Annotated in this window: 46 protein-coding genes and 1 riboswitch (1 of these 47 cut by a window edge); of the genes, 22 read left to right on the forward strand and 24 right to left on the reverse strand. The window is 36.0% G+C overall.

Going from position 1 to position 41646, the window contains the following annotated elements; genetic code table 11:
* Together J3U09_RS10055 and J3U09_RS10060 are read left to right on the forward strand one after the other, a co-directional pair.
* Window positions 1-476: the 3' portion of an AzlC family ABC transporter permease gene (locus J3U09_RS10055; protein ID WP_267330708.1), read on the forward strand. The gene continues 220 nt to the left of window position 1, outside the view; the window shows 476 of its 696 coding nt (coding positions 221-696); its start codon lies off the left edge, out of view; the stop codon is at window positions 474-476.
* Window positions 473-796, forward strand: a complete 324-nt coding sequence (locus J3U09_RS10060; protein ID WP_065562663.1) for an AzlD domain-containing protein — start codon at window positions 473-475, stop codon at window positions 794-796. The genes J3U09_RS10055 and J3U09_RS10060 overlap by 4 nt, the downstream gene beginning before the upstream one ends.
* A 42-nt stretch (window positions 797-838) precedes the next feature.
* On the opposite strand, the gene J3U09_RS10065 is transcribed toward J3U09_RS10060, so the two are convergent.
* From J3U09_RS10065 to J3U09_RS10100, 8 genes are all read right to left on the reverse strand, one after another.
* The gene (locus J3U09_RS10065) at window positions 839-1732 is read right to left on the reverse strand and encodes a heme biosynthesis HemY N-terminal domain-containing protein (protein WP_065562662.1); all 894 of its coding nucleotides are present in this window, start codon (window positions 1730-1732) and stop codon (window positions 839-841) included.
* A gap of 10 nt (window positions 1733-1742) precedes the next feature.
* Complete coding sequence (locus J3U09_RS10070; protein WP_267358117.1) at window positions 1743-3098, reverse strand: uroporphyrinogen-III C-methyltransferase; 1356 nt, start codon at window positions 3096-3098, stop codon at window positions 1743-1745.
* Window positions 3099-3106: 8 nt separating this feature from the next.
* Window positions 3107-3847 carry a uroporphyrinogen-III synthase gene (locus J3U09_RS10075; protein WP_267358119.1) on the reverse strand — a complete coding sequence of 247 codons (741 nt, stop codon included), beginning with the start codon at window positions 3845-3847 and terminating at the stop codon, window positions 3107-3109.
* A complete protein-coding gene (gene hemC, locus J3U09_RS10080; protein WP_065562659.1) occupies window positions 3847-4776 on the reverse strand; it encodes a hydroxymethylbilane synthase in 930 nt (309 codons plus the stop codon). The genes J3U09_RS10075 and hemC overlap by 1 nt, the downstream gene beginning before the upstream one ends.
* A gap of 112 nt (window positions 4777-4888) precedes the next feature.
* Complete coding sequence (gene purB, locus J3U09_RS10085; RefSeq protein WP_267358121.1) at window positions 4889-6256, reverse strand: adenylosuccinate lyase; 1368 nt, start codon at window positions 6254-6256, stop codon at window positions 4889-4891.
* 28 nt (window positions 6257-6284) lie between these two features.
* Window positions 6285-6935, reverse strand: a complete 651-nt coding sequence (gene hflD, locus J3U09_RS10090) for a high frequency lysogenization protein HflD (RefSeq protein ID WP_267358123.1) — start codon at window positions 6933-6935, stop codon at window positions 6285-6287.
* 1 nt (window position 6936) lies between these two features.
* Window positions 6937-8055 (reverse strand): tRNA 2-thiouridine(34) synthase MnmA, encoded by a 1119-nt coding sequence (gene mnmA / locus J3U09_RS10095; RefSeq protein ID WP_267358125.1) that lies wholly within the window; start codon window positions 8053-8055, stop codon window positions 6937-6939.
* Between the two features lie 219 nt (window positions 8056-8274).
* The gene (locus J3U09_RS10100; RefSeq protein ID WP_220225934.1) at window positions 8275-8961 is read right to left on the reverse strand and encodes a LexA family transcriptional regulator; all 687 of its coding nucleotides are present in this window, start codon (window positions 8959-8961) and stop codon (window positions 8275-8277) included.
* Window positions 8962-9116: 155 nt separating this feature from the next.
* Between J3U09_RS10100 and J3U09_RS10105 the strand changes: the two genes are divergently transcribed.
* Window positions 9117-9344, forward strand: a complete 228-nt coding sequence (locus tag J3U09_RS10105) for a helix-turn-helix domain-containing protein (RefSeq protein WP_065562654.1) — start codon at window positions 9117-9119, stop codon at window positions 9342-9344.
* A 54-nt stretch (window positions 9345-9398) separates the two neighbouring features.
* Here J3U09_RS10105 and tpiA read toward each other — a convergent pair whose 3' ends face one another.
* Window positions 9399-10163: a triose-phosphate isomerase gene (gene tpiA, locus J3U09_RS10110; RefSeq protein ID WP_065733946.1), complete on the reverse strand. Its 765-nt coding sequence runs from the start codon at window positions 10161-10163 to the stop codon at window positions 9399-9401.
* A 100-nt stretch (window positions 10164-10263) separates the two neighbouring features.
* Between tpiA and zapB the strand changes: the two genes are divergently transcribed.
* The 4 genes from zapB (at window position 10264) to J3U09_RS10130 (ending at window position 13717) form a co-directional block, all read left to right on the forward strand.
* The gene (gene zapB / locus J3U09_RS10115; protein WP_065562652.1) at window positions 10264-10509 is read left to right on the forward strand and encodes a cell division protein ZapB; all 246 of its coding nucleotides are present in this window, start codon (window positions 10264-10266) and stop codon (window positions 10507-10509) included.
* A 74-nt stretch (window positions 10510-10583) separates the two neighbouring features.
* Window positions 10584-11885 (forward strand): DUF2868 domain-containing protein, encoded by a 1302-nt coding sequence (locus tag J3U09_RS10120; RefSeq protein ID WP_267358127.1) that lies wholly within the window; start codon window positions 10584-10586, stop codon window positions 11883-11885.
* A 1-nt stretch (window position 11886) separates the two neighbouring features.
* The gene (locus J3U09_RS10125) at window positions 11887-13245 is read left to right on the forward strand and encodes a DUF3482 domain-containing protein (RefSeq protein WP_065733948.1); all 1359 of its coding nucleotides are present in this window, start codon (window positions 11887-11889) and stop codon (window positions 13243-13245) included.
* Window positions 13193-13717, forward strand: a complete 525-nt coding sequence (locus J3U09_RS10130) for a C40 family peptidase (RefSeq protein WP_267358129.1) — start codon at window positions 13193-13195, stop codon at window positions 13715-13717. Before J3U09_RS10125 ends, J3U09_RS10130 begins: the two co-directional genes overlap by 53 nt.
* A 123-nt stretch (window positions 13718-13840) precedes the next feature.
* On the opposite strand, the gene nifJ is transcribed toward J3U09_RS10130, so the two are convergent.
* From nifJ to rsmE, 7 genes are all read right to left on the reverse strand, one after another.
* Entirely contained in the window at window positions 13841-17377 is a 3537-nt protein-coding gene (nifJ, locus tag J3U09_RS10135; RefSeq protein WP_267358131.1) for a pyruvate:ferredoxin (flavodoxin) oxidoreductase, read from the reverse strand.
* A gap of 310 nt (window positions 17378-17687) precedes the next feature.
* Entirely contained in the window at window positions 17688-18725 is a 1038-nt protein-coding gene (gene purM / locus J3U09_RS10140) for a phosphoribosylformylglycinamidine cyclo-ligase (protein WP_267330717.1), read from the reverse strand.
* 90 nt (window positions 18726-18815) lie between these two features.
* Window positions 18816-19235, reverse strand: a complete 420-nt coding sequence (gene ruvX, locus J3U09_RS10145) for a Holliday junction resolvase RuvX (RefSeq protein WP_065562647.1) — start codon at window positions 19233-19235, stop codon at window positions 18816-18818.
* Between the two features lie 3 nt (window positions 19236-19238).
* The gene (locus tag J3U09_RS10150) at window positions 19239-19796 is read right to left on the reverse strand and encodes a YqgE/AlgH family protein (protein WP_065562646.1); all 558 of its coding nucleotides are present in this window, start codon (window positions 19794-19796) and stop codon (window positions 19239-19241) included.
* A 20-nt stretch (window positions 19797-19816) separates the two neighbouring features.
* Entirely contained in the window at window positions 19817-20269 is a 453-nt protein-coding gene (locus tag J3U09_RS10155) for a GNAT family N-acetyltransferase (protein ID WP_065562645.1), read from the reverse strand.
* Window positions 20270-20273: 4 nt separating this feature from the next.
* Complete coding sequence (gshB, locus tag J3U09_RS10160; RefSeq protein WP_267358133.1) at window positions 20274-21230, reverse strand: glutathione synthase; 957 nt, start codon at window positions 21228-21230, stop codon at window positions 20274-20276.
* Between the two features lie 198 nt (window positions 21231-21428).
* Window positions 21429-22154 (reverse strand): 16S rRNA (uracil(1498)-N(3))-methyltransferase, encoded by a 726-nt coding sequence (gene rsmE, locus J3U09_RS10165; protein ID WP_267358135.1) that lies wholly within the window; start codon window positions 22152-22154, stop codon window positions 21429-21431.
* Window positions 22155-22252: 98 nt separating this feature from the next.
* Between rsmE and folB the strand changes: the two genes are divergently transcribed.
* The 4 genes from folB to J3U09_RS10185 are packed head-to-tail and all read left to right on the forward strand — an operon-like array spanning window position 22253 to window position 24320.
* Complete coding sequence (gene folB, locus J3U09_RS10170; RefSeq protein ID WP_065562642.1) at window positions 22253-22621, forward strand: dihydroneopterin aldolase; 369 nt, start codon at window positions 22253-22255, stop codon at window positions 22619-22621.
* A 12-nt stretch (window positions 22622-22633) separates the two neighbouring features.
* Window positions 22634-23641, forward strand: coding sequence for an MBL fold metallo-hydrolase (locus tag J3U09_RS10175; RefSeq protein WP_065562641.1), 1008 nt, complete (start codon window positions 22634-22636; stop codon window positions 23639-23641).
* A gap of 39 nt (window positions 23642-23680) precedes the next feature.
* Window positions 23681-23890, forward strand: a complete 210-nt coding sequence (locus tag J3U09_RS10180; RefSeq protein WP_141673930.1) for a hypothetical protein — start codon at window positions 23681-23683, stop codon at window positions 23888-23890.
* A gap of 1 nt (window position 23891) precedes the next feature.
* Window positions 23892-24320: an EamA family transporter gene (locus J3U09_RS10185; protein ID WP_065562639.1), complete on the forward strand. Its 429-nt coding sequence runs from the start codon at window positions 23892-23894 to the stop codon at window positions 24318-24320.
* On the opposite strand, the gene moeA is transcribed toward J3U09_RS10185, so the two are convergent.
* From moeA to rsmI, 3 genes are all read right to left on the reverse strand, one after another.
* Window positions 24312-25538, reverse strand: coding sequence for a molybdopterin molybdotransferase MoeA (gene moeA / locus J3U09_RS10190; RefSeq protein WP_267358137.1), 1227 nt, complete (start codon window positions 25536-25538; stop codon window positions 24312-24314). The genes J3U09_RS10185 and moeA overlap by 9 nt on opposite strands.
* Before the next feature lie 118 nt (window positions 25539-25656).
* A complete protein-coding gene (gene ychF, locus J3U09_RS10195; protein ID WP_220225946.1) occupies window positions 25657-26748 on the reverse strand; it encodes a redox-regulated ATPase YchF in 1092 nt (363 codons plus the stop codon).
* Between the two features lie 158 nt (window positions 26749-26906).
* Window positions 26907-27734, reverse strand: a complete 828-nt coding sequence (gene rsmI, locus J3U09_RS10200) for a 16S rRNA (cytidine(1402)-2'-O)-methyltransferase (protein WP_065562636.1) — start codon at window positions 27732-27734, stop codon at window positions 26907-26909.
* 371 nt (window positions 27735-28105) lie between these two features.
* Between rsmI and nlpD the strand changes: the two genes are divergently transcribed.
* From nlpD to J3U09_RS10230, 6 genes are all read left to right on the forward strand, one after another.
* Window positions 28106-29119 (forward strand): murein hydrolase activator NlpD, encoded by a 1014-nt coding sequence (nlpD, locus tag J3U09_RS10205; RefSeq protein ID WP_256122072.1) that lies wholly within the window; start codon window positions 28106-28108, stop codon window positions 29117-29119.
* 112 nt (window positions 29120-29231) lie between these two features.
* Complete coding sequence (gpmA, locus tag J3U09_RS10210; RefSeq protein ID WP_065562634.1) at window positions 29232-29984, forward strand: 2,3-diphosphoglycerate-dependent phosphoglycerate mutase; 753 nt, start codon at window positions 29232-29234, stop codon at window positions 29982-29984.
* An 88-nt stretch (window positions 29985-30072) separates the two neighbouring features.
* Window positions 30073-30648: a thymidine kinase gene (locus tag J3U09_RS10215; RefSeq protein ID WP_065562633.1), complete on the forward strand. Its 576-nt coding sequence runs from the start codon at window positions 30073-30075 to the stop codon at window positions 30646-30648.
* A 59-nt stretch (window positions 30649-30707) separates the two neighbouring features.
* On the forward strand, window positions 30708-31916 hold the full coding sequence (locus J3U09_RS10220; RefSeq protein WP_267358138.1) for an aldose 1-epimerase family protein: 1209 nt from the start codon (window positions 30708-30710) through the stop codon (window positions 31914-31916).
* Between the two features lie 129 nt (window positions 31917-32045).
* Complete coding sequence (locus J3U09_RS10225) at window positions 32046-32633, forward strand: UbiX family flavin prenyltransferase (protein ID WP_220225950.1); 588 nt, start codon at window positions 32046-32048, stop codon at window positions 32631-32633.
* A gap of 4 nt (window positions 32634-32637) precedes the next feature.
* Window positions 32638-33078: a pyridoxamine 5'-phosphate oxidase family protein gene (locus J3U09_RS10230; protein ID WP_267358139.1), complete on the forward strand. Its 441-nt coding sequence runs from the start codon at window positions 32638-32640 to the stop codon at window positions 33076-33078.
* Window positions 33079-33134: 56 nt separating this feature from the next.
* Here the strand turns inward: J3U09_RS10230 and J3U09_RS10235 are convergent, their stop codons facing one another.
* From J3U09_RS10235 to pdxS, 3 genes are all read right to left on the reverse strand, one after another.
* Window positions 33135-33530: a GFA family protein gene (locus J3U09_RS10235; protein WP_267358140.1), complete on the reverse strand. Its 396-nt coding sequence runs from the start codon at window positions 33528-33530 to the stop codon at window positions 33135-33137.
* A 330-nt stretch (window positions 33531-33860) separates the two neighbouring features.
* Window positions 33861-34442 (reverse strand): pyridoxal 5'-phosphate synthase glutaminase subunit PdxT, encoded by a 582-nt coding sequence (gene pdxT / locus J3U09_RS10240; protein WP_267358141.1) that lies wholly within the window; start codon window positions 34440-34442, stop codon window positions 33861-33863.
* Window positions 34442-35326, reverse strand: coding sequence for a pyridoxal 5'-phosphate synthase lyase subunit PdxS (gene pdxS / locus J3U09_RS10245; RefSeq protein ID WP_176713947.1), 885 nt, complete (start codon window positions 35324-35326; stop codon window positions 34442-34444). The genes pdxT and pdxS overlap by 1 nt, the downstream gene beginning before the upstream one ends.
* A gap of 109 nt (window positions 35327-35435) precedes the next feature.
* Between pdxS and J3U09_RS10250 the strand changes: the two genes are divergently transcribed.
* The 5 genes from J3U09_RS10250 to tenA all read left to right on the forward strand — a co-directional run bounded on the left by J3U09_RS10250 (window position 35436) and on the right by tenA (window position 39511).
* The gene (locus tag J3U09_RS10250) at window positions 35436-36839 is read left to right on the forward strand and encodes a PLP-dependent aminotransferase family protein (RefSeq protein WP_267358143.1); all 1404 of its coding nucleotides are present in this window, start codon (window positions 35436-35438) and stop codon (window positions 36837-36839) included.
* A 398-nt stretch (window positions 36840-37237) separates the two neighbouring features.
* A complete protein-coding gene (locus tag J3U09_RS10255; RefSeq protein ID WP_081299490.1) occupies window positions 37238-37501 on the forward strand; it encodes a SemiSWEET family transporter in 264 nt (87 codons plus the stop codon).
* Between the two features lie 415 nt (window positions 37502-37916).
* Window positions 37917-38150, forward strand: coding sequence for a hypothetical protein (locus J3U09_RS10260; protein ID WP_065562626.1), 234 nt, complete (start codon window positions 37917-37919; stop codon window positions 38148-38150).
* Window positions 38151-38285: 135 nt separating this feature from the next.
* Complete coding sequence (locus tag J3U09_RS10265; protein ID WP_065562625.1) at window positions 38286-38690, forward strand: DUF1161 domain-containing protein; 405 nt, start codon at window positions 38286-38288, stop codon at window positions 38688-38690.
* 36 nt (window positions 38691-38726) lie between these two features.
* A riboswitch (TPP riboswitch) is annotated at window positions 38727-38815 on the forward strand.
* A 51-nt stretch (window positions 38816-38866) separates the two neighbouring features.
* Entirely contained in the window at window positions 38867-39511 is a 645-nt protein-coding gene (gene tenA, locus J3U09_RS10270) for a thiaminase II (RefSeq protein ID WP_267358145.1), read from the forward strand.
* A 46-nt stretch (window positions 39512-39557) separates the two neighbouring features.
* Here tenA and asnA read toward each other — a convergent pair whose 3' ends face one another.
* Both asnA and J3U09_RS10280 read right to left on the reverse strand, forming a co-directional pair.
* On the reverse strand, window positions 39558-40550 hold the full coding sequence (gene asnA / locus J3U09_RS10275; RefSeq protein WP_267358147.1) for an aspartate--ammonia ligase: 993 nt from the start codon (window positions 40548-40550) through the stop codon (window positions 39558-39560).
* A 242-nt stretch (window positions 40551-40792) separates the two neighbouring features.
* The gene (locus J3U09_RS10280) at window positions 40793-41206 is read right to left on the reverse strand and encodes a hypothetical protein (protein ID WP_267358148.1); all 414 of its coding nucleotides are present in this window, start codon (window positions 41204-41206) and stop codon (window positions 40793-40795) included.
* Window positions 41207-41646 lie beyond the last annotated feature (440 nt).

Genomic DNA, 41646 nt, shown 5'->3' on the forward strand with positions numbered 1-41646 from the left:
TTTTGGTTAATTCACGCCATTTTTTGATGAGTATGGCTACTGCACCTGCTTTTCGGCGTTTTTCGCTTTTAAATAATATTGGGATTGGTAGCTTATTAACCGATGAGAGTTTTGCGGTTGCGATGAATGCCATTGCTAATAAAACGCCGATCAATCCGCCTTGGATGCATGGGCTGAATGTTACTGCTTATTTGGCGTGGATATTATCCTGTTTAGTTGGTGCATTGATTGGCGAGTGGTTGCCGAATCCTGCTCAGTTTGGTTTAGATTATGCATTAGTTGCGATGTTTATTGGTTTATTATATTTGCAGTTAACTGGTGATAAAACAAAAACCATTAGAAATCTGATTATTGCAATGTTAACCGTAACTGTGGTGCTGGTCTTTTTATTGCGATTTGTATCGTCCGAAATGGCAATATTATTTAGTACTTTTGCTGGCTGCTTTATGGGTATTATTGTGGAGCGTAAGGCATGAGTTTGTATAGTTTGTTGATTATTTTGGGGAGTGGTGTGGTGACTTGGTTACCGCGAGTTATTCCATTTTTATTAGTTAGAAAATTGCAATTGCCTGAAATCGTGATTCGTTTTCTATCTTATGTGCCTATCTGTATTTTAACTGCGCTATTTGTGCAAAATTTGTTTATTGTTAAGCAAGGTGAGTTTCCTTCTTTTAATCTGGAATATTGTTTAGCCGCTGTGCCAACTATTATCGTGGCGATATTGACACGAAACCTGATGTGGGTGGTGATTACGGGTATGAGTTGTATGGCTTTGATTCGGTATTTTATTCTTTAGCGATAAATAAAAAAAACAGGGCGATTGCCCTGTTTTTTTATGTCAACATTGTTCTTTTTGCTCTAATCGCATGATGTTTCTTTTTAGTCTTTCAGCTTCGGCCGTTTGACCTAATTGAGTTAGGTAGTTGGCCATTGCTTTTTGATTGGCAAGATTGTTAATGATAGATTTTGGTTGTTTTTTCCACCATTTTATTAAAGCTAAAGGATCAATATCCGTAGATAACTGTTTTATACGACCAATATAAGCCGCTTGTTTGAACTGATCGAGTTGCGAATCAGGGTAAGCTTTGGTTTTGTATAAGATCGGTAACAGTTCTATCACCGCTTGATAATCTTGTGATTCATAATATAGCTGGTCTGCTAATTTTAGGAGCTCAATGTTACGCGGTTTTTCGTTTAGCAGTTTTTCGATTGTGATTTTGGCTGAGCTATATTCGTGATTTTTGATTTGTAACCGAATTTGTACAAGCTGAAAAGCAAATAATTCATTTGGTTGACAACTTTTAGCTGCTTGCTCTAAAGATTGATTAGCGGCGATAAGTTGGTCATCATCAATTTGTGCTTGAGCAGCAAGTAAGTAAGATAGTGTCGAACTTTTTGCTCCTTTGGCACTTTTCATAAATAGTTTTGCTGCTTGTCGGTAATCACCTTCTAATAAATAAAATTGCGCTTGTTCAATACGTTTAATTGATTTTTTTGGCGATCGTAATCTAAACCAATTACCCAATTTGGTATTGAAGATTTTAGAGAATAATTTATAGATTAAGTATAGGCAGAGCAAACCAATGATTTGCAAAATCATAAATGAGTTAAATGACATGCTGATACGATATTTGGCAACTTCGAATACCGCAGAACCTTGGTGGCCTTCAAACAATGGCCCAAGGAAAAATCCACCAACTAATACTAGGAATATAATGAGTATTTTGAACATTATTATTCTCCTATTTACCTAATATCGATTTAACGCGGGTTTGCATTAATTTTTCAAGTTCAGTAATGCTGTCGAGTTTATCAGGTATATTTTGGTTACTGATTGGTTGGTTTTGTAAGTTTTCAAGCTCATCTATGAATGCTTTTACACTTGGGGCATTACCATCAAAATACGCATTGACCCAAATTGCGGTATCATTTAGCGCTTGTTGATAAATGAGTTCTTGATGTCTTGGTACTGCTTGAGCAGCAATTAATAGGCGGAAACGGATATTTTCGCGCAGGTAAAGTGATTGTTCTGCACTAAGTGGTGTTTTTAGGATCTGGCATTTAACAATTTGCTTTTCGTCACTTCCAGCTTTGTCTAGACACTCAGAAAAATGGTTATCTTTTACATCTAATTTTTCAATTTTGATGAATTTATCCATAAATGTTGAAGCATTAGCAAGTAAATTATCTGACCAATCATCTGTTGAATGGGTGACATTATCTGCTGAAGTATTGGCGTTGTTAGCAAGAGTATCGTCATATTGATTCATGCCCAGATCGATATCTTTATAGTTTCCAACTAATGGTAATTCTGTTATTGATTCAGTTAAACCAAGTAATTTTAGGATTATGCCATCAGCGTCAACAAAAGTGACTTGAGATAGTGAGTTAATATCTTTGGTGATGGCTTGTCGAGCAGGGAGTAAGCTTGGATCATTTGTTTTCGCTAAGCTTTCATCTGCACTTTTGAGTAATAAACGGGCGCTGGTGTAGTCTTGATCGCTCCAGATTTTTCTTCCCGCTAAATGCACTAGGTAGTTTGCTTGCGAGATGAGCCAAACGTTGTTATCCAGAGTCGATACGGCTGCTAAACGTTCGTTGAGGCTATTTAGGTTTTGCTCGTTTAATTTATTGGTATCATTAACTTGTTCAGTAAGTTGCTGTTGAGCTTTTTGGTTGTCGCTTAATTGACGGTCAACGCGTTGTGTTAATAATGAAAACTGTTGGTTTTGTTTATTGATGGCATCATCAATATTACTTTGAAGATCTTTAATTATACTTGCTTTGGTATGTTGTTTTAAATTGGCAATTTCAGTTTGTAGCGTTGAGATTTCATGTGTTTGGTTTTGGAGCTGTCTATAACCTTGAAAATAGATCAATCCACCTAAGCAAACTGTTAATCCGATGGCGAGTATTGAGAGTTTTGATACTGGCGCTTTTAGCGTATTGACTGATGGCTCAGGTTTAGGACTAGAAGGTTTTGGCTCTTTTTTATTTATATTCATCATATTATTCGCTTCTGTCTTTTTTATTTGGCTAAATGAAGTGGTGCTGATGTTTGATAGTGTTGCATTGGCACCATAATATCTAGATGGCATAAATTACCTCATTTAGATTTTTGAGAAATATTTTCCGCATTATGACATAGAGTTATCATTGTTTTAAATAAAAATTCATTATTTGCGCTAACAATTTGTAAAACGTTATGCCAATTTAGTTGCTTGGCTTTTTCGAATATCCGTGGGCTAGTTACCACCAATTGTGCTTCATATTTATGTCTATTTTGGCAATATGTGTCGAGTTGGAGTAGGTGATCGACACTTGTTACGAGTAGGATTTGTTGAGCAATATCATCAGTTAGTATGTTGGCTGGATATTGAATTGATTGACGAAAATAACATTGTATTGAGGTCACGTTTGCTTTTTGTTGCAACTCTTGAGACAGCAATTGCCGTCCATTGTTTCCACACAAAATTAAAACGGAACGGCCTTGCAAGTCAGTCAATAGTGGTAATAATCCCTCACTATGTTCTTCATTTGGATAATCAACGTGAACGTCAGCTTGTTGACTAAACAATAGAGCTGACTTTTTGCCAATGGCAAAATAGCGTAGATGTTTAGGAAAGCTTAGATTAGGTTGATGTTCTTTTATCATATAGCTGACTTGTGGCGATACCACAATTACGATATCTGATGGCGCAAGTTGGTTGAGCTGTTGTTGAAGGCTATTTAGTCCGTGACCTGCTAAGATTTTGAATAATGGGAGATGGGTTGCCGGAATATTTGCTTGATTTAATTGCTGGGTTAGCTTATCCCCTTCGGGGGAAGGGCGAGTAATATAAATCATCAATCAATTATTTCCGCTAAAATTTTATCAGCTCCTTTGGCTAACAATTCTGATGCCAGTTGTTGACCTAAGGTTTCAGGCTCGGTTGCTGATTTGGTTAGCGTCGCTTTAATGATTTTGCTCCCATCAATACTACCAACTAACCCGGTTAAAGTTAATAAATCATTCGTTAATTGACTATAGCAGGCGATTGGCACTTGGCAACCACCTTGTAAGGCTTGATTCATTGCTCTTTCTGCTTGGATACAAATTCGGCTGTTTTTATCGTCTAGAGGTGCAAGTAATTTAAGAATCGTGTCATCATTTGATCGGGTTTCAATGCCAACCGCACCTTGCCCAACCGCCGGTAAGATTAGATCTGTTGTTATATATTGTTTGATTCGTTCTTGTAATCCTAATCGCTTTAAACCGACAGCGGCGAGGATGATGGCATCGTATTGTTGATCGTCTAATTTTGCTAGACGAGAGCCTACATTTCCACGTAAATCTTTTATGATGAGATGTGGATATTTTGCTCGTAATTGACATTGGCGTCTTAGACTTGAGGTGCCTACAATGGCGCCTTGCGGTAAATCGTCCAAGCTTTGATATTGGTTTGATATGAGTGCATCACGTACGTCATCGCGTTGGCAGATGGTTGATAGGGTTAGTCCCTCCGGGAATTGGGCGGGAATATCTTTTATTGAGTGAACAGCAATATCAGCTTCGTTGTTTAATATGGCTTGCTCTAGTTGTTTTACAAATAATCCTTTTCCACCAATTTTTGACAGTGGACTATCTAAAAGCACATCACCTTTGGTTACCATAGGAAGCAGTTCCACAGTCAGATCGCTATGGATAGCTGTCAGTTGTTCTTTTACATAGTTAGCCTGCCAAAGTGCTAAGGGGCTTTTACGTGTGGCGATGCGAATTTTCAATGGTGTTTCCATTCCTTTCAAATCTTTGTTTATCTTTTCTTTAACTCTTGAGTCGATTTGCCTAAAGTTTTGAGCGCTTTAGGCATGAAGACATTTTTATTTTTTTACGGTTTAAATGTGCCGCTTAAAGTTCATCGACAAAACGAATTGCATAACCAATATAATTTGCCGGAGTTAATTGTTTTAATCTTGCTTTTTCATGTTCAGGTAAAGCTAACGAGTCAATGAATTGTTGCATTCCTTGTGCATCAACACGTTTACCGCGAGTAAGTTCTTTTAATTTTTCGTATGGTTTTTCGATACCATAACGGCGCATTACGGTTTGAATTGGTTCGGCTAGCACTTCCCAATTACGGTTAAGCTCTTCAAGTAGATATTCTTGATTGACTTCAAGTTTATTTAAGCCTTTTAGGGTCGATTGATAAGCGATGATCGCATAACCAATACCTACACCGAGGTTACGTAATACTGTTGAGTCAGTTAAATCTCGTTGCCAACGAGAAATAGGTAGTTTGCTACCCAAGTGACTCATAATAGCGTTAGCTATACCTAAGTTACCTTCAGAGTTTTCAAAATCAATTGGGTTAACTTTGTGTGGCATGGTGGAAGAGCCGATCTCACCAGCGATGGTTTTTTGTTTGAAATGATTTAGTGCAATATAACCCCAAACATCACGATCAAAGTCGATCATGATGGTATTGAAACGCGCAACACAATCAAAATATTCGGCAATATAATCATGTGGTTCAATTTGCGTGGTGTATGGATTCCATTGTAATCCCAATGATGTGACAAATTCTTCACTAAATTTGTGCCAATTGATTTGTGGGTAAGCCACCATGTGTGCATTATAGTTACCTGTCGCACCATTGATTTTACCTAGAATTTCAATTGACTGTAGTTGTTTAAGTTGTCTTTTTAAACGGTAGGCTACATTAGCAAACTCTTTACCAATGGTAGATGGTGTAGCGGGTTGTCCGTGCGTTCTTGATAGCAATGGCAGATCACGATAAGCTTTAGCTTGAGCGGTGATAATATCAATCAATTTACTCCAATAAGGAACGATTACTGTATCTCGCGCTGTTTTTAGCATTAATGCGTAAGATAGATTGTTAATATCTTCTGAGGTACAGGCAAAGTGGATAAATTCGTTAATAGCTTGTAGCTCTTCGTTACTGTTTACTTTCTCTTTTAGGAAATATTCAACCGCTTTAACATCATGGTTTGTGGTTTTTTCGATGGTTTTAATGCGTAATGCATCTTGTTCATCAAAGTTTTCTACAATTTGGTTAAGGTGTTTAGTGGCAAGCTCACTTAAAGCTGGAACCTCCAGAATATCTGCTTGGCTAGCTAATTTTTGTAGCCAACGTACTTCAACTTGAACGCGATATTTTAATAAACCATATTCACTAAAAATTGTGCGTAATTCTGTTGTTTTGTCACCATAACGACCATCAATTGGTGATAGGGCGGTTAGAGCAGATAATTCCATCGGTTTTACTCCGTTGCTATTTTTTAATTTAATAACTTTGTTGATTAATTTCTTTTAATAACTCTTGCGCTGCATTAGCTATTCGTTTGCGACTTAATAGGAATTGGAAGCGACTTCCTCCAACTTGATACCATAAAATGGCCGAGCGAACACAACTCAATAGTGAAGATCTGACTTTGGCTTGAACTAATGAATTTTGTAGATATTCAGCTTTACCTACCACTTTGATTTTTGTTGCTAACGGGCTGATGATATCAGAATAGATTCCAGCTAATGAATAAGATAGGTCGTCAATATGATTGTCGATTGTTTCATTATTCATTTCAGGATATATGCCTGATATTCGTTGTAAACGTTGATCTATTTTATCTAACGCTTCATTATTTTTTAATAGTTTGCTGGTAATACTTAAGGTGCCAAAAAGGTAACGAATCAGTTCAACATGCTGTTTTTGGTTAGAGGAGAGTAGGGTAATCAGTGTTTCTAACCCTGTTTTGATATTGTTTATACCATCATAAACATCATCAGTGGTTTTTGGTGATGTGTTGAATATGCTTTTTATCGATACTTGATAAATTGTCGTATTACAAACCCCAGTATTAGCAAGCTGAGGGATAAGTGTTGCGCTTTGTGTCGCGCCGGCAAGAGCTATTGCAATATGATGGTATTTATTGTTCACTTTAATGCTCCTTACTGCTTATAATTCGTTCCTCGATAATTCCACCGCCAAGGCAAACTTCATTTTGATAAAACACTGCTGATTGTCCTGGTGTGACAGCTGCAACAGGTTTGTCAAACATGACTTCAATTTTATCTTCACCAAGTGGTGTAACACAACAAGAGATATCTTGTTGACGATAGCGCGTTTTAACTGTGCAATGAAATGGTTGGGTAACAATTTTACGATCAACCCAGTGCAGTTGTTGGGCAATTAAACCATTTGAAAATAGTGCTGGATGGTCATGACCTTGAGCAACAATTAATTCGTTATTTTTAATATCTTTATCAACTACGTACCATGGAGTGTCGTCGGCTTGTTTTAGACCACCAATGCCAAGCCCTTTGCGTTGACCTAATGTGTGGTACATTAATCCTTGGTGTTGACCAATAACTTCACCATTTACGGTTCGAATAACGCCTGATTGTGCAGGTAAATAACGAGCTAAGAAGTCACTGAATTTTCGTTCTCCGATAAAACAGATACCTGTTGAGTCTTTTTTGGCTGCGGTTGCTAAGCCAAGTTGCTCTGCTATCTTTCTTACTTGTGGTTTTTCAAGTTCGCCAACAGGAAATAAACTTTGACGAATTTGGTCTTCACTAAGCGTATATAAAAAATAACTCTGATCTTTGTTGTTGTCGATTCCACGGAGTAATTCAACCTTGTCACCATTTTCGCGTTTACGGACATAATGACCTGTTGCAATATAATCGGCATTTAAATCTTCTTCTGCATATTCGAGAAATGCTTTAAATTTGATCTCTTTGTTACATAAAATATCTGGATTCGGCGTTCGGCCTGCTTTGTATTCAGATAAAAAATGTTCAAAGACATTGTCCCAATATTCTGCAGCAAAGTTGATGGTATGGAGTTTGATATTTAATTTGTCACAGACTGCTTGTGCATCAGCGAGGTCGATAGCTGCAGAGCAATATTCTTCTGTGTCATCTTCTTCCCAATTTTTCATAAATAGACCAACAACATCATAGCCTTGTTGTTGTAATAAATAAGCAGAAACGGAAGAATCTACGCCGCCAGACATGCCGACAACGACTTTTTTTCGAGTGTTTACATTTGGCATAATAACTAAATTAATGGGCAAAAATTTTGTGGTGATTTTAGCATAATTAAGGCTAAATGTATAAGGTTATGCTGTATGGAATGTGATTAGATTGCTTAATTTTATTAATGACATTTTTATTACAATGTTGTTCGCAGAAAAAAATGTAATATCGAGTGATAAAAAACTCCATTGATTTGCATCAATGGAGTAAAAATAAAAAAAAGCGCTATGGCAATATTAATTGAGATTTTTCAATAAATAGATTACATGACCAATTATTTTAAAATCTTTTTGCTCATTTTTCGCTTTCGTAATAGTCGGGTATTTTGGGTTGTCTGAAATCAATAACAGATTTGAACCTTGATTTTGAATTCGTTTAATAGTAATTTGATCGTCATATTGTACAGTATAGAGGAAACCATCAACTGGTTTATTATTTGCTGTATTAATAATGACTATATCATGATTGGATATAGTTGGTTCCATACAATCACCTTTAGCCCAAACAGCAGCAAGATCATCTGCTTCACAACCTTGATGTTTAGTTAAAGTGAGATCAAATGGGATCGTATCTAAAATTGTGAATGCGTTAATGGTTTCGTTCTTATTAAGAAACGGAACATTCACTGTACCTCGGCTTAGCGTTTCAGGTAGTAATCGACATTCACCTTTACCTGTTGCTAACCATTCAATTGACACATCGCATTTATCTGCGATAGTAGCCAACCGACTGAGTGATGGATAGGTTTTTCCACTTAAGTAATCACGGATTACGGCTTCGGACATACCAACACTTCTGGCAAATGCATTGCCTGAGCGACCTTCTAATAGGAGAGTTAATCGGTTTTTAAAAGTTTCAATACAAGTATCGTTAAGTGTTCGTGTTTTTTCTTTGGTTTTTTGTTTTTTTTCTTTAGTTTCCATTATATTTCATTCCATTTTCGGTGTTTTTTTTGTTTTTATTATTTTAATTCGTTTTTTTATGTGCTATTCTTTGCCGGTAACTTTTTATCGTTCTAGAATCGTAATACCGATAATCTTTACAATAGCAAAAAATTTAACCAATAGAGGATCTCATAATGAGAGAACAAGATCAAGACTGGACACCATCAAGAGTTGTAGGTGAAATTAAAATTCGAGGCGGAAATTTAAGGGCTCTTTCACGTTCAAGTGGTTTACAGGCTGATACTTTACGTAATGCTTTATATCGTCATTGTCCAAAATATGAACGTATTATCTCTGAATATTTGCAAGTGCCTGTTGAAAAAATTTGGCCATCTAGGTATGAAAATAAGGTTAAAAAATAAGTTACAAAGTTTAAAAGAAGACGCCTTCTATAGGCGTCTTTTTTATTTTAATTCTTATTTTTTAGCTTGTTCTGCTGCTCTAACAATCGCTGCAAAAGCATCTGCTTTTAATGAAGCTCCACCAACTAATGCACCATCAATATCTGGTTGAGTGAATAGTTCTGCTGCATTTTTGTCATTTACAGAACCACCGTATTGAATTATAACTTGTTTAGCGACAGCGGCATCTTGTTTTGCAATGTGGTCACGAATAAATTTATGTACTGCTTGTGCTTGAGCTGGAGTTGCAGATTTTCCAGTTCCAATTGCCCAAACTGGTTCATAAGCAATTACTGCACCATTAAATGCTTGAACACCTAATGCATTAATTACTGCATCAATTTGACGAGCACATACTGCTTGAGTTTGACCTGCTTCGTTTTCAGCTTCTGTTTCACCAATACATAGTACAGGAACGAGTCCAGCTTCTTTTAATACGCCGAATTTTTGAGCGATAAATTCATCTGATTCTTTATGATAAGTACGACGTTCAGAGTGACCAATGATCACGTGAGTCACACCGATTTCTTTTAACATAGTGGCTGAGACTTCACCAGTATAAGCACCTGAAAGATGAACACCAACATCTTGTGCGCCTAAAAGAATAGTTGAGCCACCTAATTGATGTTTAACGAAATCTAAGTACACAGTCGGTGGTGCAATTGCAATATCGCAGTTTGCTTCAGTTGATAGCTCAGCTCTTAGTCCTGCAACTAAGTCTTTAGCCATTTCGATACTTCCATTGAGTTTCCAGTTACCCATTACGAGTGGTTTTCGCATAATTTTCTCCAACTTAAGATTTAAAAAGGTGTTGATTTCAGAATGAATTCGTTATAATACTCCTTATTATACACCAAATAAATTGAGCTTGAGGAAAAATATGTCATTAGAAATATTGAATCAATTAGAAACTAAAATTCAAAACACTGTAAACACTATTAATACCTTGAAAGAAGAGATTTCGAGATTAAAGCAAGGCAATCATGAACTTGAACAATTAATTAATGATAGTTCAGATGAGATGAAAGCATTACGTGACGAAAATGAGAAGTTAAAACAAGATCAACAAGTTTGGCAACAACGTATTCAAACCCTTTTAAGCAAAATTGGTGAAATAACCCAGTAAATGATTCAATTTTTTAACGCGACTTAGGTCGCGTTTCTTTTATGACGACTAATTAATGTGAAGATGATATTTAAATGCGCGAACAGCTAAAATCTTTATGGCTTACTCAAACCATTCATTTAATAGAATCCGAATCAGGTCGATTTGCTGATCAAGATATTAATCGACAAGTTAAAGCTATGCCAACCTCTTTGGTTAACCGTATCATTACACGTGCAACGATACTGTCTAAACAAAATGGTTTATATTCTGCGCAAAAGGTTATTTTACGTTCTATTAAAATTTCTTTCTGTTTATTACTGTTAATTTCGATTTTTTTAGGTGGTTCATTAACATTTAGCGCTTTGAGTCAAAATCCAATCAATTTGTATTGGGCGCTATTGTGTTTATTAGGTGTTCATTTTATTACGCTCATTATTTGGATTGGTTCATTTTTTTTCTTTTCTCGCTTTGGTGGTAGTTTATTAATCCATTGTTGGTTGTGGATAGCCCAAAAGCTTTATCAAAAAAAGACAGTGCAACAGCTTGTACCGGCTTTTATCACTTTATTTGGTTCTTCAATCCGTTGGTTGCTTGGTTTTGTTCTGAATCTTTTTTGGGTCGTTATTTTATGTAGTGCTTTATTCGTTTTATTGATGCTATTTTCAACTCAGCACTACAGTTTTGAGTGGAAAACTACTTTATTAAGTTCTGATACTATTATTAAGTTAACTCATTATTTAGGTTATGTTCCATCTTTGTTTGGTTTTCCGATTCCAAATGATGATGTGATTAAGCTTAGTGAACACGCTTTAAGTGAGGGTGACATTCGTTCTTCTTGGGCGATTTGGCTATTAGGTGTTTTTATCTGTTATGGATTAGCCGTTCGATTTCTATTAATGACTTTTTGTGGCATCGCTTGGATTGTGAGTAGCCGAAAAATTAAATTAAATTTGGATGATCCTGACTTTCAAATCCTATCCCAACAATTACAGCCACTTTTAACCCAAATGGTGGATGAAGATAAGTTAGGCGAACCTAAATGGCAACTACCAATCTCACAGATTGAAGAAGGAAGTGGTGTCTATTTAGTGGCTGTGGATGTAGATGAGAGTTGGAATCCACCGCATGACGGGCATTTTTACGGATTTTTAAATACTCGTGAGCAGCGAAATGCAATATTAGATCTTTTGCAATTAAAACCAGCGTATAAAGTGTTAATTGCAATCGATACTGATCGAGCACCAGATCGCGGGGTATTAAATTTTGTTCAACAATTAATGAATAAATCACAGCAAAGTCGAATATGGTTTATTAATCAAGGTAAACAATTACATAATTGGCAATCGTTATCTTTACCGTTAGCTAATCCTAGTTGGTTAGATCAGGATAATTAATATGATAACTTCATTGAAATTAGCGATAGTTGGACATGCAAATTTTGGTAAAACTTCACTTTTGCGTGCATTAATAAGAGATAGTCATTTTGGTGATGTTTCTGATAAGCCAGGTACTACTAGACATGTAGAGTCAATCAAACTTCCACTAGCGGATAACACCGACATCACTTTTTATGATACACCTGGATTTGAAGACAGTTTGGCGCTTTATGACTATATCAATCAACTTGTATCGCCAAATAGTAAGCTTGATGGAGTCGATAAATTAACGATTTTTTTACAAAGTCCAGAAGCTGAAAACCTCTTCAATCAAGAAGCAAAAGTAATCCGACAGGTGTTAAATTGTGATGCTGCTATCTATGTGATCGACGTGCGAGAGCCCGTTCTACCTAAATATCACGATGAATTAGCTATCTTAGCCAATAGCGATAAACCGATTCTTGCAGTACTTAACTTCATTTCAGCTGAGGAACAGAATGAAAAGGAATGGAAAAGATTGCTTTCAAGAATGGGGATTCATGCTATCATTGGGTTCAACGCTGTTTTTCCACCCTTAGACGGTGAAGAAAAATTGTACAATAGCTTGGCGTTATTGGTTGAACCAGCAAAAAAAATATTGGATAATTGGCTAGTTAATATTGCTGAAACTCGTGAATCACGTAATCGTACAGCTAACCAAATCATTGCAGAAGCATTAGTTGATGTGACTGCTTTTTATGAAATGGCAAAATCTGATGATAAGCAAGCTGTCGCTGACATGCAAAATAAAGTCAGAAAACGTGAACAGAAAGCAATTAATGATTTATTGAAGCTCTATCAATTCGATTCAACTCAAGAGAGTGAAGAGAATTTGCCTTTAATCAAAGGCCGTTATAATGCAGACTTGTTTAATCTTGATGCATTAAAAACGATGGGGGTTCACTTGACCAAAGGTTTTGTGTCGGGCGCTACAATCGGTGCTAGCATTGATTTAGCAACTGGTGGATTATCATTTGGTTCAGCTGCGTTAATAGGTGCAGCCGTTGGTAGTTTAATGCAAACTGCTAAGCATTATGGATCGAGAATGCGCTATCAGCTTTCTGGATTTAGTAAACTAAGTGTTGATGATGTGATCATTTGTTTTCTTTCTTTACGATTAGTTCAGCTTAAAGAGAGTTTAAATTTTCGCAGCCACGCGAACCTTAGCCCAATTAAGTTGTCTAAACTTGATGAAAATAAGTGGCAAAAAGGCGTTTTACCTAAAAGTTTAAAGGTAGCAAGACGTTATTCGCAGTGGTCTACGTTGAATAAAGGAACAAGAAGAAATGACAAGAAAAGACAATCGATTATTAACGAAGTTGCGCAGCAGCTGCGGTAGCGTTAAAAAGCGATTATTAGCAAGCTCACTAATTTTATCATTATTCGTATTATTTGGTTGTAGTAGCAGTCATAGCCAAGTATCAGTTAAATCTGATCCTGTGATGTTAGCCAAAATTGAACAGCACTACTCAAAATGGAAGAGAACACCTTACCGTTATGGTGGTACTACTTTAGCTGGTAGTGATTGTTCTGGTTTAGTTATGAACTTCTACAAAAATAGATTACAAAAGACCCTTCCAAGAAGTGCTGCTGAACAAGCTAAATTAGGTTATAAAGTTACCACGCCTAAAGCGGGTGATTTAGTCTTCTTCAAAACTGGACGTAGTCGTAGCGGATTACATGTTGGTATTTATTATGCAGATGGTAAATTCTTACATGCTTCAACTTCAAAAGGTGTTATCTATTCAAATCTGAATGAAGATTACTGGAAAAAACATTACTGGATGACACGTCGTGTGACTGGTCGTTAAAAAAGTTTAATAAATATAATAAAAAACTCTCTATATTTAGAGAGTTTTTTTTATTCCCAAAAATTGGATCTTCATTAATAATGATTAAACGGATTAATTTAACCAATTAATCCGTTTTTAGATTTAGCTGTCAGCTGGCGTTTCTATATCGGAATAGGTTGCTAGCATCTGCAAGAATTTAAATTTGGAATTAACCATTTTCGCAGATTGCTCATGCAAGGTATTAGCAATCACTGGCTCAAGTGTTTCTAAACGACGGAATCGCTGTTCTTTGAGTAACACATCAGATAATGATTCACTGTTTGGTGCTTTTGAGTCTAGCACTAGACCCGGTTTTCCTTCTTGCATACGACGAGGATCATAACGGTATAGTGGCCAAAAACCTGATTTTACTAAATCTTTCATTTGTTCATGAGATTTAGATAAATCATAACCATGTTCTTCACAAGGACTATAAGCAATAACGAGAGAAGGGCCGTTATAGGCTTCAGCTTCTTGTAATGCTTTTAGGGTTTGATTTAGTTGTGAGCCTAAGGCAACTTGAGCAACATAAACGTGACCATACATCATCACACTCACACCTAGATCTTTACGGGCTTTATTTTTACCTAAATCAGCAAATTTTGATACAGCACCCATTGGTGTAGCCTTCGATTGTTGACCACCAGTATTTGAGTAGCATTGAGTATCAAGAACTAAGATATTTACGTTTTCAGTGAGACTCATTACATGGTCTAATCCACCAAACCCAATATCATATGCCCAACCATCACCACCAATTGCCCATACTGATTTATCAATTAAGTAGTCAGCATCTTGTATTAGCTCTTTAGCTTCCGATGAGGTTAAATGAGCTAATTGTTGACGCAGTAAATTGACTTGCGTACGTTTTTCATCAATTGAAAGATCCGGAGATTGTAAATTGATTACAATTTCTGGTGAAATTTCGCCTGCAACATGTTCCAACAAACGTAATGCTCGTTTTTTATGTTGGTTATAGGTAATTCGATAGCCAAGGGCGAATTCGGCATTATCTTCAAATAATGAATTTGCCCATGCTGGTCCTCGACCATTATGATCGGTGGTATATGGTGTTGACGGTAAGTTACCCCCATAAATTGATGAACAACCGGTGGCATTAGCAATAGCGAGATGATCACCATATAATTGCGTTAATAATTTGATGTAAGGTGTTTCACCACAACCCGCACATGCACCAGAATATTCAAATAATGGTGTTAATAGTTGCGATGTGCGTATATCTATACGTTCGAGGGTTTTTACTTCACGATCTGGTAGTGCTGTAAAGTACTCATAATTAGTCCGCTGTGTTTCAAGATTATCAATGCGCGACTGCATATTGATAGCTTTGATATCAAAGTTATTGCGGTCACGTGAAGGACAAACTTCAACACACAAATTACATCCAGTACAATCTTCAGGCGCAACTTGTAATACGTAGCGTTGACCTTTCATATCTCGCGCTTTCACTTCTAGTGAGCTTAACGATTCTGGTTCATTAACTATTTCACTAACTACTTTGGCTCGAATAGCCGCATGAGGACAAGCTACTACACAATGGTTACATTGGGTACAAAGTTCGGGTTTCCAAATTGGAATTTCTTCCGCAATGTTGCGTTTTTCCCATTTAGTGGTGCCAACTGGCCATGTTCCATCGGGCGGGAACGCCGAAACGGGTAAAGTATCACCTAAGCCGGCTAACATTGTTCCAGTAACCATTTTAACAAAATCAGGCGCATTGCTTGGTACGACTGATGGGCGCAATGGGCTACTTTCATCAACACAACTTAATGGAATTTGTTCAAGTGATGCGATGGCTAAATCAAGCGCTTTCCAGTTATTTTCAACAATATCTTGCCCTTTACTGCTATAACTTTTGGCTATAACTTCTTTCAGTTGAGTGATACTGAAATCATTTTTAAATATTTCAGATAAATGGAAGAAAGCGGCTTGCATTACGGTGTTTATTCTTGCCCCTAAGTTACATTCTCGAGCAATTTTAGCCGCGTTGATAATATAAAAGTGTGCTCTTTTCTTAATTAATTGAACTTGAACTTCTTTGGGTAATCTATGCCAGACTTCATCCTTACTATAAGGCGTATTAAGCAAAAAGATTCCATCGTCTTTCAATCTTTCAACGATCTGATACTTGTCAATAAACTGATCTTGATGACAACCAATAAAATGAGCACTGGTGATTAAATAAGGTGAATCAATAGGCTCAAGGTTGACTCTAAGATGAGAGGTTGTTAAACCACCTGCCTTTTTCGAGTCATAAACAAAATAACCTTGAACATAAAACGGTGAGTTATGACCAATAATTTTAATATTATTTTTTGTAGCAGATACGGTTCCATCACTTCCCAAACCATAAAATAATGCTTCAAGTGCTGATTTTTGTGGTATAGATTGTTCTGGTAATGGTAATGATAATCCAGTTATGTCATCGTAAATACCAACAGTAAATCGAGGTTTTGGCTTCTCAATAGCTAATTCATTAAAAATAGCTAATACCGAGCGAGGATCGAACTCTTTCGAAGATAAACCATAACGACCACCAATAATTTGTGGTAAATAACTACGTTCACCGCGAGAAAAACTTTCAGCAAATGCTGTCATTACATCTAAATAAAGTGGTTCTGCTTGAGCGCCTGGTTCTTTGGTGCGATCCATCACCGCGATTTTTTTCACGGTTTGAGGAATAATATCAAGCAGATGTTTTGCTGAAAAAGGGCGGTATAATCTGACGATGACTACGCCAACTTTTTCATCATTTTTGATTAGATGATCAACCACTTCTTTGGTGGTACTGACCCCCGACCCCATAATGACAATAATACGTTGCGCATCATCTGTGCCATAATATTCGAAAGGTTTGTATTTTCTCCCTGTCTCTTTTTCAAATGCCTGCATCGCATCAACAACATGGTCGTAAGCATTTTCATAATAGGGATTAACGGCTTCACGACATTGGAAGTAGGTATCAGGATTAGCTGATGTTCCCCGTATTACCGGGTTATCTGGCGTTAATGCTCGAGCACGAAAAGCTTCAATAGCTTGATTAGGTAGTAAGTTACGAATTTGTTCATCACTGATTGGGTAAATTTTATTGACCTCATGTGAGGTTCTAAATCCATCAAAAAAGTGGACAAATGGCACATGACTATTGAGTGTTGCTATTTGTGAAATTAACGCTAAATCTTGAGCTTCTTGCACTGAGCTAGAACAAAGCATGGCGAAACCAGTTTGCCTGATTGACATGACATCTGAATGGTCACCAAAAATAGATAATGCATGAGTTGCAACAGTACGAGCAGCAACGTGTAAAACAAATGGTGTTAATTCTCCCGCTATTTTGTATAGCGAAGGAATCATTAATAGTAAACCTTGTGATGAGGTAAATGATGTTGCTAGTGCGCCAGTCATTAATGCGCCATGCACGGTCGAGATTGCGCCAGCTTCGGATTGCATCTCAACTACTTTTGGGGTATCACCAAATACGTTGGGCTTATTAAATTCTGCCCATGTGCTGGCTTGCTCAGCCATTGATGAACTCGGTGTAATTGGATAAATAGCAATGACTTCGTTTGCACGATATGCGACAGATGACACCGCACTATTAGCATCTGATATGATCATTAAAAAACCTTGTATTTTATCGTTTTATGACATTACTTAGTTATTATATTTTTTTGACTATTGTACCAGAAAGTAAGATAGCTTTTAGTTATTTTTGTGTTAAATTTTTCTATTATGACTATCTGTTTTTAATCATGACCAAGCGAATTATCATTGGTAAATCGAATTGCAAAAGTTGATGATTAAGCTAACTTAACAAGTTATTTAAGTTGAAGATTTTTTGAAGGTTTATCAATGAGTAGTATCAATAGCATTGATTAGATAAAAAGTTTATATTATCCAAATGGTTGGATAATATAAACGAATAGTATTATTTAATAATTACACGCTCAGTTGATGATGATGTTTTTATTTCACCTAGTAGCCAGGCTTTTTCACCATGCTCATTAAGCAAATTGATGGCTTGGTCAGCTAACTGTTTTGGTAAAGCGATGATTAAACCAACGCCACAGTTGAAAGTACGATACATTTCATGGCGACTGACATTACCTGCTTGTTGTAACCAATTGAAGATTGACGGCCATTGCCAGCTTAATTCATCAATAATCGCTTGAGTGTTATCCGGTAAAACACGAGGGATGTTTTCCCAAAAGCCACCACCAGTAATATGGGCAATTGCATGAACGTCGATTTTGGAAATCAAATCGAGAACAGATTTGACATAAATTTTGGTTGGAGCAAGTAGATGATCAGCTAATGGTTTTCCATCTAATTGTTCAGTAGCTGGATTTACACCACTCACTTCGATTATTTTTCGAACTAAAGAGTAGCCATTAGAGTGGGCGCCACTGGATGCAAGAGCAATTAAAGCATCACCATCTTGTACTTTACTCCCATCAATCATTTCTGCTTTTTCAACTACGCCAACACAAAAGCCGGCTAAGTCATAATCATCACCGTGATACATTCCTGGCATTTCAGCTGTTTCACCGCCAACTAAAGCGCAGCCTGATTGTTTACAACCTTCAGCGATACCTGTAACGACTGTTGCTGCAACATCAACATTAAGTTTACCTGTTGCATAGTAATCTAAGAAGAATAACGGCTCCGCACCTTGAACAATCAAATCATTAACGCACATTGCAACTAAATCAATACCAATTGATTCATGGCGGTTTAAATCCATTGCCAGACGTAATTTTGTGCCCACACCATCAGTACCTGATACTAAAATAGGTTGCTTATATTTTTGCGGAATTGCACATAATGCACCAAAACCACCTAGTCCACCCATAACTTCAGGACGTTTGGTCTCTTTTACAACAGATTTAATGCGATTTACCAGTTCATTGCCTGCATCGATATCGACACCGGCATCTTTATAGCTAAGAGATTTGTTATTTGACACGGGAGCAGTCCTTACAGTAGAAAAATTGTTTGATATTTTAGCAAGGATGAAATTTATTGGCGACTAATTATTGATAAAATAACTTATTAATTAAAGAGATTCATTGTTCTCAAACCAACTCTCTAAAATAATAATGGCAGAAGTTGCATCAACATGACCTTTTTCAAGCGCCCGATAACCACGTGAAGCAAAAATGTGTGATTTAGCCTCAACTGTGGATAATCGTTCATCTTGTAGATGTACTTGATAACCAAACATACCATGCAAACGGTTAGCAAATTTGCGAGCTCTAGCGGTTAAAGGTTGTTCTGTGCCATCCATATTTAATGGTAGTCCAACCACTAAATAATCGGGTTTCCATTCATTAAGTACTTTTTCAATCGCTTGCCAATTAGGTATGCCATCACGAGCTTTAAATGAACAAAGTGGGTTAGCGGTTTTGGTGATGTCCTGACCAATAGCTGCACCAATACTTGCAGTACCAAAATCAAATGCAATAATAGTTGCCATTGTCTATGCATTACCCATTTGGTGAGAAATAGTACTGATATTAATGCCCAATGATTCAGCCGCTTTTTTCCAACGATCCTCAATAGCCACTTCAAAAATAATTTGTGGATCAGCTTCGGTAACTAACCAGTCATTTTTGGCTACTTCACTTTCAAGTTGTAATGATTGCCAACTTGAGTAACCCAGTGCTAGAAAGATATCTTTTGGTTGTTCTGGAGAGCCAATCGATTTCAATGCGTCAAGTGATGTGGTTATCATCACATCATCTGAAATCTGTATACTTGATGCAAACCCCTTATGAGGCGTGTGTAAAATAAAACCTTGCTCCTCGGCAAGTGGTCCACCACAAAATACTGGATGCTCAAGTTCAGCACAACTTTTTGAGGCAGTGATTTCAAGACGGGACAATACGGTTTCAACATTGAGATCTATAATAGGCTTATTCAAAATAATACCCATTGCACCATCACGATTATGTTCACAGATATACACCACAGAACGACTAAATACTGAATCATGTAGTGTTGGCATTGCAATAATAAAATGATTTTTTAAATTCATACGCTCACATTGTTGTTAAATTATAATGCACATTTACCAATTTTGACTTTATGTTCTACATTACAACGCATTAATACTTCTGGATGATTGGTTTCTTCATTAATTGATTCACCAATAATTTCAAAATCCTGCGATAAGTAAAAGTTAATCGCATCACTATTTTGTTTATACACATGTACCAATAATTCATTGTGACGCTGTTTTGCTTTTTCAACTAGCGCAGCTCCAGTTCCTTGATGACGAAAACCTTCTTCAACAAAGAGTCCAGAAATATAATTCTCAGTTAAACCTATAAAACCTACTACGCCATTAAGATCTTGGACATAGATAGTTGACATTGGAATCAACATTTTAACTATATCGTAGTTCTGTTTAAAAAATTCAAGATCAATAAAGTTGTGAGCTTGTTCATTACCTTGTAGCCATATCTTCATAATGGCTTCTAAATCTTTTGGTTGGTATTCTCTAATCATTTTTTTAACTCTTCTTATTTAATCTTGATTCAATCGCGTCCATTAAAAGCCCCGTGATTGATAAATCTGGATGGGCAGTTTCAATTTCTCGTACACAAGTTGGACTAGTGACGTTAATTTCAGTTAATTTATCCCCAATTACATCAAGTCCGACAAATAAAAGTCCTTTTTGTTTTAATGTTGGTCCAATACTGTTGGCAATTTTCCAATCACTTTCACTTAAAGCTCTTACTTCACCATGTCCGCCAGCGGCTAAGTTTCCACGTGTTTCACCTTTTTGAGGTATCCGCGCCAAACAATAAGGAACCGGAACACCATCGACAACTAAAATACGTTTATCACCATCTTTTATTGCTGGGATAAAATTTTGCGCCATACAGTAACGAGTATTATGCTCGGTAAGTGTTTCAATTATCACAGACACATTGGGATCATCTTGTTTGATTCTAAAAATTGACGAACCGCCCATACCATCAAGTGGTTTTAAAATAATGTCATGAAATTGTTGGTGGAAAGCCTTAATTTGTGATGTTTGGCGAGTAACTAAAGTTTCCGGCGTAAAATCAGCAAACCAAGCAGTAAATAATTTTTCATTACAATCACGTAAGCTTTGTGGCTTATTAACCACTAATACGCCTTTATCTTCAGCGCGTTCTAAAATATAAGTCGCATAGATAAATTCGGTATCAAAAGGCGGATCTTTACGCATTAGTATCACATCGAGTTCACTTAATGCTATTGTTTGTTCGTCACCAAAATCAAACCAATGTTCACTATTGTTATGAACTGTTAGTATACGAGTGGTTGCACTTGCTTCACCATTACGTAAAAACAGATCATTCATCTCCATATAATAGAGTTGATAACCTCGCTTTTGTGCTTCAAGCAGCATAGCAAAGCTGGTATCTTTTTTTAATTTGATATGGCTGATGGGGTCCATAACAATACCAAGTTTAATCATGTTGACTCCTTACTGATTTTATCTGATTGCATTGAATTTGCTGTTGATGACTTGCACGCTTTTCTACCTATTTAATATAGCTTATAAGAAAACAAGGCCGAGCGTGGTTTTAGCAATAAAAATCAAGTTTTGAACTATCATACTCGTTACCGATTAATAAGCAAAGCAATCAATTGTTAACTCATTCATTTTGGGTGATTAACCTAAATCACCTAAACGAACTTGAAGGGCGGTTATGGCTGTTAGTGCAGCTGTTTCAGTTCGTAAAACTCGTGGACCGAGTAAAATATCTGTAAACTGATATTGATGCGTCATCTGAATTTCTTCGTTAGATAGCCCACCTTCTGGTCCAATTAATAAACTAATGTTTTTATCCTCAGACGACAGTTGATTTATGCCTTTTTCTGCTTTTGGATGTAAGCTGAGTTTTAAGCTATCAGTTAAACTTGCACACCAATTTTCTAATTTCATTACCGAGTTTACGGTAGGGATGATGTTACGCCCACATTGTTCACAGGCAGAAATAACAATTTTTTGCCATTGTTGAACCTTCTTTTCAAGCCTTTCTTGATCAAGCTTTACGCCACAGCGTTCAGAAAGTAGTGGGGTAATGGTACTCACGCCTAATTCAACTGATTTTTGAATAGTAAACTCCATTTTATCACCACGAGAAATAACTTGGCCTAAATGAATGTTTAAAGGTGATTCTCGATCATCAAAAACAGTCGTTGCTGTTTTTACAACAACGTTTTTTTTGTTTACTTCATGGATCACTGCTGGCGTAATTTGGTTAGAGCCGTCAAACAACGTCACTGATTCGCCAGGCTTCATTCTTAATACACGGATCAGGTGATTAAAAGCATTATCGTCCAAGGTAATTAAGCTATTTTGGGTGATGGTGTAGGGTTGAAAAATTCGAGTCATATCATCTTTTATTCACTATTATTTGAAATAAATTATAGCGTAATTTAATAAGATTCGGTAATCTCTATTTTAAACAATATCAATGCTTGGAATTGAATATGACATTAACGATTAAAGATAGAGTATTAATTGAATCTCTAACAGTTTATACCACAATTGGTGTTTATGATTGGGAAAAAAACATCAAACAGAAGCTAGTCCTTGATTTAGAAATGGCTTGGGATAATAAGCCAGCAGGAAAAAGTGATAATGTAGAATTTTGTTTAGACTATTTCGTTGTTTCACAATCAATAACATCATTTATTGAAGCAAATAAATTTGAGCTTATTGAAACGGTAGCTGAACGTGTTGCACAGTTAGTTATTGAACAATTTTCAGTTCAATGGTTAAAAATCAAAGTTTCAAAACCAGATGCGATTGCTAATGCAGGCAATGTTGCTGTGATTATTGAACGTAGTATTAATTAACTCAACAAATTAATGAATAAAAAAAACGAAACGCTAGATAAAGCCCTTAATGAGCGAAGTGATAATTTACATCATAGAGCTTTTAAAAATAGTGAGCCTTTTTCAATTAAATTGACTGACGCGCTACGTTGGCGCCTTAAACGTAAAGTCTTACCACCCAAAGCGGGATATCAAGTATTTAACCAAACTTGGTGTAGCTCAATTGATTTAAATTTAGAAGGTGATAGAGTCTGGTGGATAGGGCATTCAACTACGTTAATAAGACTTAATAATAAATGGATATTAACCGATCCGGTTTTTTCCAACCGAGTCTCGCCGTTCCAATTTATTGGCCCCAAACGACGAACTAAACCCGCTATTACTATCGATAAATTACCAACGATTGATGTAGTTTTGATATCGCATAGCCATTATGACCATCTTGATTTTAATAGTATAAGGCAACTGGTAAAACGTTTTCCACAAATGACTATTTTAGTTCCCCTAGGGCTCAAAACCAAACTATTAAAATGGGGAGCGAAGCAAGTTATTGAGTTGGACTGGTGGCAATCTTCTAATATTGGTGGAATAACGTTTACTGCGACACCAGCAAAGCATTGGAGTAATCGTGGTGCTTTTGATGTCAACAAATCATTATGGTGTGGTTGGATAATGCAGAATGATGACTCGCCGTTATCAAAAAATATCTACTTTATGGGGGATACCGGCTATTCAACCAGTTTAAAGAAAATTGGCGAAAGGTTTAAGCAAATCGATCTAGCCTTAATCCCCATCGGCGCATATGCACCGCGTTGGTTTATGCAATCACAGCACATCGACCCTCAACAAGCATTGCAACTGTATGATGAATTAAATTGCCAATCAGCGATCGCCATTCATTGGGGAGCTTTTGAATTAGCTGATGAATCGTTAGATGAACCACCGTTTTTATTAAATTCTTTGAAGAAAGGTCGTGCTTTTCACGTAATAAAAATAGGTGATAGCTTTGCTATCAATCAGTTTAATAATGCATTAGAATAATGAATAAATTATAGGATAACTAAATATTTGCGAGGGGATATGATGAAACCAGTAATTATCGCACTAACTTGCCTTACACTAAGTTTAAGTTTAACAGCTTGTGGTGGTAAAAATGATGAAGGCAAACAGTACCATTGGTCAAAAGCTCACGGTGTGCTTGAAGATTGCCGAGGGGTGATGAATAAATCAGAACAATGCCAAAAAAATTCAAACAATCAACAGTACTTATTCCAAATAGATAGGTATTAATATGAGCGCTTGGCTTGTTTATGCTTTGCTATCGGCAATTACCGCTGCCTGTGTTGCAATTTTAGGTAAAATTGGTTTACAACACCTTGATGCCAATACTGCAACAGCAATACGGGCTATTGTTATGGCGATTTTTTTAGTTGGCGTGGTTGCCGTGCAAGGAAAGCTAAATCTAATTAACACGTTCTTTAACGATAAGAAAGCATTACTTATTATCGCATTGAGTGGAGTCGCTGGGGCATTATCTTGGTTATTCTACTTCATGGCAATTAAAGAAGGTAAAGTCTCGCAAGTTGCCCCGATTGATAAACTTAGCGTTGTTTTTGCCGTAATTTTTGCTGTTATTATCTTTGGCGAAAAAATTTCATTTCTTTCAGCTATTGGTGTTGCCATGATTGCTGCAGGTGCTGTTTTAGTTGCGCTATTTTAATAAATTATTAAACAGCTCAACTGTCACATATTCACCTTTAGCAACATTGCCTCTTTCTTGCTCAAGGATGATAAAGCAGTTGGCATGATTAAACGACTGAGTTAGATGTGAGCCTTGTTGACCCGTTGAAGCAACTTCTAACTCACCTTCAGAATTAACTTGCAACACACCGCGTTGAAAATCTAATCGGCCAACACTTTTTTTAAGATTCGTTGCTGCTTTCACTTTAAATGACAGATTGTTAGAGGTTAAATGCTCTCCTGACAGTGCTAAAATTAAAGGCTGAACTAACTGATAGAAAGTGACCAATGTCGAAACAGGATTGCCGGGTAATCCACAAAACAGCGCATCACCTATCTTTCCAAACGCAAACGGCTTACCGGGTTTTATAGCAATTTTCCAGAAATTAATTTTACCCAGTGCTTCTAAAGCTGTTTTTGTATAATCTGCATCACCAACAGAAACGCCACCGCTGGTAATCACTAAATCAGCAAGTTTAGACGCTGTTTCAAGTGATTGCTTAATTCGGTTCGGATCATCGGCAATAATACCTAAATCGATAATTTGGCAATTTAATTTAGATAATAATAATTTTAGCGTAAATCTATTACTATCATAAATTGCACTTTTGTTTGTTAGCGGATCACCAATATCGGTTAATTCATTTCCGGTTGAAAAGATAGCGACTTTTATTTTTTTATAGACGACTAATTCAGTTATACCAAGCGTGGCTAAACTTGATAGTGTTGGAATGGTTAAACGTGTACCTTTAGTCACCACCACCGAATCTTGTTTAACATCTTCGCCGATACAACGAATATTGCTACCTAATTTAATATCACCTAAAAAATTAATACCTGACTCTGTTTGCTCTGTCTCTTCTTGCATCACCACAGCATCAGCTTGTTCAGGAACAGGCGCGCCAGTCATAATGCGTAAGCAACTCCCTGAAGGCCAATTCAGATTAGAGATATCATCTCCAGCAAAAATAGTATCAGCTAAAGGTAATAATTTCGATTGATTGATATCAGCTAACCTTACCGCATAACCATCCATAGCCGAATTGTTAAAACTTGGTACATTAATTGGAGAAATAACCTGTTCGGCAGTAACACAATCTAAGGCGTCAAATAATGCAACTTTTTCACTTGAAAGTTGATTGTATAATGATGATGCTTCAAGTATATTTTTTTTAGCTTGCTCAAAGGTTAATAACATAAATGAAGCTCCTTATAATTGATTATCCATTCAGGGAAGAGTGATATTGGCGAGTTATTAATTTTACAAAATTGAAATAAATAGGGTGCGGTATTAAACTGCACCCATTAAAACTTGATTATACATTAAATAAGAAATTCATAATATCGCCATCTTGCACGACATAATCTTTTCCTTCTGAACGCATTTTTCCTGCTTCTTTAGCACCTTGTTCACCACCATATTTGATAAAATCTTCAAAGGCAATGGTTTGTGCACGGATAAAACCTTTTTCAAAATCGGTATGAATTTTCCCTGCTGCTTGAGGTGCAGTATCACCAACCGAGATAGTCCAAGCACGAACTTCCTTAACGCCAGCAGTAAAATAAGTTTGTAAGTTAAGTAAACTATAACCCGCGCGGATAACTCTATTTAGACCCGGTTCGGTTAAACCAAGATCTTGCATAAATTCATCACGATCAGCATCATCAAGCTCAGCAAGTTCTGCCTCAATAGCAGCACAAACTGGTACTACGACTGCTTTTTCTTGTTCTGCGATGGCTTTCACTTTATCTAAAAACGGATTGTTTTCAAAACCATCTTCATTGACATTCGCAATGTACATAGTGGGTTTTAACGTTAAGAAACTAAGATATTTAATCGCATCTAGTTCTTCTTTACTTAAATCTAAAAGTAATAATTTTTTACCTTGTTCAAGGTGAGGAAGGCACTTTTCAAGAATCTCAAGTTCATATTTAGCGTCTTTATCACCACCTTTGGCTCGTTTTTGTAAACGGGTAATAGCGCGTTCACAGGCTTCAAGATCGGCTAACGCAAGTTCTGTGTTAATAATTTCGATATCTTCAGCTGGATCGATTTTACCTGCAACATGAACAATGTTTTCGTTTTCAAAACAACGAACAACATGGCCAATTGCTTCGGTTTCACGAATATTAGCTAAGAATTGGTTACCAAGTCCTTCACCTTTAGATGCACCTTTTACTAAACCTGCGATATCAACAAATTCCATGGTCGTTGGTAATGTTCGTTGCGGCTTAACAATTTCCGCTAATTGATCTAAACGCGGATCGGGCATTGGCACTACGCCTGTATTAGGTTCGATGGTACAAAACGGAAAGTTAGCCGCTTCAATCCCAGCTTTAGTTAGTGCATTAAAAAGCGTTGATTTACCCACATTTGGTAGACCGACAATTCCACATTTAAATCCCATATTGTTTATTACCTTGTGTTATAAAAATCTTAAACAATGATTATATACTAAATTGCACTAATTGTGCTAATGTTGATGATATAAGAAGATCGAAATCAACACTTAAAACGATACTATGCTTAATCTCAAAATAGTTTTATTAACAGTATGATTGTTAGCTAATTTTGAAAGGTTAATCCGAGCTGATATAATTGATTTTTTTTCACTCCATAAATTTCAGCAGTAATCGCAGCGGCTTTTTTTAAAGGTAGCTCATTTAATAACAGTTTTAGTGTATTAATTGCTTTTGCATCAATCACATCATCCGTTTTACTCACACCTTCGGCAATTAAAACGAATTCGCCTTTTTGTCGGTTACTATCTTCTTCTAACCATTCAATCAGATCTTTTATGGAAAAATGGACGATGGTTTCCCATGTTTTGGTCAGTTCTTTAGCTAATACAATCTGTCTATCGCTTCCCCAAATGGTTTGCATATCATGCAAGGTATCTAAAAGTCGATGCGTTGATTCGTAAAAAATCATAGTTCGTGGTTCATCAATTAATGTAGTAAGATAATCTTGTCGTGCTTTTGTTTTAGCCGGTAAAAATCCCTCATAACTAAATCTATCCGAAGGTAATCCAGCCACTGAGAGTGCTGCAATGGCCGCACATGCACCAGGGATGGGTACTACATTAATATTATTTTCACGGCAAGCTTTCACTAAATGATAACCGGGGTCATTAATTAATGGTGTGCCTGCATCAGATATTAACGCTATTGATAATCCTGATTTAAGTTTTTCAATTAATAGTTGTGATTTTTCTTGCTCATTATGATCATGTAAGGCGAACAATTTGGCTTTAATCCCCAAATGTTGCAAAAGCAGTCCACTATGACGGGTATCTTCAGCCGCAATTAAGTCAACTTGCTTAAGTGTATTAATCGCGCGAAGGGTAATATCATCTAAATTACCAATAGGTGTTGCTACAATATATAAAGTCATTATTTTGGGATCACTGTAAATTTTTAAGTCTTAAATATACTATACCAAATTTAATGTACATACTCCTAGTGCCGAAAAAAGGCTTAATCAATAAAACATAGACGGATAATAGGGCATTTATTAAACCAAATTTTAGCAATCATTTTATACTCAATTTGGTGACAGATTTCATCTAAAAATCGCCTAAATAACTTACAATAAGCAACATAAACTGTAAAATTTGCCGAATTTACAGTTTTTAAGCAATAAAAATGCTATTTTAGCTGTGATTTTATTGATTTAGCTTGCTGGTAATTAATATAATAGCTTTTTGTTATAAAAACGATAAAATGTTCGTATTAAAACTATATATATAAATGAAAGGTATTATTGTGAAAAAAATTCTCACATTAAGTTGTTTAAGTTTGATGATTTCTGCTTGTACGCAGACAAATCCAGCTGATATCGAAGATATATCTGATTCTTCGAGATCTTCTACCTCCTCGGTTTACACAAAACCGCCTGAAATTATTTCAAAAGGTAATCGAGCGCCATCATCTACATCAACTTATACACCATCGGCGCCAGCATCTCGTAATTCGACTAGCGGTTCAACTAGTCAAGGTGTTGTGACATCTAATGAACGTATTGTCTATAATCGTGATTATAATGATATTCCAAAAGGTGGCTATCAAGGTGATACTTACACCGTCAAACGAGGCGATACACTGTTTTATATTGCTTGGGTAACCGGTAATGATTATCGAGCATTAGCTGCTAAAAATAATATCAAAGAACCTTTTGCTGTTAGTGTAGGTCAAGTGCTTGATGTTAGCGGTGGCACAACGATCGTTGAAACTAAAAAAACCACATCAACGAATACTCCTGCTCAGACTAGTTCAACAAAACCAGTTGTAACAACAGTAACTACTACAACAACTACTACATCTGGTACTAATAAACCAACCAATACAGTTGAAACTACTGAAACTGTAACTGAACCGGCTTCAACCACATCGCCATCTAGCTCAACATCGAATGTTGCCAATATTACATGGCAATGGCCGGCACAAGGTAAGATCATTGAAAAATTTTCTAATGCCACTAAAGGTATAGATATTGCTGGTTCATTAGGCGCTAAAGTCGTTGCAGCAGCGGATGGTCGAGTGGTTTATTCTGGTAATGCATTACCAGGTTATGGTAACTTAATCATTGTAAAACACAATGATGACTATTTAACGGCGTATGCGCATAACCAAACTATTTTGGTTAAAGAACAACAAAATGTTCGAGCAGGTGAACAAATTGCGACAATGGGCGCAACGGGAACTTCATCAGTACGACTACACTTTGAAATTCGTTATAAAGCGCAATCAGTCGATCCATTAAAATACTTATCTAAATAATAAGTGTTTAAAACGATTAAAACGTTAAAAATGCACTTAATCAAACGTGCATTTTTAACGAAAGTCCAATTCATTTAACCATTTTATTTTACGTAACTAAGGAGTTATATTCATGGCAGTAAAAAAATTAGTTCTTATTCGTCACGGAGAAAGCGTTTGGAATCAAGAAAACCGTTTTTGTGGTTGGACTGATGTTGATTTATCTGACAAAGGTAACAAAGAAGCTGCTGAAGCAGGTAAATTACTAAAACAAGAAGGCTTTACATTTGACTATGCATATACTTCAGTTTTAAAACGTGCTATTCATACATTATGGCACATCCTTGATGAAGTTGATCAAGCATGGTTACCGGTTGAAAAGAACTGGAAATTAAACGAACGTCATTATGGTGCGTTACAAGGTTTAAATAAAGCAGAAACTGCTGCTAAATATGGTGATGATCAAGTTAAATTATGGCGTCGTGGTTTTGCTATCACTCCTCCTGCACTTGAAAAATCAGATGAGCGCTTCCCTGGTCACGATTCACGATACAGCAAATTACCAGAATCAGAATTACCATTAACTGAAAGCCTAGCATTAACAATTAAACGTGTACTTCCTTATTGGGAATCAACTATTGCACCACGTGTTGCAAAAGGTGAACGTGTTATTATTGCAGCTCACGGTAACTCTCTTCGTGCTCTAGTTAAGCATTTAGACAATATCAGTGATGATGACATTATCGATGTTAACATTCCAACTGGCGTACCATTAGTTTATGAATTTGATGACAATATGAAAGTTGTTAAACATTACTACTTAGGTAATGCTGATGAAATCGCAGCTAAACAAGCAGCGGTAGCAAACCAAGGTAAAGCCAAATAATTTATTCATCAAAAAGGTAAGTCGAGAGACTTACCTTTTACTTTTAGTGTTACTGATAATTACTATTTAACTTTTTGAGACGCAAATTTTGTCTAAAATTTACTATATTTATGGCGTAATGAATGCCGGAAAATCCACTGAATTACTACAAATAGATCATAACTATTTAAGTAATAATATGCAGACATTATTACTTAAATCATCGGTCGATACTCGCGACTCCGCAGTTGAGATTGTATCTCGACTTGGATTACGTAAAAAAGCATTACAACTTGATGATAATACTGTTGATGGTATTATTGAACAGATCAAACAAAATAACTATGCGTGTATTTTGATTGATGAAAGTCAATTTTTATCGTCCAATACCATATGGAAGTTGTCAGACGTATGCGATGAGTTTGGCGTTCCAATGATGTTTTTTGGATTAAAGACCGATTATATGGGACATTTGTTTGAAGGTTCGAAAACATTATTAGAAATTGCTGATAATTATAGAGAACTTAAAACCGTATGCTGGTGCGGTAAAAAAGCGACAATGATTCTGTTAGAAGGTGAAAACGGACAAATCGTTAAATTTGGTAATTCAATTCATCTTGGTGATAGTGAATACCATTCAGTTTGTCGAAAACACTGGAAAGCAGGGAAGGTAAGACCCAATTAACGCATATCCTTGCTTATGATGGATATATATTTTAATTATAATTATAAGGAATTAATCTCATGAAAATTAGAAATCTTACGTTAGCTCTAGCGCTTGGAGCAATCTCCTATTTTGCCAATGCTACACATTATATTATTACTGACACCGACATTCAAATTAGAAAAGGTGGCTGGGTAGTATCAAGTGATCAGCATGCAAAAGGTGCACCGAATTTTTATTTAAGAAATACAGTTCTTAGAGGTGGGCTTCAAAATGATGTTGAAGTTTTAACTATTAAAAGTGATGGATTGACTATTAAATTAAGCCCAACTCGTGGTCTAGGTATCCTTTCAGTTGAAGGTGATGGAGTCCGTTTAGGTTGGGATTCCCCGGTTGAAGAAATCGTTCATCCAAATAATATCAACTTAGAAAGCCGTGGTGGTAATGGTTGGTTAGATGGTTTTAATGAAATGATGGTTCGTTGTGGTTTTGAATGGACAGGTCATGCAGTACAAGCTGATGGAATGATGTATACCCTTCATGGACGTGCGCAAAATACACCTGTTTCAAAACTGTTTGTTGATATTGAAGACGAAGCACCATACACCATTACCGTTAGTGGTCTTATCAAAGAAAAAGCTTTCAAAAAAAGCAATTTAGAAACTTGGGTTAGAATTTCTCATGTACCAGGAACTAAAGAGTTTACTGTTCACGATACTGTGACTAACCAAGGTGATTACCCGCGTGATTATCAAATTATCTATCACAGCAATTTTGGTACACCAATCCTTGAAGAAGGGGCAAAATTTGTTGCACCTGTTAAAGAAGTTTCACCATTCAATGATTATGCGGCTACCGGCCTTAAAAATTGGCAAACCTATTTAGGACCAACAAAAAACTTTGACGAAATGGTTTATAACATCTTCCCTTATGCGGATTCAAAAAATCAAACTCAAGTGATGTTGGCTAACAAAGCAGGTGATAAAGGGGTTGGTATTTCATTTAATACTAAACAGTTACCAGTGCTTACATTATGGAAAAACACCGATACGCTTAAACAAGGTTACGTGACCGGTATTGAGCCAGGCACAAGCTTTGCTTATCCAGTTACTATTGAACGTGAACAAAAACGTGTTCCTCAATTAGAACCAGGTAAAAGCGCTGACTTTAAGCTAACATATAGCTTATTATCAAATAAAGAAGCTGTAAAAACTTATGGTGACAAAATTAAAACCATCCAAGGTAAACAAACTACAAAAGTAGTTGAACAACCAATGGCTAAAGAATAAGTTATATCAAATTCCACCGCTAACAAAAAGGTTAGCGGTGACTTTCACTCCGCGATTAAACAAATTCCCATACCTTAACGCACTAATCTAAGTTAAAATAAATTCAGAAATTTAACTGTAGGAATCAATATGAGAAGAATGATAGTTGGTATAAGTGGCGCAACAGGCTTTGCTTATGGTATAAAAGCTTTAGAACTCCTAAAACCAATGGACATTCAAACCCATCTTGTCATATCAAAAGCGGCCAAAATAACCGGGAATTACGAACATTCTAAATCCCAGTTAGCACAATTAGAATCTTTAGCCGATATGGTCTATTCGGTTGACAATATTGGCGCTGCAATTGCTAGTGGGTCATATAAAACAATGGGCATGTTAGTTGCACCTTGCTCGATGCGAACACTGGCAGCAATAGCTCATGGTCTATCTGATAATTTATTAACACGCGCTGCTGATGTCGTTTTAAAAGAGCGTCGTCGCTTAGTGTTAATGACACGAGAAGCCCCATTACATCTAGGACACATTAAAAATATGGAAGCGGTGACATTAATGGGGGGAATTATTTTTCCACCTGTTCCTGCGTTATATCAACATATTGAAAGTGTCGATGATATTATCACTCATAGTGTTGCCAGAGCGCTTGATCTGTTTGATATTGATGTACCTAGTTTACCGCGCTGGGGTGAGGATATGAGTCTTAATCAAAAATCTGAATAAAATAATGAAATCATCTGACCATAAAATCGTGCAATTTATTAAACAGCAACATGTGTTAAGTTTGAGCCTAATATTAGCAGAAAACCAACCATGGTCATGCAACGCATTTTATGTATTTGATGAAGTTAATTGGTGCTTATATTTCTTATCAGAATTGAAAACCCAACACGCACAAGCGATGCTAAAAAATCCTAATGTTGCTGGCACGATTAGCATTAGTCCAAAATCGGTTGCTAAAATACAAGGGATACAATTTACAGGCAATGCTCAATTGCTTGCAGAAAATCAAGCAAGTCATGCTTATAAACTTTATTATCATGCCTTTCCTTTTGCCAGAGTGATGAAAGCACCGATTTGGTCTATTCAATTGCAACAAATCAAGATGACAAATAACCTAATGGGTTTTGCGCATAAAACCCATTGGCAACGTAATGAAGACCTTTAAAAGCAGACTTAGCGTTTGAAAATAAACATCATCCAGCGAATGATATTAACATCGAATTATTTTGGGGGGATTCCTTCTTCGAATTCAGGATAACCATCACAAATAATATCCCAATTCGCTTTTGAACCGGTATAAATATGAATACGCTTTTCCGCATTAATTGGTTCATTAATTAGGCCAATACGTAATCGATAACTACCATTATCACGACTAGAAAAAAGGTGTGAACCACATTGACCACAAAAATGGCGATTAACGCCTGAGCATGAAAAAATTTTTATCTTTTCTTCGCCCTTAATAAAAGTTAAATCTTCCTTGTTAATGGCTGTTGCAGCATTAAAAGCTGAACCTGTTTGTTTGCGACAACGCGAGCAATGACAATACACAATTGTTTTAATCTCATTATTTAGTTGATAGACAACCTCGCCACATAAACAACTTCCTGTCATCATAATTTATTTACCTTTTTTATTTATCATTTGTTAACACATTATAAAGACAGATAAAAATAAGTTACAAGTAATTTAAAAAATAGATAAAAAAAGTTGAGGAGCGGGGTTTTTGAGGAAAAAAAGCACCAATAATTAGTGCAAATAATCAAATAAACTAAATTTACTTTTTTATTTATCCGATTTATTCCCTTCAAATACATTAAAATCAGAAATAAGTTGGAAATAATTTAAAAAATAGAAAAAAAGTTGAGGAGCGGGGTTTTTGAGGAGAAAAAGGCACCAATAATTAGTGCCTATAATCGAATACCTTTTTATATAAGAGAAAAACGGTCAGCATTTTTCAATAAAATAGCGCATTATGCGATTATCGGTCGTTAGTTCGGGATGGAATGAGCAGACTAAAATATTATTCTGCTCTGCCATTACGCAATGATTATCAATAAAAGCAAGTTGTGTGACTTGCTTGCCCGCCTTAGCAATATAGGGCGCTCGGATAAAAACGGCTGGAACTTGCTTGCCAATAGGTGCAATATCTAACATCGTCTCAAAGCTAGCAATTTGCCGACCAAATCCATTACGTTCAACCACAATATCCATCAAACCCAGTTGTTCAACTTCGCTATGGCTTGTTTCATTACCGCAAAGCACCAAACCCGCGCAGGTACCAAAAATCCCTTTACCTTGCTTGGCAAACTCTTGGATTGGTTCAAATAAGCCATTTTGCCGAATTAAACGACTTATTGCAGTTGATTCACCACCCGGAATAATTAAACCATCAACTTGACGCAATTCCTCGGCCTTTTTTACTGCAATTGGGATGACTAAATCAATAGTTGCAAGCATATTTAAATGTTCAGTCACTGCGCCTTGTAAATTAAGCACACCAATGGTTTTACTTGCTTTTGAGCTCATTACCAACCTCGCTCCTGCATTCTTTCAGATTCGCTTAATTTACTGATTTCGATACCTTTCATCGCTTCACCTAATCCTTTTGAAAGTTCAGCTAATCTTGGATAATCGTCAAAATATGTTGTTGCTTGAACGATTGCTTTAGCAAATTTTTCCGGATTTTGCGATTTAAAAATACCTGAACCAACAAACACACCATCGGCACCAAGTTGCATCATCAATGCAGCATCAGCAGGCGTAGCAATGCCACCAGCAGCAAAATTAACAACCGGTAGTTTACCCAGTTGTTTGATTTGTAATATCAACTCATAAGGTGCACCAATCTCTTTAGCAAATGTCATCAACTCATCTTTTGATTTACCAACAACTAAACGAATTTGTTCATTTACTCGGCGCATATGCCTTACTGCTTCTACAATATTACCTGTTCCTGGTTCACCTTTGGTGCGTAGCATCGAAGCTCCTTCACCAATTCGACGCAGTGCTTCGCCTAAGTCACGACAACCACAAACAAAAGGTACGGTAAATTCATCTTTCAATAAATGATATTGTTCATCCGCTGGTGTCAGCACTTCGCTTTCATCAATATAATCTACGCCCATGGACTCCAAAATGCGTGCCTCAACGATATGACCGATTCGCGCTTTTGCCATAACAGGTATGGTAACTGCTTTCATCACTTCTTCAACGATTGTTGGATCAGCCATTCGTGCTACGCCTCCAGCAGCGCGTATATCAGAGGGAACACGTTCTAAAGCCATTACAGCCACTGCACCTGCTTGCTCAGCAATTTTTGCTTGTTCGGCATTAACTACATCCATAATCACACCGCCTTTTTGCATCTGTGCCATGCCACGTTTTACTGTTTGTGTACCTGTTTTCATGATTACTCCTAATTAAATAAAGTATTATTCAAAATAAAATTGCTACAATAAACAGCCAATTGGACTATAATTAACCCATCCAATTATGCATAAATCAAAAAACTGATAAACGATGTGGAATAAACAAAAATTAGCGGCTTTTGACGGAGCACTATTTAAAAAAGTGATCCAGTTGATTGAAAATTACATTGAACAAGGGGTATTAATAGCGGGTGAGAGATTACCATCAGAGCGAGAGTTGGCTAAAAATCTGCACGTTAACCGCTCCACTATTGTCCATGCGCTAGATATCTTAACTGAACGTAATGTATTGGTTCGTAAGCAGGGTAGTGGAACCTTTATTAATGATCAAAAATGGGGGCTTCAAGCTTACTCCACCATTAACTGGCGACTGCCAGCCCATTTCTATCAAAATCGCAAAAGTGTATATCAACAAAAAGTATTTCAGACTCGTCAGCAAATGGCGAACATCTGTGATTTGGCTAATGGTGATTTACCAACTCATATGATGCCCAAATTAATGTTACCCAATATCACCTCTCATGAAATGGTTGCTTATGAAAAGCAAAGCGACATATTGCAATTGGGTCTACCTACACTCAAAGTGCAGATCGCCAATTATATGTTGAACCAATTTGGTATGATGGTTGATACCGATCAAATTTTAATAACCTCAGGAACGCAGCAATCCCTCTTTTTAATTACTCAAGGATTATTAAAACCTGGCGATGCAATAGGCATTGAATCACCTTCATATTTCTATTCATTACCACTATTTCAAGCAGCAGGCTTGCGGTTATATGGTATTGAGTGTGATGCTGAAGGGATAACCTTAGAGAGTTTACAAAAAGTCAGTTTAGAACGGCAAATTAAATGGTTATTTCTAAATCCAATATTTCAAAATCCAACGGGATGTGTGATGAGTAATCATCGAAAAAAACAGATATTGGCATTTTGTCGAAAGCAGTGTATTGGTATTGTTGAGGATGATGCTTATAGTGGGTTAACTTTTGATCAAAAGAGTCAAATCGACCCGATAAAAAAATATGATACCAGTAATCAAGTTATCTATTTAGGATCATTATCCAAATATATTGGTCGCAACATACGTATTGGTTGGATGATTGCACCGAAAGAAATTATCGAAAAACTAGCCAATATAAGGCATCACATTGACTCAGGATTAAGTATATTACCGCAACTTTTAGCTGAAGAATATTTGACTCATCACTACCAATCCCATCAAGAATGGTTACGCCAGCAATTAAAACAAAAGGCTAACCAACTAATAGATTGGCTTGATGACTATTTTAAAGGTGACATCAATTACCAGATACCCACAGGCGGTTTTCATCTATATGCCCATTTGCCCGTTAGCAGTCAGGCGCAGGAGTTGGCTATTTTAAATCAATTACTAGCAAAGCATATAATAGTGTCACAAGGCACTGACTTTGGGGATCGAGTTGGCGCTATACGTTTAAGTTATGGTCATTTTGCAAAAGATTTGATGAGATAAAGCGAACTAAGTTTTTATTGATTGTTCTAACAGGTATTTGGCGTTAATAAATAGATCATAACTGCTCAGACAAACAGGCAGGGTTAATCGGTAAACTTCAAATCTCATTATTGGATTGAATCTCAGCTAAATAATCACAAAACTATCAAAAAATCGCGGTTTTTATGCCTTATTAGCTACATTATATGATATAACAATTTGCGTTTGATATAAGGCATTCGTAGCAATAACATTTATTATTAAAAACCATATCCGATTACTTAAAATAGATTCACATAAAAAATCTTATCATTTTATTTACAAAATATTATCTGAAACCACGGTACACTAATATTTAACTCACTTGTTATATATGTTAGATTATTTGCTCCTTTCATATATAAGCAGGTAGGCTGATTTTGAATCTTTCTCCAAAAGCTTTTCACTATTTGGGTGTTATCGCAACACTTGCATCATTAGGAATGTACGTATCGTATATCCCACAAATTATCGACAATCTTCATGGATTTAAAGCTAATCCAACTCAACCTTTAGCGGCAGCAATTAACTGCTCATTATGGGTCTGTTATGGCTTATTACGACAAAAAAAGGATTGGCCAATTGCAATAGCTAATTTTCCAGGGGTATTATTTGGTTTAACCGCGTTTATTACTGCTTTATAAATTCTTGTTTTAACTCCCTTATATTTTCTTTATACAGCATAATATATGCTGTATTTTTTTATATTCACAATTCTTGTGAAATAGGCTAGATAATTGTTACTCAAAAATTGAGAAATCAGAGAAGATTAAAAATTAACCTTGCATATAACTTATTAATTATTATATTGTTATGGAGTTATCAACAGGTTTGTTAAATACTTATCAAATAATAAAGTGAATAATTTAATCGATTAATCTAATCGATTAATCTAATTTATCGATTTACTATTGTTATCTAATAGTGATTAGACTATAGTAAAAGTCAGCCTATTTTTTAGGCTGGATTCATCTTCAAAATCTATCAGAATGTTATTTATACAAAGATTAACTAAATTTGATGATTAACAAATGAGTTTTATAAAATAAGGAAATCACCATGGCTGATATTAATCTTTCCGATGATTTGATAAAAGATTTTATCTACTCAATGTACCGTAAAGAGGTATTATTAAATTTAAAAGGTGTGGTTTTGACTGAAGAAGATCGCAAACAACTCCACGCAAAAAGAGACTTTGTAAATCAATTATCTGAAGCCGAATTATCCGATATTCGCTCATGGGTTCTAGATAAATTAAAATTACTTGAAAACCAACACCAAGAGCAGAATTAACTAAAAAATCTATACTAAGCTAGCTTTTTCAAATCTATTGATAAAATTTATTTGCAGCGTTATTCAAAACGATATGGACAGTTTAAACAATCGTTTTATAATGCATCAGTTACTCGATAATCTTAAGGAAAGATCATGAAAAAGTTAGCAGTAGTGTTATTATTAGGTCTCCCAGTTATTGCATCTGCGTCCAATTGTGACGAAATTAGTGCAAATATCGCCGAAAAAATTAAAAATAACGGTGTTAATGAAAATAGCTTCCAATTAAAACTTGTTCCTCAAGATGAACAAAATATTGAAGGTAAAATCGTTGGATCATGTGATCGAGGTAAACAAAGCATTGTTTATATTCGTACACCATCATCAAAATCAGTTAAAGATGAGCCTGAAACACCTGTTGAAATCACACCACAACCCGTCGAGTGCTACAGCCCTAGTAACGCTCCAGTTCAAACGCCAGCTTCGGCACCAGTAGAAAAAGTTCAAACTCCAGAGCCGACTTCTACAGAATCTCAGGAAACTGAACAAAAAGCAGAATAAACGAAAATTTAAGTAACCATTTTATAAATTTTATAATTTGTTTAACCGGGGTGCTATAGGCTGAGATTATACCCGTTGAACCTGATTCGGTTAATACCGACGAAGGGAGTTTAAAACACGTCTATTATAGAAATCTGTTTAACTCCTTATAGCGAATTTGTCAAAAAGGAGTCATTATGCCATCATTTAACTCACTGATTGAATCAAGCGAGTGGAAACACTATATTCAACATGATTTTGTTCAACAATTAGGAAAAGGCACATTAGACTTAACCTGCTTTCAATACTACCTTAAACAAGATTATCTTTTTTTAATCAACTTTTCCCGAGCTTGGGGACTTGCAGTATATAAAAGTCACGACATTGCTCAAATTCGTCAATCATTAGAGAGTTTAAAAATCATTGTTGAAGTTGAACTCGATCTGCATATTGAATATTGCAGAAAATGGCACATATCTGAATATGAACTAAGCACATTAAAGGAAGCCAAAGCCAATAGCGATTATACACGTTATGTGCTTGATATAGGATTACACGGCGATATATTAGATATACACATAGCAATGGCACCCTGTTTAATTGGGTATGGCATGATTGCCAATTGGATTCAAGGTTGGGACGAAAACAACCCATATCGCTCTTGGATTGAGATGTATGCTAGTAAGGAGTTTCAACAAGCAGTACAAAAAGAGATTGCTTGGATAGAAGGACAATTACTTAATATTAGTGAAAACCGATTTAAACAATTAAGCCAAATATTTAAGCAAGCGACGCAATTGGAAATAAATTTTTGGCAAATGGCATTGGATAAAAGTGACTAGTAAACAGCATGTTTTACCATTTTAGATAAAACATGCTGAGCATGAATTATAAAAGTTGTTGATAGTTTTGCTTGGTTACATCATCCCAAACACTTGCTTGGACTTGCCCAATATGATGTTGTTGTAAAAGCAACATAGTTAGTCGAGATTGTCCAATCCCGCCACCAATTGTCTGTAAAAAATCACCATTAGCTAATGCCTTATGCCAAGCATATTGGAGACGATCTTCATTATTGGTTAATTTTAATTGACGCTTTAACGTCTCAGGATCGACGCGAATACCCATTGACGAAATTTCAAAACCACTATTTAAAACTGGATTCCAAACTAAAATATCACCATTTAATCCTTTAGACCCCATCTCATTATCGCTACTCCAATCATCATAATCAGGGGCGCGCACATCGTGTTTTTCTTTATTTGACAAATCACCACCAATACCGATTAAAAATACTGCGCCTAACTCCTTAGTAATCGCATTTTCGCGCTCTTTTGGTGACAAATTAGGATAACGTTTTAATAACTGTTCACTATCCATAAAAGTGATCGACTCTGGTAAAAAACAAGAAAGATGATATTTTTCTGAAACCACTTTTTCTGTAGCCTTAATAGCACTATAAATCTTCTCTACCGTCTGTTTCAAATAAGCAAGATTCCGATCTTCAGGACGAATCACTTTTTCCCAATCCCATTGATCGACATAAACAGAGTGAATAGGGGAGAGCTTATCTTCATCAGGGCGAAGCGCTTTCATATTGGAATAAATACCTTCACCAATTGGAAAATTATGTTGGCTCAATATTTTGCGTTTCCATTTAGCGAGTGAATGAACCACTTCAAATTGTGCATCAGGAATACTCTTAATATTAACCTGTACCGCCTTCTCAGTCCCAGATAAATTATCCTGAACACCATCACCAATTTGACTTAAAAGTGGGGCTTGAACTTCAATTAGTGATAAATTATTAGCTAATTGCTCAGCAAAAAATTGTTTAACAAAATTGATCCGTTGTTGCTGCTCTTTAAATGATATCGTCATGTCTCATCTCAAAAAGTGAATGGGTTAGTGACGATAAATTAAACTAGAAAACAGAAATATGCAAGTTAGAACATATTCGGACTTTTTATAAAGCGCTAAGCACTATAATCAAATTCACGGATTTCCGATGCGGGCAAGGACTGCATCACACATTAAACGTAAAAAATGAAATTAAATTACCCAATAATACAATATATTAGGTAATTATGCTTCATCATATAGGTAAAAGATAATTGAGTTAATTATTGATTAAAATAGGAGGAAACAATATGGGTTAAATTTGGCTTTTGCCATTTTGCGATGAACACAAAATTAGGTACTATAAATGGATACCTTTTGTTTCCAGCCATAGTAAATTCAAATTTACTGGTAATCCAGCCTTTCTTGAACTTGAAATTTGAAATTGATGTCATTGGTATTCGAATAACATCATTCGTTAAATCTGCACCGAGAGTTAAGCCAATTAAAATAATTTCATCGGAATTAAAATAAATAAGGTAGTGTTTAATATCAAAAGCGGCTGCGCGCGGAAAAAGTGCAAATTTCCAAAGTTTTGGGTGGATAGAACCATAAATTACTGATGAGCTATTAAAATCGGGTAATTCAAGTTTTTCAAATAAGGCTTTTATTTTTTCTAGTTTTAACCCATCATTCATGTTAATACTCCCTTGCGTTGAAAATTTACTCTTAATTAACACATTGTTTTTATTAAAAATCGAAGATTTTAATAAGTTGAGGGGATTGATTATAAAACTATTAAAAACTAATTAAAATAGAAATGTAGTAAGAGATCATAACTATCATATAGAAAAAATTCAGACTTACGAATGGATGAAATATGATCAGATAAGTTATTGCATAAAATCCTTTCGTAAAGGGAGAGGATATGTATTTAAAAATTAAATAGTCGAAGAAATCATAATAAGCGATTAAGCGGCTTAGCGATGTTTTAATCACCCGCCTAGGCGGGTTTATTTTCGAGGTATTTAGTAGCAAAAAAGTTGAGGAACAGGGTTTTTGATCTTCTAAATTCCACTTCAGAACTATTTAATGATCAACATCATTAATTCTAAATGCTAAGATAAAATTTTTCAGG

Origin of the sequence: Gilliamella sp. B2889 (genome assembly GCF_026536885.1) — a bacterium.
GTDB classification, from domain to species: domain Bacteria; phylum Pseudomonadota; class Gammaproteobacteria; order Enterobacterales; family Orbaceae; genus Gilliamella; species Gilliamella apicola_E.

Excerpts from the sequence above, each read along its gene's own strand:
- J3U09_RS10060 (WP_065562663.1), top strand. The coding sequence starts at position 473 with ATGAGTTTGTATAGTTTGTTGATTATTTTGGGGAGTGGTGTGGTGACT.
- J3U09_RS10065 (WP_065562662.1), bottom strand. The coding sequence starts at position 1,732 with ATGTTCAAAATACTCATTATATTCCTAGTATTAGTTGGTGGATTTTTC.
- J3U09_RS10070 (WP_267358117.1), bottom strand. The coding sequence starts at position 3,098 with ATGCCATCTAGATATTATGGTGCCAATGCAACACTATCAAACATCAGC.
- J3U09_RS10075 (WP_267358119.1), bottom strand. The coding sequence starts at position 3,847 with ATGATTTATATTACTCGCCCTTCCCCCGAAGGGGATAAGCTAACCCAG.
- hemC (WP_065562659.1), bottom strand. The coding sequence starts at position 4,776 with ATGGAAACACCATTGAAAATTCGCATCGCCACACGTAAAAGCCCCTTA.
- purB (WP_267358121.1), bottom strand. The coding sequence starts at position 6,256 with ATGGAATTATCTGCTCTAACCGCCCTATCACCAATTGATGGTCGTTAT.
- mnmA (WP_267358125.1), bottom strand. The coding sequence starts at position 8,055 with ATGCCAAATGTAAACACTCGAAAAAAAGTCGTTGTCGGCATGTCTGGC.
- J3U09_RS10100 (WP_220225934.1), bottom strand. The coding sequence starts at position 8,961 with ATGGAAACTAAAGAAAAAAAACAAAAAACCAAAGAAAAAACACGAACA.
- J3U09_RS10105 (WP_065562654.1), top strand. The coding sequence starts at position 9,117 with ATGAGAGAACAAGATCAAGACTGGACACCATCAAGAGTTGTAGGTGAA.
- tpiA (WP_065733946.1), bottom strand. The coding sequence starts at position 10,163 with ATGCGAAAACCACTCGTAATGGGTAACTGGAAACTCAATGGAAGTATC.
- zapB (WP_065562652.1), top strand. The coding sequence starts at position 10,264 with ATGTCATTAGAAATATTGAATCAATTAGAAACTAAAATTCAAAACACT.
- J3U09_RS10120 (WP_267358127.1), top strand. The coding sequence starts at position 10,584 with ATGCGCGAACAGCTAAAATCTTTATGGCTTACTCAAACCATTCATTTA.
- J3U09_RS10125 (WP_065733948.1), top strand. The coding sequence starts at position 11,887 with ATGATAACTTCATTGAAATTAGCGATAGTTGGACATGCAAATTTTGGT.
- J3U09_RS10130 (WP_267358129.1), top strand. The coding sequence starts at position 13,193 with ATGACAAGAAAAGACAATCGATTATTAACGAAGTTGCGCAGCAGCTGC.
- nifJ (WP_267358131.1), bottom strand. The coding sequence starts at position 17,377 with ATGATCATATCAGATGCTAATAGTGCGGTGTCATCTGTCGCATATCGT.
- ruvX (WP_065562647.1), bottom strand. The coding sequence starts at position 19,235 with ATGGCAACTATTATTGCATTTGATTTTGGTACTGCAAGTATTGGTGCA.
- J3U09_RS10150 (WP_065562646.1), bottom strand. The coding sequence starts at position 19,796 with ATGAATTTAAAAAATCATTTTATTATTGCAATGCCAACACTACATGAT.
- J3U09_RS10155 (WP_065562645.1), bottom strand. The coding sequence starts at position 20,269 with ATGATTAGAGAATACCAACCAAAAGATTTAGAAGCCATTATGAAGATA.
- gshB (WP_267358133.1), bottom strand. The coding sequence starts at position 21,230 with ATGATTAAACTTGGTATTGTTATGGACCCCATCAGCCATATCAAATTA.
- rsmE (WP_267358135.1), bottom strand. The coding sequence starts at position 22,154 with ATGACTCGAATTTTTCAACCCTACACCATCACCCAAAATAGCTTAATT.
- folB (WP_065562642.1), top strand. The coding sequence starts at position 22,253 with ATGACATTAACGATTAAAGATAGAGTATTAATTGAATCTCTAACAGTT.
- J3U09_RS10175 (WP_065562641.1), top strand. The coding sequence starts at position 22,634 with ATGAATAAAAAAAACGAAACGCTAGATAAAGCCCTTAATGAGCGAAGT.
- J3U09_RS10180 (WP_141673930.1), top strand. The coding sequence starts at position 23,681 with ATGATGAAACCAGTAATTATCGCACTAACTTGCCTTACACTAAGTTTA.
- J3U09_RS10185 (WP_065562639.1), top strand. The coding sequence starts at position 23,892 with ATGAGCGCTTGGCTTGTTTATGCTTTGCTATCGGCAATTACCGCTGCC.
- moeA (WP_267358137.1), bottom strand. The coding sequence starts at position 25,538 with ATGTTATTAACCTTTGAGCAAGCTAAAAAAAATATACTTGAAGCATCA.
- ychF (WP_220225946.1), bottom strand. The coding sequence starts at position 26,748 with ATGGGATTTAAATGTGGAATTGTCGGTCTACCAAATGTGGGTAAATCA.
- rsmI (WP_065562636.1), bottom strand. The coding sequence starts at position 27,734 with ATGACTTTATATATTGTAGCAACACCTATTGGTAATTTAGATGATATT.
- gpmA (WP_065562634.1), top strand. The coding sequence starts at position 29,232 with ATGGCAGTAAAAAAATTAGTTCTTATTCGTCACGGAGAAAGCGTTTGG.
- J3U09_RS10220 (WP_267358138.1), top strand. The coding sequence starts at position 30,708 with ATGAAAATTAGAAATCTTACGTTAGCTCTAGCGCTTGGAGCAATCTCC.
- J3U09_RS10225 (WP_220225950.1), top strand. The coding sequence starts at position 32,046 with ATGAGAAGAATGATAGTTGGTATAAGTGGCGCAACAGGCTTTGCTTAT.
- J3U09_RS10230 (WP_267358139.1), top strand. The coding sequence starts at position 32,638 with ATGAAATCATCTGACCATAAAATCGTGCAATTTATTAAACAGCAACAT.
- J3U09_RS10235 (WP_267358140.1), bottom strand. The coding sequence starts at position 33,530 with ATGATGACAGGAAGTTGTTTATGTGGCGAGGTTGTCTATCAACTAAAT.
- pdxT (WP_267358141.1), bottom strand. The coding sequence starts at position 34,442 with ATGAGCTCAAAAGCAAGTAAAACCATTGGTGTGCTTAATTTACAAGGC.
- J3U09_RS10250 (WP_267358143.1), top strand. The coding sequence starts at position 35,436 with ATGTGGAATAAACAAAAATTAGCGGCTTTTGACGGAGCACTATTTAAA.
- J3U09_RS10260 (WP_065562626.1), top strand. The coding sequence starts at position 37,917 with ATGGCTGATATTAATCTTTCCGATGATTTGATAAAAGATTTTATCTAC.
- J3U09_RS10265 (WP_065562625.1), top strand. The coding sequence starts at position 38,286 with ATGAAAAAGTTAGCAGTAGTGTTATTATTAGGTCTCCCAGTTATTGCA.
- tenA (WP_267358145.1), top strand. The coding sequence starts at position 38,867 with ATGCCATCATTTAACTCACTGATTGAATCAAGCGAGTGGAAACACTAT.
- asnA (WP_267358147.1), bottom strand. The coding sequence starts at position 40,550 with ATGACGATATCATTTAAAGAGCAGCAACAACGGATCAATTTTGTTAAA.
- J3U09_RS10280 (WP_267358148.1), bottom strand. The coding sequence starts at position 41,206 with ATGAATGATGGGTTAAAACTAGAAAAAATAAAAGCCTTATTTGAAAAA.